This window comes from Streptococcus didelphis DSM 15616, assembly GCF_000380005.1.
Lineage (GTDB): Bacteria > Bacillota > Bacilli > Lactobacillales > Streptococcaceae > Streptococcus > Streptococcus didelphis.
The window spans coordinates 573,192-630,862 of sequence record NZ_KB904188.1 but is presented as its reverse complement, the minus strand read 5'-3'; the positions used below and the strand labels follow the sequence as shown (position 1 = coordinate 630,862).

The window sequence follows — 57,671 nt, the reverse complement described above, 5'->3', positions numbered from 1 at the left end:
TATAATAGAGATTGAGAAAAGGAGCCCCTGATGATAAGCGTTATAAAAAAACTACCTGGGATTCTACTTTGTTTACTAATTGCCACAGTTGCCTGGTTTTTAGGACAGCTAATACCTTTAATTGGAGCAGCTGTATTTGCTATTTTACTAGGAATGCTAGTCACTCTTAGTTATCCCATAGGCAATATGACACAAGTAGGGATTTCATTTACTTCAAAATACATTCTACAAATAGCTGTTGTTTTGTTGGGGTTTGGACTTAATTTAAGTCAGGTCATGCAAGTTGGTATGCAATCACTACCTATTATTGTAACAACTATTGTTACCTCTTTAGTAGTAGCCTATTTGTTGCAAAAATACTTACATCTGGACCTTAAAATAGCCACTTTAATTGGAGTTGGTTCCTCTATTTGTGGTGGTTCAGCAATTGCTGCGACTGCACCCGTTATTGATGCTAAAGATGAGGAAATCGCTACAGCTATATCTGTAATTTTTTTATTTAATATCCTAGCTGCCCTTATTTTTCCTAGTCTTGGCCAACTCATTGGACTTTCTAATCATGGCTTTGCTCTTTTTGCAGGGACAGCTGTTAATGATACCTCTTCTGTAACAGCAACAGCCGCCTCATGGGATGCTATTCATCAGTCTAATACACTTGAAGCAGCCACCATTGTAAAATTAACTCGAACACTTGCTATTATCCCCATAACCATAGGCTTAGCTTTATACAGGTCAAAACAAGATCAACTTCAAAAAAGTGAGGGAACTTTTAAGTTAACAAAAACATTTCCGACCTTTATTTTATTTTTCTTAATAGCTTCGCTCTTAACAACACTTGCAGGAATTGTGGGCTTTGAAATGTCTTTTTTTGCTTATTTAAAAACTCTGTCAAAATTCTTTATTGTTATGGCTATGGCAGCTATAGGCTTAAACACCAATCTTCCTAAGCTTCTTAAAAGAGGTGGTCAAGCAATTGTCTTAGGTGCTGTATGTTGGTTTTTTATCTCATGTATGAGTCTTTTGATGCAGATCTTGTTAGGAACTTGGTAGGAAGTCAATTTACTTTATTAGGATTTTTATAAAAACTAAAATAGGAATTAAGTAATGGTTGCCTAAAACTGTTAACAGTTTCTGTTTTAGTTTTTCTTTTGGCATTAGTTGTTTGCAAGTCATAATAAGTTTTGATAATCTAATAAAAGAGAGCTTTTTTGGAGGTGTTATGAGAGTTTTTAAGAAGTTTCTTTTTTTTATTTTGGAGTGCATTATAGTAACTATCTTGGTCTTTAATCTAGCAACTCTTTTTCCTATTCCCTACCTAGGATCTCTTGCTAACCACTACACAGTTCCTTATGTCAGGGTTTGGCTACCTCTTTTATTTCTTTTATTCCTAGTCAGCTTATGGATTTCCTTGAATTATAAAAAAAGTAAATGGCATAGCCTAAATGCTATTACAGCTTTTATCAGTTTATTGATTGGATTTTATATTGTGATAGATGTCCAAACAACTATTAATCACTTAGGTGCTGAAGCTAACTTTCTAAAATCCTATCAGCTAGAAGATATATCAGGAGTAGAGGTGGCTACTGAAACTTATACAAGATCACCACATGGGGATGTCAAATTAAATATCTATCATACTGATGATCGTCTTAAAAATAAGCCTGTACTAGTCTACATCCATGGAGGTGGCTGGGTGGCAGGACATAGGTCTTCTCATTCTTACTATTGGAAGTCTTTTGCCAAAGATAATTATGTCGTTGTGAGTTTAGACTATGATTTATCAAGTCGTCATCGCCATTTGTCAAGTCTCACCGAAAAACAATTAACACAGGCCTTTGCCTGGATTGAAAATAATATTCAAGATTATGGTGGTTCAACGGATCATTTATTTGTGACAGGGGTTTCAGCAGGAGGTAACTTGGCCCTAGAACTAGCATATAAGATTAATAATGGAACTTATGAGCAAGTAGATGGCACAAAATTACCTAAGGTAAAAGCAGTCTCTGTTTCTTACCCTGTTGCTAGTCCAAAAAGTTTTTATGATAACAATGATTTGGCAAAAGGTGATATTGCTAAACGAATGGTCATGGCCTATCTAGGTGGCAGACCGGATCAATTACCTAAGGCCTATGCTGATCTCACTCCTAAGAATGCCATTTCTGATAAGACTCCCCCAACACTTTTTTTAGCTGGGCAAAGAGATACTTTAGTTCCCCAAGAAGCAACCTATGATTTAGCAGCTGATTTGAAGAAAAGGAATATTCCCAACAAATTAGTTATCTTTCCTTATACAAATCATGCCTTTGACAGAATTGATGGGAACTTAGGCAGTCAGGCCTATTTGAATTTAAGTAAGGACTGGTTCAAGGAATATATGTCCAACTAGTTTTACATGCCTTTAGATGCTAATGTTTTAAATAGCTTAAAGCTCCTTTTTACAATATTTACTTTAATATTGTGTTTAGGACTATTTGATTTTTAAAATTTATGATACTATTAATTAAATAAAGTTATCAAACTATTTCATTTTATCTAAGATGGGATAGGGAAAAAGGAGAATCTGTGAGAAAATATTTACAAGACTTGGTTACTGAGGCAGCCTATTATTTGGAGATTTTACTGTCTACCATCTTAACGTTAGCCCTTATCTTTTTTTCCTACTCTTTAATTACAGATTTATCAGGTTTTCTTAACCAACAACCAGATATTGATGCTATGTTTCAACTCTTTTTAGCAAGATCCATGACTATAGCAGTTGGGGTGGAGTTAATAAAAATGTTGTCAAAGCCTTCGCCCAGTACTGTTATTGAAGTTTTATTATTTGCTTTAACGCGTCAATTAATAGTTGAACATGCCAGCATGCTTAATTTTTTAATAGGAATTGTAGCAGTAGCTCTCTTATTTGCTATTAGAAGGTATCTCTTTATCCAATTTGACAATTCAACAAGTGTTATTGTCAGAGGGAGTTTGAAACTTAAGATGGTAAATATTATTGCCCATGTTAATATCAAAGGAGATAAGGAAGAAAGCTTACGAACATTTATCACACGTAAGTTAAATGAAGAAGATAGAACTATCTCTGTTGGCTCTGTTTTATACTTGACCAATGTAGCCCTTAGAATTGAAAAAATGCATGGAGACCTTATTACCAGAGTTGAGGTTATTAGAGGTATTTATTAGTCAGTTATTCTGTTTATAGCTTAATTAGAGTTATCCCATAGTTTAAAAAAAGTTTGTGCAAGGACTGAAAAGCTCATTTGTACATGCTTTTTATTTTTTAGCAGTTCCTACTAAGGTAAGAGCACAACCTATTTGCCAGCAATGTGTTATAATTTTATAAAAATACTTACTTTAGATATAGTATTAGCTAAAGTAGAGAAAGTGTCCTCTTATGAAACAATGGATGAAAATGGCAGATCAGAGTCAGGTATATGTAGAAGATATAGGTGAGGGATTTCCTATTTTATTTTTACATGGTAATAATAAAAATAGCCGTTATTTCAAACGTCAAAAGGAACTATCCAAGGAATTTCGCTTGATTTTTATTGATAGCCGTGGCCATGGCTATTCCATACGAAACAGAAGAAGGCCCTTAACCTTCCCACAATTAGCAAATGACATTGAAACAGTTCTGGACAATTTATCGATTTCTTCTTGCCTTATTGTAGGCCATAGTGATGGAGGGAATGTTGCTTTAACTTATGTGCAAACATATCCAGATCGAGTTGCGGGCCTTTTGTTAAATGGTAGTAATTTTAGGTTTTTTGGACTAGGGTCGCTGGTAAAATTAGGGGTCAAAATAGAAATTGCCCTACTAAAGTTCTTAGCTCAATTTTCTAGCTATTTCAAAGATAAATTAGCCGTAGCCACGTTATTAGCAGAAGATGTTTCGGTTAATAGGGATAGATTAAACAGCTTTTGCAAACCAACCTTAGTTCTTGTTGGGGAAAAGGATATGATTGACTATAGTCATTCACAAGAAATGGCTAATTTTTTTCCTAAGGGTAAGTTAGAAATTGTTGAGGGCATGGGACATAACATTGCTAATAAGAATCCAAAGTTATTTAATGACTATATCAAGCAACTGATCCTCCAAATCCAGAAAGGAAAAAATTAATGAAGAAATTTATTCAGTTTATCAAAAAATGGGAATTTACCATTAAACTCATATTTTTTATATCGGTTTTGGTATTGGTTATAAATGAAATCATAAGGTTATCAAAGACCATATCCATATCAGAGCTTAGCCATATATTTGCACAGTTATCTCCTCTTGCAATTGCTACTATGGGATTGTTAGGCCTCTTTGCCCTCCTTCCTATGTTAGCCTATGATATTATCTTAAATAAGGAAATCAAGAGTCAATTTCCTTTGAAATATATTTTAGAAACCAGTTGGACTATTAATTCCTTTAATAATCTTATTGGTTTTGCAGGACTTGTTGATATTGGCTTACGCTATTCTTTTTACTCTAATGAAGAAAATACGGAACAAAGTATGCAGGGGATTTCACGTGTCATACCTTATTTTATGACAGGTTTTTCTCTCTTTGCTTTATTTGCCTTAGGGATTGTTACCTTTCTTCCTACGGATGAGAGTATTGTGCAATATTGGCCCCTTCTGTTAGCAATCGCCTCTTATTTACCTTTTATCTTAATAATTTCCAGTCAAAAGAAATTGCCTTATTTTGGGCAATTAGGGAAATCTTCAATTGTAACTTTACTAGCAAGTTCTTTTTTGGAATGGTTAGGAGTTTGGATTGTTTTTGTTAGTATTGGCAGTCTGATGGGGATCCATCTACCTATTTTAAGTGTTTTTCCTATTTTGGTAATTGCTCATTCTGTAGGGATTTTATCAATGATTCCCGGTGGAATTGGAAGTTTTGACCTTATGATGATGACAGGTTTAACAGGACTTGGTCTTCAGAGTACTCAAGTAATTGCTTGGATTTTACTTTTCCGACTCTTTTATTACATTCTTCCTTTTTTTATAGGAATCTTTTTCTTTATAAAACATATGGGTGGCCGTTTAAATGAAAAATATCTAGGTTTACCAGATAAATTAACACAATTACTGATTGAAAATGGTGAAATCCTCTTTCTAAGGCTATTTGGCTTTTTTATGATTTTATCTGCTTTAATTCCTGATAAGGTTGGGCACTTACCTTTGATTGGCAAGCTAGACCCCATTCAAGCACAGTTAATCTGGCAGTTTCCAAGTATTCTACTTGGTGGCTTGTTTTTTATCTTAGCACGTTTTGTAAGAAGTCGTCTAAGTTTTTCCATATCTTTTAGTCATTTTCTCTTTTTCATAACTATTATTTATATTAATTTAAATGATCTATCTATTCCAACGAGTTTCTTTCTCATACTAGCTTATCTAATGATTTTTAGTATCAGAAAAGGTTTGAACCGAAAAGTCTTTATTTATACTTGGGAAAGTTTAAGTAAAGATGTTCTCCTTTTTGCCACTACTTTACTGGTATTTTTGATTTCAGGGGGTTATCATATTTTAGCCATCAGTCATCAAAGTCATAAAGTTAGTTTTACGCATTATGTAATTTCCTGGAGTCATATTTTTATTCTAGCAATCATTAGTCTTTTGGTTTACTATGTGGTTATTAGTTTAGCTAGCAGACATAAGCCAGAGATTGGAAGTGTACTTGATTCGGAACGTTTCACGCAATTAGTAGATAGATATCCCACTGATAGTGAAGCTAGTCTAGCTTATCTTGGTGATAAATTATTGTATTGGTATCAGGTTCAAGAAGAAGACCGTATTGTTTTTCAATTCTCTATCAAAAATAATAAATGTATTGTTATGTCAGACCCTATTGGTGATTTGACTTACGTAAGAGAAGCGATAGCTGACTTTATCAGACATGCTAAAAGACAAAACATGACCTTGATTTTCTATGAAGTAAGTCATGAAACCACCATACTGTTGCATGATTTTGGATATGAATTTATGAAGTTTGGTGAAAGTGCCCGACTTGATTTAAGAACCTTTTCTTTAGAAGGCAAGCAGCATAAGAAATATCGCTCTGCAATTAATAAAATAGAAGCAAAAGGGTATTATTTTCAAGTGTTAAAAGCCCCTCATAGCCAGGAATTGCTAGAAGACTTAAGAGCTGTCTCTACTAGTTGGTTAAATGGTAGAAAAGAAAAGGGTTTTTCCCTTGGTTTTTTTAAAGTAGATTATCTTCAATTGGCGCCATTAGCAGTGGTGAAAGATAGTTCAGGACAAATTGTGGCATTTGTTAATTTCTTACCTACTAATAATAATAAAGTTGCTAGCATTGATTTGATGCGTTATCATCTGGAGTTAGCACCTAATGGTATAATGGACTATTTATTTGTTAATCTGTTCCTTTATTTTAAAGAAGCAGGTGTTGATTACTTTGATTTAGGAATGGCTCCCCTTTCTAATGTCGGTAATATGGAAGATAGTTTCCTACAAGAAAAATTAGCATATCTTATTTATTCCCTATCTTCTCGTTTTTACTCTTTTGCTGGTTTGAGACAGTATAAGCAAAAATTCAACCCTATTTGGCAATCTAAATATATTGCTTACCCGAGACAAAATTGGTTGATTTATGATATGATTGCTATTTTCTTAATAGATAATCAAGCTAAGTCCTCTTAATGTTTTTAAAGTCAAAAGACACTTAAGTTGTATGAACTACCCTAGAAAAGTTAGCTAAAAAACTAACAATTAGGCCTAGTTTACTAACATGAGTGTCTTTTTATATGACTAGTGTGTGAAAAAAAGAAGTTTTGTTGACAAAGGTATCTATTTAATACGATACTCTTCTAATTTTGAAGAGTTAATGGTAAAAGTCCCTTTTTTATTTTTGATGATTAGACCTTCTTGACGGAATTCCTTAAAGATTTCTAAAAGATGACGGTAACTGACTCCCAAATAATCACAAGCAATAGTATGCTTTTCGCTATAAGTGTTGTTATAGGAGGCATCTAGGATAAAAGTAGCTAAACGGTATTTAAGTTGGTAGCTTTAATTTTTGGAAAAGTGTTCGCTTCTCTCTAATAATTTTTTCCCAATAAATTGACTCATTGTAAGAAGAAAATCAGAATGAGTGAGAAGTTCTGATACTACCAAATTTGCAGGAATAGCTAGTAACTGACTATTACCAATAGCAACAAGATCTTTTATCTCATCTTCAATACCTAAAAAGCTTAGTTCTCCTATCCAATCCCCTTTTTTAAAAAATGGGGTAGGACTGTCTTACTATTTTCTGAAAGATAGGAAATTTTTAATTTACCATTGATAATGTAGTAAAGATGAGTGAGCTTTTGTCCACAATGGTTAAGACACTCCTTGTTTTTAAGTTCTAAGTCTTGGGATTTTTCAAGGACTGATTGAGTTAAACAGGCTAAGCTTTCAGTATACATTTTTTATTTTTCTCCAAACTATGAGGTTTCTCATACCTATTTTATCTTAAAATCGCTAAAATGTAAGTGTAAAGCCTAAGTTGGAGTTTTTTCTGATTCTTTTCGATCTAGATCATACCTTATTAGATTTTGATTTAGCCGAGGAAGTAGCCTTAACAGAATTATTAAAGGAATACAACGTTAAGGATATTGCAGCCTATAAAAATTATTATCGTCCTATGAATAAAGCTATGTGGCGTGCTTTGGAATTAAAAGAAATGACTAAGTCGGAATTAGTGAATACACGTTTTGCCAAACTTTTTGCCCATTTTAATATTGAGGTAGATGGCGTAAGCTTAGCTCAGACTTACCAGACTCATTTACAAAAGCAAGGGCAAACCTATTCAGGAGCAGCAGAGCTTCTCAAGGCTTTGTCTACAGTAGGCTATCAGCTTTTTGCAGTAACTAACGGTATTACGGATATTCAAATGGGGTGTTTGCAGGCATCTGATATTAAGCACTATTTTTCCGATATTTTCATTTCTGAACAGGCTGCTAGTCAAAAACCAGATAAGTATTTCTTTGATTGGATTGGCCAGAGGATTCCTCATTATCAGAGACATAAAACCTTAATGATTGGTGATAGTCTCACTGCTGATATTCAGGGAGGAAATAATGCAGGTATCGATACTGTTTGGTATAATCCAAACCACTTACAAAATAATAGTAATGCTCAAACTACCTTTGAAATTAGTAGCTTTAAGGAACTTGGGCAACTGCTGTTACCTCAACCATCTTAAAATATTCCGTAGCAGATTTTTGAAATCGATTCCAAATTCTGCTAAACTGAGGGTAATACAGAAGGAGGCATTATTATGGCTTATAAAACTATTTATCCTTACACTAATGAAGTTCTTCATGAATACGATAATATGACCAATCAGGAATTGGAAGATATCCTAGAATCGGCTCATCTTCTTTATAAAAAATGGCGTAAAGAAGACAGTTTAGAAGATAGGAAGACACAGTTACATCAAGTTGCAACAATTTTACGTCGTGATCGTGATAAGTATGCTGAAATCATGACCAAGGATATGGGAAAATTGTTTAGCGAAGCACAAGGGGAAGTTGACCTATGTGCAGATATTGCTGACTATTATGCAGATAAGGCTGATGACTTTTTAGCTCCAGTACCAGTAGAAACGGATTCAGGGGATGCCTACTATCTCAAACAAGCTACAGGTGTCTTAATGGCTGTTGAACCTTGGAATTTCCCTTACTATCAAATCATGCGTGTCTTTGCACCAAACTTTATTGTTGGTAACCCAATGCTATTAAAACATGCTTCAATTTGTCCACGCTCTGCAAAGGCTTTTGAAGAATTAGTTCTTGAAGCTGGTATTGAAAAGGGAGCCTTTACAAACTTATTTGTTACTTATGATCAAGTGTCATCTATTATTGCTGACAAGCGTGTAGCAGGAGCCTGCTTGACAGGTTCTGAACGTGGTGGAGCTTCCATTGCTGAGGCAGCTGGTAAGAATTTGAAAAAATCTACCCTAGAACTTGGTGGTAATGATGCCTTTATTGTCTTAGATGATGCAGATTGGGATGAACTGGAAAAAATCCTCTTCTTTGCTCGCCTTTATAATGCTGGTCAAGTATGTACCTCATCTAAACGCTTTATTGTCATGGAAAAAGATCATGAACGTTTCCTTGACTTGATTACAAAAGTCTTTAAAACTGCTAAATGGGGTGACCCTATGGACCCAGAAACTAGCCTAGCACCTCTGTCTTCTCAAGCTGCCAAAGAAGATACTTTAAAACAAATCAAACTTGCTTTGGATAATGGGGCTGAATTAGTATATGGTAATGAAGCAATTGATCATCCAGGTAACTTTGTTATGCCAACAATCATTACTGGAATTACTAAAGAAAACCCAATTTTCCATCAAGAAATATTTGGACCAGTAGCTTCTGTTTATAAAGTTGCTTCTGAAGAAGAAGCTATAGAACTTGCTAATGATTCTAAATATGGTTTAGGTAGTACTGTCTTTAGTAGTGATGCAAAACATGCACAAGAAGTTGCAGCTAAAATTGAAACCGGTATGACCTTTATTAATTCTGGTTGGGCTAGTCTTCCTGAACTTCCATTTGGTGGTATTAAGAATTCTGGTTACGGACGCGAATTAAGTGAACTCGGCTTTGATGCTTTTGTCAATGAGCATTTAATCTATACTCCAAAAAAATAGGCTCTATCCTATTCAAAAGACTTAGCAGCTATTAGTCTGTTAGGTCTTTTTTCTGGCCTAAAATCTCATTATATGTGGGGAATAATCTTTTTAGATTTATTCAGGAGTGGAACACACCGTGGGGATTAGAGTAAGCTAGTTCTTTTTTAGGCCAAAAGACATAAATTTTGATAAAATAGGGTCATGAATGAACTGATTAAGCACAAGTTAGAATTATTACCAGATAGTCCAGGTTGTTATCTGCATAAAGATAAGAATGGCACCATTATTTATGTTGGTAAGGCTAAAAATTTACGTAATAGGGTAAGGTCTTATTTTCGAGGAAGCCATGATACCAAAACAGAAATCCTGGTTTCTGAAATTGAAGACTTTGAATTTATTGTTACAAGTTCTAATACAGAAGCTCTGCTCTTGGAGATTAATCTTATCCAAGAAAATATGCCCAAGTATAATATCAAACTTAAGGATGATAAGTCTTACCCCTTTATTAAGATTACCAGTGATGTTTTCCCTCGCTTATTAATTACCAGACAGATTAAAAAAAATGATGGCCTCTATTTTGGCCCCTACCCAGATTCCTATACTGCCAACGAAGTCAAAAAGCTCTTAGATAGGATTTTTCCCTTTAAGAAATGTAAGAATCCCGTTAACAAGGTATGCTTTTATTATCACTTAGGGCAATGCAATGCCCATACCATTTGCCATACAGATAAGGCATATTGGGACAGCCTAGTGGATGACGTTAAACAGTTCTTAAATGGTAAGGATGATAAGATTCTTAATTCCTTGAAAGATAAGATGTTAACAGCTTCTCAAGCTATGGAATTTGAAAGAGCAGCAGAGTACAGAGACTTGATTTCTGGCATTGCTACTATGAGAACTAAGCAAAGGGTCATGAGTAAAGACCTCCAAGATAGGGATATCTTTGGTTATTATGTCGATAAGGGCTGGATGTGTGTACAAGTTTTCTTTGTTAGACAAGGTAAATTAATCCAACGGGATGTCAACCTTTTTCCATATTATAATGAAGCAGAAGAAGATTTTTTAACCTATATAGGGCAGTTTTATCAAGATAAAAAGCATTTTCTACCTAAGGAGGTCTTTATTCCTTCTAATATTGACCAAGAATTGGTAGAGGCAGTTGTTCCTACTAAAATTATTAAGCCACAAAAAGGAGAAAAGAAACAATTAGTAGCTTTAGCAACTAAAAATGCCAGAGTCAGTCTCCAGCAAAAGTTTGATCTTTTGGAAAAAGATTTGAAAAAAACACAGGGTGCTGTTGAAAATTTGGCCAATCTCCTAGCTATTAAGGTGCCAAGAAGGATTGAAGCCTTTGATAATTCTAATATTCAAGGGACCAGTCCTGTTGCTGCCATGGTTGTTTTTGTAGATGGTAAACCAAGTAAAAAAGACTATCGTAAGTTTAAAATAAAAACTGTCCAAGGCCCTGATGATTACGCAAGTATGAGAGAGGTAATTTACCGTCGCTACAGTCGTGTTCTCAAGGATGATTTGCAGGCTCCGGATTTGATTATTATTGATGGTGGTCAAGGCCAAGTTAATGTAGCTAAGGATGTTATTAGGAATCAGCTTGGTTTGACTATTCCTGTTGCTGGCCTACAAAAAAACGATAAGCATCAAACTCAAGAGTTACTTTTTGGAGATCCTTTGACCGTTATTAATCTTCCACGAAATTCAGAAGAATTTTTCTTGCTTCATCGCATTCAAGATGAGGTGCACCGCTTTGCTATTACCTTCCATAGGCAGGTTAGAAGTAAAAACTCTTTTTCATCAAAATTGGATGCTATTGCTGGACTTGGTCCGAAAAGAAAACAATTATTATTGAAAGTATTTAAAAGTCTACCTAATATTGAAAAAGCAAGCTTAGAAGATATTATAGCCATAGGGATTCCTAGAAAAGTAGCAGAAGAGCTTAAGGAAAAATTTTCTAAGCATTAAGTATTAATAAGTTACAAATATGTTTAAAGAGGTAATGATTTCCTGTAAATGAGGCTATAGACATTAACTGATACCATAAAAAAAACCAGCACATGTAATCATGTATTGGTTTTTATGATGTGATTTTAGGGGCATCTTCATTTTCTTCTACTTGGTATAATAAGGGGTTAGAAAAGTAGCAAGAAAATAGAGCTAATTAGTATTATAAGTGAAATGCACAACGTTCCCTATTTTTTATAGAAGAAGTTAAAGCTATTTTATGGTAAAATAGTAAAAACTAAAAATTCAGAATAGATAGGAAGTTCCATATGAAATTTCTTGAGTTAAATAAAAAACGCCATGCTGTTAAATCTTTTAATAATCAGCCAGTTGATTACAAAGATTTGCGAACTGCCATTGAAATTGCTACCTTGGCTCCAAGTGCAAATAACATTCAACCATGGAAATTTGTCATTGTTAAAGAAAAAAAGGCTGAGTTAGCTAAGGATATGGTCTTAGGTAATAAAAAGCAAATTGAAGAAGCTCAGTATGTAGTAGCTATTTTCTCAGATACAGATTTAGTACAAAGGTCTCGTAAAATTGCCCGTATTGGGGTTAAGTCGCTCCCAGATGATTTAATTGGCTACTATATGGAAACTCTGCCTCCGCGTTATGCTGCCTATGATGATATTACTAAAGGTGAGTATTTAGCTTTTAATTCTGGCTTAGTTGCAATGAATTTGGTCCTAGCTCTCACTGACCAAAAGATAGCTTCAAACATGATCTTAGGCTTTGACAAGAGCCAAACCAATGCCATTTTAGACGTCGATAAACGTTTCCGCCCAGAAATTCTCATAACAGTCGGCTATAGTGATCAGGTTGTAGAACCAAGCTACCGTTTGCCTGTGGATGAACTTATTGAAAAGCGTTAAGAGACTCAGGCGAAGTAATTAGTAGAGAACTTATTCTAAGTTAAAAATTGATAAATAAAGGCAATTAAAAAATAAAGGAGAAATGTGATGATTGATTTTAAAGCAGAAGTTGATAAACGAAAAGAAGCCATGCTCGAAGACCTTATGAACATGCTACGCATTAATTCAGAACGTGATGATTCCCAAGCAGATGAAAAGCATCCTTTTGGACCAGGACCTGTTAAGGCTTTGGAGCATTTTTTAGCCATGGCAGAGCGAGATGGTTACAAGACACGTAATATTGATAATTACGCTGGTGATTTTGAGTTTGGTCAGGGAGATCAAGTGCTTGGTATTTTTGGACACTTAGATGTTGTTCCTGCAGGAAGTGGCTGGGATACAGCCCCCTATGAACCAGTAATTAAAGACAATAAGATTTATGCGCGTGGCTCATCTGATGATAAAGGCCCTACCTTAGCGTGTTATTATGCTCTTAAAATTATTAAGGAGTTAGGCTTACCAGTTTCTAAAAAGGTTCGTTTTGTAGTTGGTACAGATGAAGAATCTGGTTGGGGCGATATGGACTATTATTTTGCTCACAATGGCTTAAAGAATCCTGATTTTGGTTTTTCACCTGATGCAGAGTTTCCAATTATCAATGGGGAAAAAGGTAATATCACAGAGTATCTTCATTTTAATGGTCAGAATCAGGGAGCCTTTGTCCTTCATTCCTTTAAGGGTGGACTTCGCGAAAATATGGTCCCAGAATCTGCAAAGGCAGTAATCAGTTCTGTACATCCTCTTAATGTGCTTCAAGCTTCTTTAGAACAATTTTTATCAGAACATAAGGTTGATGGTTCTATTGAAGCAAATGGTTCCGATATTGAAGTAACAATTATTGGTAAGTCTGCCCATGGATCAACACCAGAACTTGGTATAAATGGTGCAACCTTACTAGCAAAATATCTAAACCAATTTGATTTCCAAGGCCCTGCAAAAGCCTTTCTAAGCATCGCAGGTGATACTCTGCATGAGGATTTTGATGCTCAAAAACTTGGTTTAGCCTATAGTGATGATAAGATGGGTGCTCTTAGCATGAATGCTGGTGTCTTTAACTTTGACAAAGATTCAAATGATAATACCATCGCCTTAAATTTCCGTTACCCTAAAGGAACAGATGCAGCTACTCTCAAAGCGGGCTTAGAAAAACTAGAAGGTATTAGTGGCGTAAGTCTATCAGAACATGAGCATAAACCACATTATGTGCCAATAGATGATGACTTGGTTTCAACCTTGTTAAGTGTCTATGAAAAGCAAACAGGTTTGAAAGGCTATGAACAAGTTATTGGTGGGGGAACCTTTGGTCGTTTGTTAGAACGTGGTGTTGCCTTTGGAGCAATGTTCCCAGGTGATGAAAATACTATGCACCAGGCTAATGAATATATGCCATTAGACAATATCTTTAGATCAGCAGCTATTTATGCAGAAGCTATCTACGAGTTAATTAAATAAGAATAGAAAAACTGGAAGTTCATTTGAGCTTCCAGTTTTTGCTTTCTAAGTATAAGAAATTATTTGTAGAAATTCTAGACAATTCTTACTATTTTCCTAAACAAAATTGACTAAAAAGTTGTGTGATAAGTTCATCAGGAGCAGCTTCCCCAGTAATTTCACCAAGGATTTCCCAGGTTCTGGTGAGGTCAACTTGGAGGAGATCAACTGGCATGTCCATTGCTAATCCTTCATTAACAGCCTGTAAGCTAGCAACAGCCTTTTCAATCAAGGAAATATGTCTTGCGTTAGAAAGATAAGTAGCATCTTGTTCTACTAGACCAGCATTATCAAAGAAGATGTGATTAATTCTATCTTCGATAAGATTAATATTTTCATTATTAATAACAGAAATAGGAATACTATCCTTTGGTAGTAGGTCTCGTTCGATTTTTTCAGGTAAATCTGTTTTATTAAGTAGAATAATTCGATTTGCATCCTTACTTAGATCTAAGAGCATTTTATCTTCTGAGGTCAGTTCTTCAGAAGCATTTAGGACAAGTAGGACTAAATCAGCTTCATTTAATGCTTTTTTAGAACGTTCCACTCCGATTTTTTCGACAAAATCTTCAGTTTCACGTATTCCAGCTGTATCAACTAGTTTTAAAGGAACACCCTTGATATTGACATATTCTTCAATAACATCACGAGTAGTACCTGCAATATCAGTGACAATAGCTTTTTCTTCACGTAAAAGGTTATTGAGTAAGCTTGATTTTCCAACATTTGGGCGACCAATGATTGCTGTAGAAAGTCCTTCTCTTAAGATTTTTCCTCGTTTAGCTGTACGTAAGAGATTTTCTAAGAGACTTTGGAATTCACTTGTTTTTTCTTTTAGGAGGGCAGTTGTCATTTCCTCAACATCATCATATTCAGGGTAGTCAATATTAACTTCAACCTGAGCTAAGGTATTGAGGATTTCTTGGCGTGTCTTGCTTATGAGCTGTGATAAGGAACCGTCTAGTTGTTTGACGGCAATATTCATAGCCTTATCAGTTTTAGCTCTTATAATATCCATGACAGCCTCAGCCTGGGTCAAGTCGACACGTCCATTTAAGAAAGCACGCTTAGTGAATTCTCCTGGCTCTGCCATGCGTGCACCATGCTTAATTAGGAGTTGTAAAATTTCATTGGTAACAGCGATACCACCGTGGGTATTAATTTCCACAACATTTTCTCGAGTGAAGGTTTTAGGTGCTAACATCACTGTAAGCATAACCTCATCAAGAATTTCATTTTTTTGAGGGTCAATAATATGCCCATAGTTGATTGTATGAGAAGAAACTGTTCTTAGGTCTTTTCCCTTAAATACTTTTTGAGCAATTGTTAGGGCATCTGTTCCTGATAGACGCACAATACCAATTGCCCCCTCCCCTAGAGGTGTTGAAATAGCAGTAATTGTATCAAATTCTTTAGTTATAGTCATGTCTTTTATTTTAGAATAAGTCTGACTATAAAGCAAGGTTTTCACTTGCAAAATGAAGCCCTCTAATCTTAATTTTACAAACAGTTTCAGAATTCCCATTAACAAGTTGGCGCTTTCATGTTATAATAAAGTGCTAGAAGACATTTGTTTAAGGAGGAACCATGGAAGCGCTCAAAAAAATTGCTGGTGTCAAAGCTGCGCAATATGTAGAAGATGGAATGACCATTGGTCTAGGAACTGGATCAACTGCTTATTTCTTTGTAGAGGAAATTGGACGACGTGTAAAAGAAGAAGGTTTGCAAGTGATTGGTGTAACAACATCCAGTGCAACCACTAAGCAGGCTCAAGAATTAGGCATTCCTTTAAAATCTGTAGATGACATTGACTCAATTGACGTGACTGTAGATGGTGCTGATGAAGTTGATAAATGTTTTAATGGGATTAAAGGCGGCGGCGCGGCCTTACTAATGGAAAAGATTGTAGCGACTCCTACTAAAGACTATATTTGGGTTGTTGATGAATCTAAAATGGTTGATTATCTTGGGGCCTTTAAATTACCAGTAGAGGTTGTTCAATATGGCGCAGAGCGACTCTATCGTGTTTTTGAAAAGCAGGGCTATGAACCATCCTTTAGAATGAAAGATAATAAGCGACTGCTAACAGATATGCAAAATTTTATCATCGATCTAAACTTAAAATGCATAAAAGATCCACTAGCATTTGGAGAAATGCTTGATAAGACAGTCGGTGTTGTTGAGCATGGCTTATTTAATCAAATGGTTGATAAGGTGATTGTGGCTGGAAGAGATGGTGTCAAGGTTCTAGAAGCTCCCACTAACAAATAAGTCCCAGATTACTAATTCTTATTAACTAAACTATTATAATTAATCTTAACAAATAAAGGAGAGATGAGAGATGTCATTGCTAAGTAAAATTAATGAAACAAAAGCTTATTTACAGTCAAAAGGGATTGAAAAACCTGACTTTGGTCTTATTCTAGGATCAGGCCTTGGTGAATTGGCAGAAGAAGTTGAAAATTCTATTGTAATTGACTACGCAGATATTCCCAATTGGGGCCAATCAACAGTTGTTGGCCATGCAGGTAAGCTAGTTTATGGGGAATTATCTGGTCGTAAGGTTTTAGCCTTACAAGGACGCTTTCATTATTATGAAGGAAATCCTATTGAAACAGTAACCTTCCCAGTCCGTGTAATGAAGGCCTTAGGAGCTACTGGTCTTATTGTAACCAATGCTGCTGGTGGTATTGGTTATGGCCCAGGAACCCTAATGGCGATTACTGATCATATTAATCTTACAGGTAATAATCCTCTTATTGGTGAAAACCTTGAAGAATTTGGCCCCCGTTTTCCTGATATGTCAGATGCTTATACCACATCATACCGTCAAGTAGCAAATAAGGTAGCTGACCAACTAGGAATTAAACTTGAAGGTGGTGTCTATTTAGGAGTTTCTGGTCCAACTTATGAAACACCTGCAGAAATACGGGCCTTTAAAACAATGGGAGCAGATGCTGTTGGAATGTCAACGGTACCAGAAGTTATCGTAGCTGTCCATTCTGGTATGAAGGTATTAGGAATTTCAGCTATTACTAACTTTGCAGCAGGTTTCCAATCTGAATTAAATCATGCTGAAGTGGTTGAAGTGACTGAGAAAATCAAAGAGAACTTTAAAGGCCTAATCAAGGCAATTCTTAAAGAACTATAATTTAGAAAAAGTAGCAAGTATTTTTATGTTTATAAAAAATTAAAAATAAAGAAAGGAGTGGGAGCTGGTTTAATAAATAAACTTAAGCAAATGATGGACCAAAGCTAATCTTTAAATATTCGTCAAAATCCACGTTTGTCAGCTCCTATATCACTATTATGTCAATTCACATTTCCGCAGAAAAAGGTCAAATTGCAGATAAAATCTTACTACCAGGTGATCCTCTAAGAGCAAAATTCATTGCTGAAAACTTCCTAGAAGATTCTGTCTGCTTTAATGAAATCCGTAATATGTTTGGCTATACTGGAACCTATAAGGGACACAAGGTATCGGTTATGGGTACAGGAATGGGTATGCCATCCATCCATATTTACGCCCGTGAACTTATTGTAGATTACGGTGTCAAAAAGTTAATTCGTGTTGGTACAGCAGGTGCTATCGACCCTGATGTACATGTAAGAGATTTAGTTTTAGCTCAAGCTGCGGCAACAAATTCAAATATGATTCGTAATGACTTTCCAGAATTTGATTTCCCACAAATTGCAGACTTTGAATTATTAGACAAGGCATATCATATTGCCAAAAAGTATGGTATGACAACTCATGTGGGAAATGTCTTATCTACTGATGTCTTCTATTCTAATAAGCCAGAAAGAGCTATGGAACTGGGTAAATTAGGTGTTAAAGCTATCGAAATGGAAGCAGCAGCCCTTTACTATCTTGCCACACAACACAAGGTACAGGCACTTGGTATCATGACTATTTCTGATAATCTCAATGACTCATCTGAAGACACTAGTGCCGAAGAACGCCAAACAACCTTTACAGATATGATGAAGGTGGGCTTGGAAACACTTATTGCTAATGACTGAACTTGAAAAAACAATAGACATCCTCTTGGATGTCTATGCTTATAATCATGTCTTTAAAATAGCCAAGCAAATTCCCGATTTTTCTTCAGAGTCTTTATATTTAATAGAACTTCTAAAGGAAAGAAGAGAATTAAACCTGAATTTTTTGTATGAGCATGCAAAAGAAAATCAAGTCATTGAAGAGAAGTGGGGAATTGACTTGCTTTTAAACACTGAGATTGAGGATGAGCAGATTGCCAACTATATTTTAGATTTAGAAGTTAAGGTTAAAAATGGAGATATCATTGACTTTGTTCGGTCTGTTTCCCCTATTCTTTATCGACTCTTCTTACGATTAGCCAGAAAAGAAATTGCTCAATTTGATCTTTATATCATCGACTCTAAAAGTGACCAATACGATACTTGGAATTTTAAGGCAATGCAAGAAGCTCACAATCCTATTTTTGAGAAGTATCTCAGCCAGAAACAAAGCCGTAATATTACTAGCAAGAGTTTAGCTGATATTCTACAATTTTCTCAACTGCCTCAAGAGATAAAAGAGACTGTTAAAGAGTTACGAAAATTTGAAAAATCTGTTCGTAATCCCCTTGCTCATCTTATCAAAGCCTTTGATGAGGAGGAATTATATCGGACCACACGGTTTTCTTCCCAGACATTTTTGGATAAGATTATTGCCTTAGCAAGCTTTTCAGGAGTCAACTATCAAAGACAGCCATTTTATTTTGACCAGATTAATAGGATTATTGAAGGTCAAGTAATTAAAAAATAAGATAAAAAACTGAAGTAACTATCTAGTGATCTCAAAGTTAGATTCTCTGTCTAATTTAAGGGACCAAATAATTAGTCTTCAGTTTTTTTGATGTTAATAAAATAAACTTTGTTCAACTTCTTTAGGGAGTTTTTTTGGTAAACTTGGTTTCTTTGATTAAATAGTCAATAAATTTTTCACCCATATGGGATAGGTTGGCTTTTCCGTGTTTAATATAAACAATCTCAATAATCTCAGGGACATTTAAAGGTATAGCTACGATATGGTTACCATTAAGTTGACTGTTTAATATCCCACTTGCTACTGTATAGCCATCTAAACCAATCATAAGATTAAATAAAGTAGCACGATCACTTACTACTATTGATTTACGATGTGTCAGATGAGCCATCATTTCTTCTGAAAAGTAGAAGGAGTTATGTAAGCCTTGATCATAGCTGAGATAAGGAAAGGCTTCTAAGTCAGCCAATTCTAAATAGTCCCGATCAGCTAGTGGATGACTCTCACTGACAAATATATGAGGGTGAGTAGTAAAGAGAGGCTTGGAAACAAGATGGTTATCCTCAAAAAGTTTTGTTAGGACATCCTTGTTATAGTCATTAAGAAAGAGGACACCTATCTCAGAACGAAAGTTTTTGACATCATCAATAATTTCCCAGGTTCTTGTTTCCCTTAAAAACAGTTCATATTGGGTCATATCTGTTTCTCTCAGCAAGGAAACAAAAGCATTCACAACAAAGGCATAGTGTTGGGAGGAAACACTAAATAGTTCTCGATTGCTATTATAATTTTTATAACGGTCTTCTAACAAGGAAGTCTGTTCAATAATCTGTCTAGCATAGGAAAGAAACTCTACACCATCCTTGGTCAGAGTAATTCCTTTAGGATGACGATTAAAAATCTTAATTCTCATTTCCTTTTCTAGATCTTTAACAGCATTTGATAAACTCGGCTGAGTAATAAATAATTGCTTGGCGGCCTCATTCATGGAGCCACATTCTACAATTTTAATAATGTAGTGTAATTGTTGTAATCTCATAAAAACAGTCTATCTTAAAAAAAATATTCTTGCAAGTTAGAAAGAAGAAAACGTCTCCTGAAGCAATCATAATAGCTAAATATAAGGCTTATGACAAGAAAATAATGTCAAGTTATAATTCATTGGCTTTTAATAAATTAACAAATATTTTAAAAATTATAAGTTAATTAAATTGTTTCAAATTGCAATTTTTTTAACAAGATGCTATAATTATCTAAATTTCTATGTGTAAATTAGAATTTGGAGAGTAAGAATGACAAGACAATCTAGACACACACAAAGCTCCACAAGTGAACCAAGCAATAGCTTTTCAATGATTAATTTAGTTTTATTAAGTCTTTATACTATTTTGTCAGTCATTGTTATTTTTATGATGTACAGCTATAACTTTTTAGCTTTTCGGCATCTCAATAGTATTGTAGGTTTTTTAATCTTAGTTCTTTTCTTACTCTCTTTAATTCTTATTATTCTAAAAAAGGCTAAGCTTTTTACCATGCTTAGTCTGATAATAAGTAACCTCATCTTAGTGGCGATGTTATTTACCTTTAAATCCACTATTGATTTCACTGCCAAATTAAATAAAACAGCTTCTTTTTCAGAGGTTGAAATGTCAGTGGTGGTTCCTAAGGATAGTCCCTTACATTCTATTTCAGATGTCAAAAGTCTTGAAGCGCCAACTTCTAGCGATAGCAGTAATATTGATAGCTTGCTAGAGCAAATTAAAAAGGATAAGCAAGTTGCTATCGAAAAAACAGAAGTTGCATCCTATCAAAAGGCCTATGAGAATTTGTTAGAGGGAAGTTCTCAGGCAATGGTTATGAATCAAGCTTACATTTCCCTAATTGAGCAAAATCACAGTGACTATAAAGAAAAAGTAAAGACCCTCTATAGTTATAAAATAAAAAAAGAAATTAAAACCAAGTCATCAAAAGCTAACAAGTCTGGTGTTTTTAATGTTTATATTAGCGGGATTGACACCTATGGTCCGATTTCGACAGTATCAAGGTCAGATGTTAATATCATTATGACAGTGAATATGAATACTCATAAGGTCTTACTAACAACAACTCCACGTGACTCCTATGTTAAAATCCCAGACGGCGGGGGAGATCAATATGATAAATTAACACATGCGGGCATTTATGGGGTCGAAACCTCAATGAAGACCTTGGAAAATCTTTATAATATTGACATTAATTACTATGCGAGAATTAACTTCACATCCTTTATCACACTTATTGATTTATTAGGAGGAATTGAGGTTCAAAATGATCATGCCTTCTCTGCAGGGGACTATGATTTCGCTAAAGGTTCCATTACACTCAACTCAGAACAAGCTTTGAGATTTGTCAGGGAACGTAAATCTTTAGAAGGTGGGGATAATGATCGTGGTAAAAATCAAGAAAAGGTAATTGCTGCAATTATTAATAAGTTAACAACCATTAAATCACCTGCTCAGTTTTCTTCAATTGTAAATGGATTACAAAATTCAATCCAAACAAACTTAAGTTTAAATCAAATGATGTCTATTGCAAATGCAGAACTAGGAAATAAAGATTCCTATAATATTGAATCTCAAGATGTCTTAGGTACTGGATCAACCGGCCAATTGCCTTCATATGCTATGCCGGCATCAAGCCTTTACATGTACAAATTAGATGATTTCAGTCTTGAACAAGCCAAGCAAAAAATAAATACAACTATGGAGGAACATAAATGATTGATATTCATTCCCACATTGTTTTTGATGTGGATGATGGTCCACTGACAATCGAGGAAAGTTTATTATTGATTGAAGAAAGCTACCGACAAGGTGTGCGAACAATCGTTTCCACCTCCCATCGCCGAAAAGGCATGTTTGAAACGCCCGAAGATGATATCTTAAATAAATTTAATCATGTAAAAAGAGAAGCAGAAAAACAATTTGAAGGTCTTTCTATTCTCTATGGTGGTGAACTTTATTTTACAAGAGATACCTTGGAGAATTTGGAACATAAACTGATACCAACCATGAATAATAGTCGTTTTGCTTTAATTGAGTTTTCGATGGCAACACCTTGGAAGGAAATCCATCTAGCCCTATCACAGATTCTCATGTTGGGTATTACACCCATTCTTGCCCATATCGAACGTTATGATGCTCTTGCCTTTAAGGCAGAGCGGGTTCAAGAAATCATTGATATGGGTTGCTATACACAAATTAATAGTGTGCATGTGTTAAAGGCCAAGCTTTTTGGAGATCCTTTAAAGGTATTTAAAAAGCGAGCTAAATATTTCTTAGATGCAGATTTAGTGCACTGTGTAGCTAGTGACATGCACAACCTAACCAAGCGTCCACCTTTTATGCAAGAAGCATATAAGAAAATTGTAAAAGACTATGGTTTGAGACGTGCACAGGAGCTCTTTGAAAGCAATGCACAAACTCTTATTGACAATAACTACTTATAGGAGAAAATATGAACAACAGTGAAGCACCATCAATTGAAATTGATGTTTTAAGTCTATTGAAAAAGTTATGGGTTAAAAAGTTTTTAATCATTTTTATGGCTTTGTTTTTAGGAGCCCTATCCTTTTTAATAAGTATTTTCCTTATTCAACCGTCTTATACCTCCTCCACCAGGATTTATGTTATTAATCAACAACAAAGCAGTCCTATTACAGCCACTGATTTACAGGCAGGAGGCTATCTTGTTAATGATTATAAAGAAATTATCACTTCTAGGGATGTGATGAAGGACGTTATTGCTAAAGATGCTTTAAAAATAACACCCGATCAACTAAGCAAGATGATTGAAGTGTCTATTCCAACAGATACACGTGTAATTGCCATTTCTGTAACAACTCATGATCCTCAAGAAGCAAAAGAATTAGCTAACTCTGTTCGAGAAGTAGCAGTGAAAAAAATTAAGGCTGTTACCAAGGTACAAGATGTGACACCTCTTGAAAAAGCACAATTACCATCTAAGCCATCTTCTCCTAATATTCAGCGTAATGTCTTATTAGGAATTTTACTAGGTGCCTTTTTAACAATCATTTTCATTGTTGTTAAAGAAGTTTTAGATGATCGCGTTAAACGTCCTGAAGATATTGAAGAAGTGCTTGGTATGACACTACTAGGTGTTGTTCCAAATACAGATAAAATTTAAGAGGTAAAAAATGGCACAACTAGAATTAAAAAAATCAAAAAAAGCACTCTATACACAAGCAGAAGAATATTATAATTCTATTCGAACAAATATTCAGTTTAGTGGCCGAGACTATCGTGTTATCGTGGTAACTTCAGTTCAACCAGGTGAAGGAAAATCAACAACATCTTCTAATTTAGCCATTTCCTTTGCAAATACTGGTTTAAAAACACTTTTAATTGATGCAGATATTAGAAATTCTGTCATGTCAGGAACATTTAAATCTGATACTAAATACCAAGGCTTATCTAACTATCTCTCAGGAAATGCTGACTTATCATCAGTTATATCTCGAACTGATATTGACAATCTTATGATTATTCCTTCTGGTCAGGTTCCACCTAATCCAACAACCTTATTACAAAATCATAACTTTAACTATATGATTGATGCTCTCAAGGAGGTTTTTGACTATATTATTATTGATACGCCGCCAATTGGACTAGTGATTGATTCAGCTATTGTTGCTCAAAAAGCTGATGCTTCACTTCTTGTTACAGAAGCAGGTATTATTAAACGTCGCTTTATTCAAAAAGCCAAGGAGCAAATGGAACAAAGTGGCAGCCAGTTTTTAGGAGTTATTTTAAATAAAGCAGAACATACAGTTGACTCATATGGTTCCTACGGTGCATATGGAAATTATGGCAAGGTAGAAGGAAGTCATAAAAAGGTTAAAAAACACCCTAGGAAGAGAAAATAACTTATGAAAAGAAGTCAAAAGCGAGTCATTTTATATCTTATAGACTTATTGATGATTACGGTATCTATCGTTTTGGCTCATTATTTTTTATTAGCCTATCACAATAGAACCACAAATTCGGAATTTTTCATCACACTTTTTGTAAGTTTATTTGTTTATTCTATATTGGGAATAAGACTTAGAATTTTTTCTATTATTAATCGGTTTACGGATTCCAAGGTTATATTTAAGATTGTAGCTACTCTTTTTTTAGCTTTTTTTCTAGCATATGGTGCAGTTATTATAAGCTTAAACAGCTACAGTAGACGCTTCTTTTTACTATCTTATCTTTTCAGCAATTTCCTAGTTATCCTGCCAAGATTTTCTTGGAGAATATGGCATGAAATAAACCCTTTAAAAAGGAAGAAAAGTCAGAAAAAGAGAAGAATCTTAGTTGTAGGAGCAGGAGAAGGTGGTAGTACCTTTATTCAAGCAGCTATTAGTAAAGGGAGAGATATTGAAATTGTTGGGATTGTTGATGCGGACTTAAACAAATATGGTACTTATCTTCATGGAATCAAGGTTTTAGGAAATAAGTATTCTATTCCTAGATTGGTGGCAGATTATGAAGTAGATCAAGTTACCATCGCTATTCCAAGTTTATCGGGTTCAGAACGAGAGAGTATTTTAGATATCTGTCGTCAAGTTCAGGTTCCTGTAAACAATATGCCAAGTATTGAAAATGTCCTTACAGGAAATGTTTCTTTTAATCAATTTAAAGAAATTGATATCGCTGACTTACTAGGTCGTAAAGAAGTCATTTTAGACCAATCATCCTTGTCTGACTATTTTCAAAATAAAACAATCATGGTAACAGGTGCCGGAGGTTCAATAGGTTCTGAAATCTGTCGTCAAATATCTAACTTCACTCCTAAACAGATTATTTTATTAGGACATGGGGAAAATTCTATTTATTTAATTCACAAAGAATTGACCTCAAAATACCAAGATAAAATTACCTACTTGCCAGTCATCGCAGATATACAAGATAGAGAGTTTATCTTTAAGCTAATGGCAGAATTTAAACCAGATATTGTCTACCATGCTGCTGCCCATAAACATGTTCCACTTATGGAATATAATCCTCGAGAAGCGGTTAAAAACAATATTTTTGGAACTAAAAATGTTGCTGAGGCAGCTAAGGCAGCAGGAATTCCAAAATTTATTATGGTATCTACAGATAAGGCAGTTAATCCCCCAAATGTTATGGGAGCAACAAAACGTTTTGCAGAGATGATTGTAACAGGCTTAAACCAAGAAGGCCAGACACGCTTTGCAGCTGTTCGTTTTGGAAATGTTCTAGGTAGCCGTGGAAGCGTTATCCCTTTATTTAAAGAACAAATCAGAAATGGAGGACCAGTCACTGTTACTGATTTCAGGATGACCCGTTATTTCATGACAATTCCAGAAGCAAGCCGTCTAGTAATCCAAGCTGGCTATCTAGCTAAAGGTGGAGAAATCTTTGTCCTAGACATGGGGGACCCCGTCAAAATCTTAGATTTAGCCAAAAAAGTTATTAAATTAAGTGGCCATACCGAAGAAGAGATTAAAATTGTTGAATCTGGCATCAGACCAGGAGAAAAACTGTATGAAGAATTACTTTCAACCCATGAAAGAATTCAAGAACAAATCCATAAAAAAATCTTCGTAGGAAAAGTTAGCTCAAAACCACTAGACCAAGTCCTAGACATCATTAACAGATTTGACCAATTATCTCAAACGGAACTAAAAGAAACCTTAATCCGTGAAGCAAAACAGGAGTGAATATCATCAATGAGCAGTGACTATTTCAATTGTCAAGAAGTACAAAAAGCAGAACTATACTTAAATAACAGAAAAAATGACTTAATATTGAAATTAATTTTTGATAAATTTGTAGCTTTTTTTATGATTATTTTGCTTAGTCCTATATTTTTAATATTAGGTGTTTTAATTAAGCTTGAAGATAAGGGACCAGTTTTTTACCGACAAGAACGGATAACAAAAAATGGGAAAATCTTTAAAATTTATAAATTTAGAACAATGGTTTTAAATGCTGATAAAATTGGGTCACTTGTTACAACCGAGAATGATTTGAGAATTACAAAGATTGGCTCTGTAATAAGGAAATATAGATTAGATGAAATTCCTCAATTACTAAATATTCTTGAGGGAGACATGAGTTTTGTTGGAGCAAGACCTGAAGTTTTGAAATATGTTCTAAACTATACAGATGAAATGAAAGTTTCGTTATTACTGCCCGCAGGTGTTACTTCTCGTTCAAGTATTGAATTTAAAGATGAGGAAATCCTCATTAAGAGATATACAGAAAGTGGCTTAACGCTAGATCAGGCTTATATTGAAAAGATTTTACCTATAAAAATGCAACGAAATATTGAATATGTTTATAACTTTAATTTTTTTGATGATTTAAAAATTATGGTTTTAACGGTTATTAATGTAATTAAATAAAATAGAAAGAAGCTCATTATGAAAACTATGAATATTTCTTTTTCTCCCCCTGATATTACCGAAGCTGAGATATCTGCAGTTACTGAAGCATTACGTTCTGGTTGGATTACAACAGGTCCAAAAACTAAGTTGTTAGAAAAAAACATTGCTGAATATCTTGGTACAACTAAGGTTGTATGTTTAAATTCAGCTACTTCAGGTTTGGAGTTGGTTTTGCGAATTCTTGGCGTAGGAAAAGGTGATGAAGTTATTGTTCCAGCAATGACATATACAGCATCATGTAGTGTTATTGAACACGTTGGTGCAACACCTGTCATTATTGATATTCAAGAAAATACTTTCCAATTTGATTATGATAAGTTGAGAAAAGCAATTACTAATAATACAAAAGTTATAATCCCTGTTGATTTAGCTGGTATTCCATGTGATTATGATGAACTGTTTGATATTGTTGAGAGTGAAAAGGAAAAATTTGTTCCAAATTCAACAATTCAACAATTATTAGGTCGCATTACAATCCTTTCGGATAGTGCTCATGCTTTTGGTGCTAAATATAATAATTTAATGATAGGTCAAGTTGCGGATTTCTCAGTTTTTTCGTTTCATGCTGTAAAAAACTTCACTACTGCTGAAGGTGGTGCCGTGACTTGGAATACAAACTTTCCAATTGACAGCGATGAATTATATAAACAATTTCAAATTTATTCATTACATGGTCAGACTAAAGATGCTCTTGAAAAAACAAAAATAGGCGCGTGGGAATATGATATTTTAATTCCGGGATATAAATGCAATATGACGGATATTATGGCATCAATTGGATTAGTTCAATTAGAGAGATACAATGATTTATTAAACAGACGAAATGAAATCGTTGAAAAATATAATAGTGGATTTAAGGGAACAATTATTAAACCTCTTATTCACATTCCATCAGATTACTCATATAAATCATCAATGCACCTTTATATTGTGCATTTAGCTGGTATATCAAGAGGACAGCGTGATATAGTTATTCAAAAAATGGCTGAAGTAGGAATTGCATGTAATGTTCATTATAAACCATTACCGATGTTAACAGCCTATAAGAATATGGGATTTGACATTAAGGATTTTCCAAATGCCTTAGCATATTTCAATAACACAATGACTTTACCTTTACATACTAAATTAACTAATGAAGAAGTTGATTATATCATTAACAATTTAAGAACAATTTTAGAAAGTATTTAAGATGCAAAATAAAAATATTGTTTTTGAAGAGTTGACAGAAAAAGGTTTAATTAAGCGAATAGTTGATATCCATTTAAGTGTTTTTCCAAATTTCTTTCTAACCTTTTTAGGAAAAGGGTTCTTATGTACTTTATATTTAGGTTTTTTAGAACACGATTCATCTGGAATTATTATTGCTAGAGAAGACGAAAATGTTCTTGGTTTTCTAGCTTATTCCAAAGATTTAAGTGGCTTTTATAAATGGTTAATAAAACACAAAGTGATATATTTTGGATTTTATGGTTTAAAAGCTTGTGTTAAGAGTCCTAAAGCAATCATAAGATTAATGAGAGCTTTCTTATATCCAAGTCAAGCTAGTAAAACAGAAAAATATATTGAAATTTCTTCAATCGGTGTTTCATCTAGTACATCAAATTCTGGCATCGGATCACAGCTTGTTAAAAGTATTCCAAATATTGTTGATACAACTGGGTATAAATATATTGAGTTAACAACTGATGCAATAAATAATGAAAAGGCAAATTATTTTTACCAAAAAAATGGTTTTGCTTTGAATAGGACATTTGAGACACTTGAAGGTAGAAAAATGAATGAATACCATAGAGAGCTAATAAATGAAAAAAGATAAAGCTGTAATTATATCGTATTATAGATGGTGGGATAAGCGACAAAGATTTTTTTACGAATTCTATATAAACCAAGGTTACGAAGTAAATTATTATGTTTCTTCGTTTAATCATATTACAAAAAAAGTTGATATGATTGATGTTCCTGAAATAGCTGAGATTGTAGTATCACCAAGATATTATTCAAATTTTTCATTTAGACGAATATATTCTAATATTATTTTTTCTATTAAAGTAATCAGAAAATTGAATATATCAAAACCTAAAGTAATTGTGGTTTTATTACCTTCAAATATATTGGCTGCATTTACATCTATTTATTCTAAGATGAATAATACTAGTTTAATTGTTGACATATTAGATTTATGGCCAGAGTCTTTACCTGTAAATAAAAAAATAAAAGTTATTTTTTCGCCAATATTTTCTTTGTGGAGTTTTTTAAGAAAAATAGCAATTAAAGCCAGTGATTTAGTAATTTTAGAGTGTAATTATTATAATGATATTCTGAAAAGAGATTTAGTTAAAAAAAATTCAAAGGTTTTATATCTTCAAAAGTCAAATGGAATTGATTTTATTAATAAAAATATTGATGATGTACTTAAATTTGTATATTTAGGTTCTATAAATCACATAATTGATATTGATTTAATGGTAGAACTTCTAACAAAAATTAATAAAAAAAAGCGAGTGTTTTTGGATATAATTGGTAAAGGAGAGAGAGAAGATTATTTTATTTCTTTACTTAATCAAAATAAGATAAAACATAGGTTTTGGGGTTCTGTATTTGAAAATGAAAAGAAGCTTTTAATACTTTCTCAATCTCATTTTGGATTAAATATTATGAAAGAGAACGTTGCAGTTGGTTTAACTACAAAATCAGTTGAATATCTTGAATCTAATTTACCATTAATTAATACAATCCCATTTGATACTGAAGATTTAATAGAAGAATATAATGCGGGCTATAATATTAAACAAATATCAAATAATGATTTTATTAATAGTATTATTAATTTATCTAGCAATGATTACAATATTTTATCTAAGAATTCCAAAAAGTTATTTTGGGATAAATTTTCAACATTTAATTTTAAATCTAATCTAAGTGAGATTTTATCTGAAAGCAATGAGGATCTAAAATGATAGATATCATAATGGGAACCTATAATGGTGAAGATTATATTACAGAACAAATTGAATCTATATTAAAAAATAATTTCCGAAAGACTCAAATTTTAATTCGAGATGATGGTTCCAATGATAATACAGAAAAAACTATTAATAAATTAATAATGAAATATCCTGATAAAATTAAGTTTATTTCTGATAATAACAAAGGCTTGGGAGCAAAAGGAAATTTTTTTGAATTGCTAAAATATGTTGAAAGTGAATATGTCATGTTTTGTGATCAAGATGATTATTGGTTACCAGAAAAAATTGAAAAATCTTTCAATAAAATTTTAGATCTAGAAAAAAATTTTGGAAAAAATATTCCTATTGCAGTAGGGACAAATGTTATAATTACTGATAATGAACTTAATCCGATTGAAAAACAATTTATGACTATTAATAAACATAATTTAAGTTTAAATAATCAATTAGTCGAAAACCAATTTCCTGGTTGTACATTGATTTTTAATAAAGCAACATTAAATTTATTAAAGTTAATTAGTCCAGATCTGATTGAGATGCATGATTGGGCTTGCATTTTAGTTGCAAAAACTTATGGCGTTTTAGATTATATTGAAGAACCATTAATCTATTATAGACAACATGCAAATAATATATCAGGGGCGTCGGATAAAACTTCAACAATATATGCAATCAAAAAAGTTTTGAAAACTTATAAAAATAAACCCTATAATATGTTGTTTGATCAAGCAGAACAAATACTTAAATTAAATGAAAACAGTTATTGTTTAAATGTTAGCCCCAAGTTACTTGTCCTAAAGTCATTTATTTCTATGAAAAACCAGAAAAAGTATAAAAAAATTTACATAACTATAAAATATAATTATTTTAAATCTGGTATATTTAGGAAAATCGGTCAGTTAATTTTTATATAGAAGGAGAATTTTTTTGATTCCATTTTTATTAAACATTGGTATGATAGGTTTTTGTTCTCTTTTAATTTTTATTCAAGAATTAAATAAGAGTCCACGTTTAAGTATAGTGCAAATTCAAAATTATATATGGTTGATTGCTTTTTTTATTTATTTTTCAGACTATTTTTCTTTCTACCCTATAAATCCTGTAGTTTATTTATACTCTGCAACATATTTATTCTTTTTTAATATAGCAAGTTTTCAAAAAAAAGTAATGATTAGTAATCTATTTGAAAGCAATCATAATAATATTATCCAAAATATTAATTCAAAGAAAATTGAGAACAAAGTAGTCGCTTCCTCACTTATATGTTGGGTTTTATCATATCCTATCTTATTAAAAACTTTTCCAATTTTATTTGGGAGTGGTAGTCTTTCAGTTGGCATGAATCTATTACGATACCAAACTTTTGGTGAAAATTCTATTTTTTCAACTTTTGAGATGATGTTTATCACATATATTCTTCGACCAATTTTCATGGTCTCAGTTATATATTTAGCAGAATTAATTTCAATAAGAAAAATAAAATTAAAGATAACTTTCATAGCTATAGTTAATTCGTTATTTTTAGTTTTACTTACCGCTGGTAGAGCACTTTTATTAAGTTTAGTGATATATGTTTTAGTTGCTTTGATAATTAGTAATGGAATGAACTTATTAAAAATATTTATAGTCTATAAAAAATATATAATACCAGCTAGTATTATGTTATGTATAGTAATATATATATCTTCTCAAAGAATTAATAGAGCAAATGGTCCTTTTGCTGAATTTTTGATTTACTATTTTTCTTCGTTACCATACTTTTCAAAACTTTTAGAATTTGATAAAAACTTAGAAATCTTATTCTTAGGTAGAGCAACTTTTTCTTTTGTTTTTGATCCAATTTTTTTGATTACTAAATTTTTTAATCATAACTTTACTGTTGAAATGGCTTCTCAATATGTTTCACATATCTCAAATCAGGTTATTAAGGTTTCTGATATTATTGAAACAAATGCTACATCATCAACTTTACTTCCATTTTATTTAGATGGGGGCCTAGTGGGGATTTCTATTTCAGGATTTATTGTAGGTTACTTTACAGCTTTTTTTGAAAGTAAATTTTGGAAAAATTTAACTGCTTCATCTTATGGGCACTATCTATTTTTAGTTGTTGGAATAGTTGAAAGTATTCAAAATTATTCTTTTGGAAATATTACAACATTTATGATTTGGGTGATGATTACAATTATTTTGAGATAAGGATTTTAAAATTGAAAAAATTAATATATAATATTTCATTTGCTAATTTTGTTGACATTAAACAAAAAATATCTAACATTTTTTTATTATTTTCAATATATTCTTACCAGAAGTATGTTATTAAACATTCTAAACACTCAGGAAGTAATATATTAATATATAAGCCTTTAAGTATAAAAGGACTTAAATATATGTCAATTGGTAATAACTTCAAGCTTGGCTATTTTAGTAAATTAGAAGCATGGGATTATCATAATAATAAACAATTTAGTCCAATGATATCAATTGGAAATAACGTATCTTTTGGAAGTAACTGTCATATCGGTATAATTAACTCTCTTGAAATTAATGATAATGTATTAATTGGATCGAATGTATTAATAATAGATCATAATCATGGTTTAAATAATGATAGTGATTATAAAATAGCTCCCAATAATAGATTTTTGTTTTCAAAAGGACCTATTATTATAGAAGAGAATGTTTGGATAGGTGAAAATGTTTCAATTTTGCCTGGTGTTACTATTGAACAGAATAGCATTATTGCTGCTGGGTCAGTAGTTACAAAAAATGTGCCTGCGAATACTATTTTTGGTGGAAATCCTGCAAAGTTTTTAAAAAATTTAAAAAGGGAGAAAAATGTTGAACAATAATTCTTCAGAATTAGTAACTGTAATATTGACAACTTATAAAAGACCTGTAAGTATATTAAAAAAAGCGATTGATTCCGTTTTAAATCAAACTTATAAGAATATTGAATTAATTGTTGTAAATGACTGTCCTAATTATATTGAGAATGATCTTATTCAAGAATTAATATTAAATTATCAAAGCAGAGTGAGGTATATAATTAATAATGGACCTCATGGAGCTAATTATGCAAGAAATATTGGTGTAATGAAGACTAAAGGAACATTTATCTCATTTTTGGATGATGATGATTATTGGGATAAATCGAGAATTGAATTATTTTCGAAATTTTTTGATAACAAACCAGTATTAATTTATAGTGATATTATCATGTTTAATGAAAAAGGGTCGAAAATATCTAAAAGAAAATACCCAATAAAAGAAAAGCAATTAGAGACTTTATTATATGATAATTTTTTGGGTGGCTTCTCTAATGTTATGATTAATAAGAATGCTTTACTCAATTCAGGTGGATTAAATGAAAATATGAAATCCTATCAAGATCAAGAATTATGGTTAAGAATATTACCTTTAGGGGAAATAATATATATTAACAAGCCTTTAACCTATTATCGCATTTCCGATGAATCTATTTCGAATAATAACACAAATAAAGTTCAGGGATTGAATTCATTATTAAAAATTCACAAAAAATATTATGAAAAGTATCCTGAAAGTAAAATAAAAAAGTTGAGAAATGAATATATTTTGGCTTTAAAAAATGGTTGGAATGAAAATTCAATTATAATAAGAAAATACTTAGAACAATTAGTTTCTTTGAAACTACTATTTTTATGGACAATTATTGGTACATCAAAAAAAATCACTATGAATTTAATACGGAAATGGAAGTAAGAATATGACAAAAATTTTAGCATTATATCTGCCACAATTCCATTCGATAAAAGAGAATGATGAGTGGTGGGGGAAGGATTTTACTGAGTGGAACGTTGTTAGAAGTGCCTCAGAAATAAACAAACATACAAAACAACCTAAAATTCCAAAACAAGGCTATTATGATTTATCAAAAAAGGATGCAATTGTTAATCAAGTTGGTTTGGCAAATCGATATGGAATTGATGGTTTTGTCATCTATAACTATTATTCTAAAGGTAAAAAGCTTTTAGAAAAACCATCCGAGATTATTCTTAAAAATCCGAATATCAATATTGATTATTGTTTCTCATGGGCGAATCACGACTGGATGAGAACTTGGTTTTCTTATAACAGAGAAATGTTAAGGAAACAAGAGTATGCTGGTACTGATGAAGAAATATATGATCATTTTAAATATTTGTTGAAATTTTTTAAAGATAAACGATACATAAAAATTGATAATAAACCCGTGTTTGTAATTTATAACTATGAAGATATACCAAATTTTGAACGATATATAGAAATTTGGAATGCGAAAGCGATATCGGAAGGCTTTTCTGGAATTTATTTTGTTCAGACTTTAGGTGGTAAGAATTTAGTATGGAATAAAAAATATTTTGATTCTTGTTTTGACTTTGAACCTACTTTTACAACTTTTAATGATATGAAACATGTGCATACATATCATAAAATAAAACGATTTTTAAAAAGAGAATTAAAATTAAATATTATGACAAATTTTTTCAATTACGATAAAGTTTGTACTATAATGGAGAATCGTGTATATTCTGAGAAAGAACATTGTTATGGTATGTTTGGAGAATGGGATAACACACCTAGACATAAAAGTAATGGAACTATTTTTATGAACTTTAGTATTGAAAGATTTAAAAGATGTTTTGAAATTCAATATAAAAAATCAATCGATAATAACCATTCTTTTTTAGTTTTTGATGCATGGAATGAATGGGGTGAGGGTGCAATTTTGGAGCCCGATAATTTTTATGATTTAGAGAAATTAAAAGTAATAAAAGAAATAAAAAATCACTATGAAAAAAAATAAAACTATATATAGTATATTGCAAGTAGGTACAAGTAATTTTGTGACAATATTGGTTGGAATTTTAACTGGATTCATTGTCCCAAAACTATTATCAATTGAAGGATATGGAGTTTATAAAACATTTACTCTGTATTTAACATATATTGGTTTGTGCAGTTTAGGTATTGTTGATGGTATAGTACTTGAATATGGTGGAAAAGACTATGATCAATTAAATAAAACTCTCTTTAGATCCTATTTTAAGGGATTTGCAGTAATAAATTTTATTTTTGCTTTTATCCTAAGTTTAATTTCATTTTTTTTTCTTGATGGTCAATCACAATTTGTTTTTTTAATGGTTTCTTTTAATATTATTTTTTTAAATATTACAGGCTATTATCAGCAAATTTCTCAAATAACATTGAGATTTAGTGAATACTCTATTGTAAGATTTTTTCAAAGTATATTAAATATTTTATTAGTTTGTTTTTTGATATTGAATATAAAATATGAATATATCCCAAAATATGAAATTTATATTTTGGGAGTTAGTTTAATAAATTGTATTAATATGGGGTGGTATCTTGTCAGATATAAAGATATTTCATTTGGAACAAATGGAAATATCTTTATAGTTGCAAAAGATTTTTTATTATTTATTAAGATTGGGTTTCCCTTGTTATTTGCCAATATCACATCAACTTTAATATTAACTCTGGATAGACAATTTGTTAATATATTTTTTGATAATACCACTTATGCAAAATACTCGTTCGCATTTAGTATGGTATCATTAGTAACGGTTGCAACATCAGCTATTGCTACTGTTATTTATCCTACTTTAAAAAGAAAATCACAGCAAGATGTTAGGAATTCATTTTCATCTTTATTAAGTATTATTTTGATAGTTGTTAGTTTTCTTATTTCCAGTTACTTTCCATTGAAACTATGTATCGAATGGTTTTTACCAAAATATGCTGATTCATTAGTATTATTTAGAATTATATTTCCTGGGATAATTATCAGTTCAGCAGTAACTGTAATAATGCACAACTATTATAAAGTTTTAGGAAAAAATATTATTTTTTTTAAAAAGTCAACAATCGTGCTAGCTATTTCAATATTGCTAAATTTATTAGTTATTTATTTTTTCAAAAATTCTATCTACATATCTTATGTTTTTATTATTACGATGTTAATTTGGTATTTATATGTTGAAAAATATTTTATTAATAATTATGGCTACAATGGAATAAAAAATTTTTTGTATCTAATTAATGTGATATTAATATTTTATGCTTGTTCAAGTATTAATAACGATTATTTGGCAAATTCTGTTTACCTTATAACATTAATTTTTATTACAACATTTTCATTTAAAAATAAATTTAAAGAATATTATTCATTTTTTAAGGGGTAATATTAATCTGAAAGGTTCAAATTAATGAAAAAAATTGCAGTGGCGGGTACGGGTTATGTGGGGCTTTCAATTGCTGTGCTTTTGGCCCAGCATCATCAGGTGATGGCTGTCGATATTATTCCTGAAAAGGTTAATTTGATTAATCAAAAAAGGTCTCCTATTCAAGATAAGGAAATTGAACGTTTTTTAGCAGAAAAAGACCTACATTTGACAGCTACTTTAGATGCTGAGGAGGCTTATTGTGATGCAGAATTTGTTGTTGTTGCAGCACCGACAAATTATGATAGTAAGCGAGATTTCTTTGATACAAGTGCTGTTGAGGCTGTTATTGAAACAGTTCAAAAGTTCAATTCCCAAGCAACTATAGTTATTAAATCAACGGTTCCTGTAGGCTATACAGAGCTTCTGCGAGAGAAATACAAACTAGACAAGCTTTTATTTAGTCCAGAGTTTTTGCGTGAATCTAAGGCTTTGTATGATAATCTTTATCCAAGTCGGATTATCGTAGGGACAGATCAATCTGATACTAGCCTAATGGAAAAAGCTGAGGAATTTGCTGGTTTACTTCAGCAAGGAGCTGTGAAAGAAGATATTGCTACGCTTATCATGGGCTTTACTGAGGCCGAGGCTGTTAAATTATTTTCCAATACCTATCTTGCATTAAGGGTTTCTTATTTTAATGAATTGGATACCTATGCTGAAAGTAAGGGGCTTGATACAAAGGCTATCATTGATGGTGTTGGTTTAGATCCACGTATTGGAAATCATTATAATAATCCATCCTTTGGCTATGGGGGCTATTGTTTACCTAAAGATACAAAGCAATTATTAGCTAATTATAACAAGGTTCCTCAAAATATGATGTCAGCCATTGTTGAGAGCAATCGTACCAGAAAAGATTTTATTGCTGAGAGAGTCCTTGAACTTGCAGGTGCTTATGAAGGGTCTAGTTCTTTTGATCCAGAAAAGGAAAAAGAAGTTACGGTGGGTGTTTACCGTTTGACCATGAAAAGTAATAGTGATAATTTTAGGCAATCCTCTATTCAAGGGGTTATGAAACGTATCAAGGCTAAGGGAGCTAAGGTGATTATTTTTGAACCTAGTCTGGAAGACGGTACCACTTTCTTTGGAAGTGAAATTGTCAATAATCTTAATTCTTTTAAAGAACAGTCTCAAGCAATTATTGCTAATCGTTACGATAGTTTTTTAGATGATGTTAAATATAAAGTTTATACGAGAGACCTTTTTGGTAGGGATTAAGACCTATTTTTAGATTAGAATGCCTAGGTAATTTCATTGCTCTTTTAATTTTCTTGTGTTATATTAATAGTATAGTTTTCCCTGGTAGAGTGAGAGAAGGACGGTGTCATATGAGTCTAGCTGAGCAAAATGGTCACAAAGTTTTAATACAAAAATTATTGGTCAGTATTCACTATTTGACGCTTTTTAAGGATGAATTAAAGCTTGTTGAAAGGACACCTTCCATCTTGGGAGCTAGTTTTTCTGCCCATCTTGTCCAGTCTGAATTAGGACAAATTGTGGATGCAGTTAATACGCTAGATAAGCAACAACGTCTGATTGAGTCCACTTTTTGGTATGAAGAAAATGCCTTCAAGCTTATGGATAAAACCTTACAGATTGTTGAAAATTGGGTAAAAGGTTTAGACAACTTAGTTAGCCTTTGTCAATCTAAGGAAGTTTTTCAGGCTATATTAGGAGATAAACGCATTCGTGTTTTTGGAGTTTTAATTGATGTTTTTTCTTCTCTAAAAATTATTATTATGTCCTTGAAAGAAGTCCCCGTTCCTCCAGTTTTATATGAACAAATCAAGATGGTTAATATTGAGGAAGAGGCTTTTCGCAAACATTACCAGGGACCTAAACAAATGTCATTTGAAGCTCAATTTTCTCTAGAGCACTAAGACACATCATTTCTAAGACCTAGTCGCAAGTGTTGACCAGGTCTTTTATCTTGCTTTTTAGTGATGTGAGAGATCTTTATTTGTCGGAATTGTTATTAGTCTTTGACACTTCTTAGAAAAAAGGCTATAATACTCAAAACACTATACCTTTAAATGAGTCCAGAGAGGCGAATAAGGTTCACAGGGAAAAAGAGTATTTGATGCTCTACATTTTGTGTAGCCTTGCTTCTTGGAAGTAAGGTTTTTATTGTCTTTAGAATTTGTAGTTCTTTAGAATTTGTAGTAAAGATATACAGGAGGATAGATATGCGTGAGGCACGCCCAATTATAGCTTTAGATTTTGCTTCTTTTGATCAGGTAAAAACTTTTTTAAGTCTTTTTCCTAGCACTGAAAAATTATATGTCAAGATTGGTATGGAATTGTATTATGCCCTTGGACCTGAAATTGTCCACTATCTTAAGTCAAGGGGGCACAGTGTTTTTCTAGACTTGAAACTTCATGACATTCCAAATACTGTCCAGTCAACAATGCAGGTTCTTGCTAAAATGGGTATTGATATGACAACTGTCCAGGCTGCAGGTGGGCTTGAAATGTTAAAGGCAGCTCGTCAAGGATTAGGTGAAGGGCCAATACTTATTGCAGTGACGCAATTAACCTCAACCAGTGAGTCACAAATGCAGGAAGATCAAAATATTCAGACAAGTCTGTTAGAATCTGTTTTACATTATGCTCAAAAAACGGCAGAAGCAAAGCTAGATGGTGTAGTGTGTTCGGCCCATGAAGTAGAAGCTATTAAGTCAGTGACTCCTCAAAATTTTGTCTGTTTAACACCAGGCATTCGCCCTCAAGGAGCAGAAATTGGGGATCAAAAGCGGGTTATGACCCCTTATGAAGCTAAAGTTATTGGCAGTGACTATATAGTAGTAGGGCGTCCTATTACGCAGGCACAGGACCCTATGACTTCCTATTATGCTATAAAAGCTGACTGGAATGCCTGAGTAACAAAACAGCCATATTAATTTTTCTCAACTACTATCTATAAAGGAGTAAACATGACATTAGCATCTCAAATTGCAAAAGACCTACTAAGTATTCAGGCTGTTTATTTAAAGCCTCAGGATCCCTTTACATGGGCATCTGGCATTAAATCACCTATTTATACAGATAATCGTTTGACTCTATCTTATCCTGATACAAGGACCTTAATTGAAAATGGCTTTGTAGCATCTATAAAAAAGCATTACCCACAAGTTGAAGTCATTGCAGGAACAGCAACTGCTGGAATTCCCCACGGAGCAATTATTGCTGATAAAATGGAGCTGCCTTTTACCTATATTCGTAATAAACCTAAGGATCATGGGGCCGGGAACCAGATTGAAGGCCGTCTTTTAAAAGGTCAAAAGATGGTAATTATTGAAGATTTGATTTCAACAGGAGGATCAGTTCTTGACGCAGCAGCGACAGCTATCCGTGAAGGAGCTGAAGTCTTGGGAGTGCTAGCTATTTTTACATATGAGTTACCCAAAGCTCAGGAGAATTTTAAGCAGGCTGGTATTGAATTAGTGACCCTAACCAACTATTCTGAATTAATCAAAGTAGCAGCAGCCAACGGTTACATTAATGCTGATGATCTATCTTTATTAGAAAAATTTAAAAGAGATCAAAAAAACTGGAATGAGTAAGGAAAAAGCAGAGGAATCTGCTTTTTTAGATATGACATGTTATAATAATAAAAACTAGAGTAATGAGGTATAGAGATGACACTTAAGGAATTATTAGCTACCTATAGTCAAGCTTATAAGGAAAATGAAAGATATGTTCATTTTAAAGATGACAAGATGGCTGAGCGTCATTACTCTAATTATTTAGATTATAAGAAAATGCCAAGCTTAGAAGAGATAAAAAAGGATTTAAGCTATTTGCAAGCTGAGCAGAAAGACTATAAAAGGGATTATGCCATGCTCTTTTTTGCAGAAAAAGAAGACCTTACTAAATCGACAGTAGCCTATTTGGAAGAAGAAGGCTTTATCTTGTCTAAACATATCATATTTACTAATAAGTTGGAAAATCTCAAGCTTAGAAGAGCTGACTTAAAAAATATTCTCATTGAAGAGCTGGATAAAGAATGGTTGCCAGCTTATTTAGATTTAAAATACCATCAAAATTTAGAATTTGGTGAAGATTTTGCGAAGCTCATGTTTGAATTTAACAAGCACAATCTACCTGAGAAAGGTTCTAGAATCTATATTGCTAGAGAAGGAAACAAATTAGTAGGTGATGTGACGGCTTGGTATTTTGACGACTATGTTGAGATAGATGATTTCAGTGTTGTAAAAGAGTATCAAGGTAGAGGTATTGGTTCTGCTTTGCAATTAAAAGCAAGTGAAGGCTATAATAAGCTAATCCTTGTATCTAAAGAAATAAATCGGAAAATGTATGAGCATCAAGGCTATAAAGAAGTAGCTTATTACTGGACTGCTTTACGCAGTAGTCGTAAGAGCTAGCTATAGAATAAAGGAATGAAGGGAGTATGTATGGACAGGTTTAAAGATGCCTCAGCCATAGCTGAAGCTGTTAGGAATCATGACATATCAGCACTTGAAATAGTAGAAGAAACTATTAAAAAGGCAGAAGCTATTAATCCACAAATCAATGCTATTGTTTCAAATCGATACGAAGCAGCTAGGTCAGAAGCAAAAGTTAGGAATTTTAACCAAAAACCTTTTGCTGGGGTTCCTATCTTTATTAAGGATTTAGGGCAAGATTTAACTGGTCTTCCCTCGACATCAGGTTCATCCTTATTTCAAAATTATTATCCTAGTCAGACTAGCCATTTTGTTCAATCCTTAATAGATTTGGGCTTTATTGTATTAGGAAAGACTAATACACCAGAATTTGGTTTTAAAAACATTAGTGATAGTCAGCTGCATGGAGCTGTTAATCTGCCTATAGATTATAGCCGAAATGCCGGTGGGTCGTCTGGAGGAGCTGCTGCCTTGGTGGCTTCAGGGATTAGCCAGTTAGCTCCAGCAAGTGATGGAGGAGGTTCTATTCGTATTCCAGCGTCTTTTAATGGCTTAATAGGCTTAAAACCAAGTAGGGGTCGGATTCCCATGGGACCTGCTTCTTATCGTGGCTGGCAAGGAGCTTCTGTTCACTTTGCTTTAACCAAGTCGGTCAGAGATACCCGTAACCTTTTTTTAGGCTTACAAGCCTTTCAACCTGAAAGCCCTTTTCCCTTGAGCCCTTTATCAAAAAAAGCTCTTATAGCTTCACTTAAAAAGCCCCTAACAATTGGGGTCTATCAGAAATTGATTGATGGGCAATTGGCATCAGAAGATAGTCAAAAGGCCTTGCAAGAGGCTAGTCAATTTTTAGAGCAAGAAGGTCATCAAGTGATTAATTTGGAAGAGTTACCGTTTGACATGTCTGAGGTGATTAGAGATTATTATGTAATGAATGCTGTTGAGACAGCAGCTATGTTTGACAATATTGAGAATTCTCTTGGTCGAGCTGTCACTAAGGATGATATGGAAATTATGACATGGGCTATTTATCAAGCAGGTAAGCCAATCTTAGCTTTTCGCTATTCAAAAGCCTTAGAAAACTGGGATAAATACAGTGCCAAAATGGCTCAGTTTCATCAAAAATATGATTTATTGCTGACTTTTACAACCAATAGTCCTGCTCCTAAACATGGTGCTTTGCAGGTATCAGATCCTTTGCTGAACCAGTTAAGCCGTGCAGAAGAGTTTAGCCCTAACGATCGTTTGCGGTTAATCGAAGACATGTTTAATAGCAGTTTAGCCATCAATCCCTATCCAGCTATTGCAAATCTAACCGGAAATCCTGCCATTAGTCTGCCTATTTATGAAACTAAAGAAGGACTACCTATGGGAATTCAATTCTTTGCCAATAAAGGGCATGAAGACCTTCTTCTAGCTTTAGCAGAAAAATTTGAAGAGGCAAAGCTTCTAAAAGTACCATAATAAGGATATTATAAAACAGTTAATCTATTATAGATTAGCTTTTTTTAATGCTAAGTCTTTGCCACTGACTTTAATAGATTAGAATGTTATACTATTTTTATTAAGAAAAGGAGTTTATATGAAAAAACAAGTAGCTTTACTATCAATCGGACTTGCTGGTCTTTTCTTATCAGCCTGTTCGTCTCATAAAACTGCCCAAGATCACAGTTGGGATAAGATTAAAGAAAAAGGTGTGATAAAAGTTGCTACGCCAGGAACTTATCAGCCAACTTCTTATTACAATGATAAGAACCAATTAGTCGGTTATGAAGTTGATATGGTTAAAGAAATCGCTAAAAGACTTGATATCAAGGTTAAATTTGTTGAGACTGGTTTTGATCAAGCATTTACAACGGTAGATAGTGGCCGAGTGGATATGTCACTTAATAATTTTGACATCACACCAAAACGTCAAAAGAAATACTATATGTCAACGCCTTATAAATATGGGGTTGGAGGAATGATTGTCCGTGCAGATGGAAGTTCTCATATATCTAAATCAGATTTAAGTGACTGGAAGGGTAAAAAAGCAGCAGGGGCTTCTGGAACAGAATACATGAAAGTCGCTCAAAAGCAAGGGGCTGAATTAGTTACTTATGATAATGTCACTGGTGACGTTTATCTTAATGATGTCGCCAATGGAAGAACAGACTTTATTCCTAATGACTATCCCGCTCAAAAACTTTTTGTGGATTACATGTTATCTAAAAACCCGGATATGAATATCAAAATGAGTGATGTCCAGTATAACCCAACCAAGCAAGGAATTGTTATGCGTAAAAAGGATAAGGCTTTGGCAGAAAAAGTTAATGCTGTCATTAAGGAAATGAAAAAAGATGGTAGTCTTAAAAAAATCTCTACAACCTATTATGCCGGACAAGACCTAACCCAAGCTTTTGGGAAAACGAAAAAAATTCCAGTTATTGACACTTCGTCAGTAGAATAAGAAAAAACATCATTAAGAAGATAAAAGGAGCTCAAAAAATGAAACGATTATGTTTAACGATGATAGCCGTATTTGTAAGTGTTTTACTAGTAGCTTGCGGCGGCACTAAAGGTTCAAATGCAGACGCTAACTGGAAAGCCATTCAAGAAAGAGGCACTTTAAAGGTTGCAACTTCAGGAACACTTTTTCCACAGTCATTCCATGATAAACAAAATAAGTTAACAGGTTACGATGTTGAGATTATAAAAGAAATTGGAAAACGTCTTAACTTAAACATTAAATTTACTGAGATGGGTGTTGATGGGATGTTATCTGCCTTAAACAGTGGACAGATTGATGTTGCTGGCTATTCTATTGAAAAAGATAGTAAAAATGCTAAAAAGTTCCTTTATACTGATTCACATAAGTATTCATTTGGGTCAATGATTGTTCGTCAATCAGATGATTCTGGAATTAAATCTTTAAAAGATTTGAAAGGTAAGAAGGCTGCTGGTGCTTCAACAACTTCTTATATGAAAGTAGCTAAAAAATTTGGAGCAGAATTGGTTATCTATGACAATGTTACTAATGATGTTTACCTTCAAGACGTTGCTAATGGTAGAACAGATGTAATCTTAAATGATTTCTATCTTCAAACAATGGCTTCAAAAGCATTACCAGAAATCCCAGTTAAAGTTTTAAAAGATGTGTATTATAACCCTTCTGAATCTAATTTTGCTCTAAAACTTGGTAATAAGACCCTTCAAAAGAAAATGAACAAAGCTTTAGAAGAGATGAAAAAAGATGGCACCTTAACTAAGCTTTCTAAGAAATTCTTTGCAGGACAAGATGTTTCAAAAGAAAAAAAATATGACTTTAAAAAAATTGATGTCTCAGACGTTGAATAAGTAAAGTCTTAATGGAAGTAGAATATGTTTATTAATTTTCAGCTCATCAAAGATAGCATCTGGTTTGTTTTATCAGGTCTGCCTTATACTATTGGTATTTCAGGTCTTAGTTTTATAACTGGTATTTCCTTTGGAATTCTCCTGGCTATTTTCGGTCGTTCTCAGAATGCTATTCTAAAAAGACTGGTTAAGGTCTATGTTTCGATTATGCGTGGAGTGCCCATGATTGTAGTCTTGTTCATGCTCTATTTTGGGCTACCTTACTTTAGTGTTCAACTACCTGCACTTTTATGTGCCTATATAGGTTTTAGTTTAGTCAGTTCAGCCTATATATCAGAGATTTTTCGTTCCTCTATTAATGCTGTTGATTTAGGACAGTGGGAGGCTGCTAGGTCCTTAGGTTTATCTAATAGAATCATTATTAAAAAGGTTATTTTGCCACAAGCTGTTAGGATTGCTATTCCACCTTTAGGAAATGTAGCTGTAGATATGATAAAAAGTTCTTCCTTGGCAGCTATGATTACTGTCCCAGATATTTTTCAAAACGCCAAAATTGTTGGTGGAAGAGAATGGGATTATATGTCTATGTACGTTTTAGTTGCCTTTATCTACTGGCTACTTTGCTATGTTTTTGAACATTTTCAAGCTCAATTGGAAGCTAAGTTACAACTTCCTCAATAGCTTTATCATATATTTAACCCTAGAAGATTTTATTTCTAGGGTTTTTGCTTGAAATTTATGTTAAAATATGTTCTAAGAATAAACAATGACTATAAGTTTTAGAAAGGCTAATGATGGAAGAACATTCAACTTGGCATAACAAAATAAAAGAAGAGTTGCCAAAGCATTATTTTGCTAAGATTAATCAGTTTATGGACCAGGTTTATAGTCAAGGGGTTATCTATCCTCCTCGTGAAAAAGTTTTTAATGCTTTACTGGAAACACCCTATGAAAAAACCAAAGTCTTACTTCTTGGTCAAGACCCTTATCATGGACCTAATCAGGCACAAGGCTTATCTTTTTCAGTCCCAGATAGTATTCCTGCGCCGCCTTCTCTCCAAAATATTCTCAAGGAGTTGGAAGAAGATATTGGAAAACGCAATCACCATGATTTAAGTTCTTGGGCTAAGCAAGGTGTCTTATTGTTAAATGCTTGTTTAACAGTACCTGAACATACAGCAAATGCTCATTCTGGTTTAATCTGGGAACCTTTTACCGATGCTATTATTAAAGTTGTTAATAGCAAGGAAGAACCTGTAGTGTTTATCTTATGGGGAGGATTTGCAAGAAGGAAAAAGTCCCTTATTACTAACCCGATTCATAAAATAATAGAAAGTCCTCATCCAAGCCCTCTTTCAGCTTATCGAGGCTTTTTCGGAAGTAAACCCTTTTCTCAAACAAATGCATTTCTAAGTGCAAAAGGAATCCAGCCGATTAATTGGCTAGAGTAAACTAGTAACAAGTCAAAAGGAGTTATATGTTATTAATAAAGAATGGGCGTCTAATAGATCCCAAGTCACAATTTGATGGCCTAGTAGATATTTTAATCGAAGATAAAAAAATCAAAAAAATTGATCAAGATATCCAAGCAGAGCAAGCACACCTTATTGATGCTGAGGGTCTGATAGTTGCCCCAGGCTTAGTGGATATTCATGTCCATTTTAGGGAACCAGGACAAACACATAAAGAAGATATTCATACTGGCGCTTTAGCAGCTGCTAAGGGTGGTGTGACTACCGTTGTGATGATGGCTAATACTAATCCAGTTATTTCTGATGTGACAACTCTAAAAGAAGTCTTAGCAAGTGCAGCTAAAGAAAGTATTCACATATATACTAATGCAAGTGTTACTAAGTCATTTGATGGAGAACAGATAACAGATTTTGCTTCTTTAAAAAAGGCTGGTGCTGTTGGTTTTTCTGATGATGGGATTCCACTGGAAAATTCTAAGGTCTTGAGAGAAGCGCTTAGGCTAGCAAAAGAAAATGATTGCTTTATCTCTTTACATGAGGAAGATCCAAACTTAAATGGTCTACCAGGCTTAAATGAGGATATTGCAAGAGAGCACTTTAATATCTGTGGTGCAAGTGGTGTGGCAGAATATAGTATGATTGCGCGTGATGCTATGATAGCTTATGATTGTGATGCCCACGTCCACATTCAGCATCTTTCAAAAGCAGAGTCAGTTAAGATAGTAGAATTTGCTCAGAAAATGGGAGCTAAAGTGACGGCAGAAGTTGCTCCCCAGCATTTCTCAAAAACTGAAACATTATTATTAGAGGCTGGTGCGGATGCAAAAATGAATCCTCCTTTACGAAAGGAAAGTGATCGTTTAGCAGTCATAGAAGGGCTAAAGAGTGGTGTCATATCTATTATAGCTACTGACCATGCCCCACATCATAAAGATGAAAAAAAGGTTGAAAAAGTTTGGGAAGCTCCTTCAGGAATGACTGGCTTAGAGACTTCCTTGTCGCTGGGAATTACTTATTTGGTTAATCCAGGACATTTGTCGTTGATGGCTTTGTTAGAGAAAATGAGTCTTAACCCAGCGCAGTTATATTCCTTTGAAGCAGGCTATATTGCTGAGAATGGACCAGCAGATATTCTTATTTTTGATGCTAATGCAGAAAGAAAAGTAAGTCCAGACTTCGCTTCTAAAGCAAGTAATTCACCCTTTATTGGTGAAAAGCTTAAGGGACTTGTGAAATATACTATTGCAGATGGACAAGTAGTTTATAAAGCATAAAAATAAACTTCCAAGCAGGAAGTTTATTTTTTCTTTTGTTTACTTAGATTTAAACCCCATGGAACAAGGTTTTCTTGGCCTTTTTTTATTCTATCGATATTGTCTTTATGCCGATAAATAATGAGTGAGGCTAATGACATAATAATAACGATTAAAAGAATATCATAGCTTGCTAATAAAAAATGCATTGCTGGAAAAATAAGTACAGTTATCACAGCTAGTAGGGAAACTATAATGCTGGATAAGGAAATCATGCTAAATAGATACAGTATAATAAGAAATGCAACAGCTAAGAAAAGGCAATAAAGAGGCGCATATCCTAGTAAAACACCAGCACTTGTCGCAACTGCCTTACCTCCTTTAAATTTTACAAAAATAGGAAAGGTATGACCTAAAACAGCAAAAAAACCAAGGAGTAAAGGAGGAACAGAGCCTAGCCCAAAAAGGACAGGAAGTAAGGTAGCTAAAGTTCCTTTTAGAATATCAATAGCTAAGGTTGTTATACCAGCTTTAAAACCAAGTATTCTAAAGGTATTAGTAGTTCCTGTATTTCCCGAGCCATATTTTCGGAGATTGACATGATAAAAATGCTGGCCAATCCATAGACCAGTTTGAATAGAGCCTAACAAATAGGCCATTATAATTAATAATAGTAACTTCATACTTCTTATTATACCATAAAGACCAATATAGAAATAATAAAGTAAAAAAATTAATAAATTTAAAAAATAATTTTGCAAATTCTTAGAAAAACTTGTAAGATAAAAAAAGATGAAATTATCTGGAGGATACTCTTGGCTAAAAAAGAAATAACAATAAACAACTATAATGATGATGCCATTCAGGTTTTAGAAGGTTTGGACGCTGTTCGAAAAAGACCTGGTATGTATATTGGCTCAACTGATGCAACAGGCTTACATCATCTCATTTGGGAAATAGTAGATAATGCTGTTGATGAGGCATTATCAGGTTTTGGTAATGAAATAAAAGTAGTCATTAATAAAGATGGTTCCGTGAGTATTTCTGATAAGGGACGGGGAATGCCGACTGGAAAACATGCTATGGGTATTCCAACAGTACAAGTTATTTTTACAGTACTGCATGCTGGTGGTAAATTTGGTCAAGGTGGCTATAAGACCTCCGGAGGTCTGCATGGAGTAGGTTCTTCAGTTGTTAATGCCTTATCAAAATGGCTCGAAGTTGAAATTACAAGAGATGGGGCTGTCTATAAACAAAGGTTCGAAAATGGTGGAAAACCAGTTACTACTTTAAAAAAAATAGCTACTGCACCTAAAAGTAAATCAGGTACAAAAGTGACATTCATGCCTGATGATACTGTTTTTTCTACTACAGATTTTAAATTTAATACCATAGCAGAGCGTTTGAAAGAGTCAGCATTCCTCTTAAAAGACGTAAAAATGTCTTTGACTGATTTACGCCTAGAAGAAGTTCAGACAGAAGAATTTCATTATGAAAATGGTGTGCAGGACTTTGTTGAATACTTAAATGAAGATAAAGAAACCCTAACCCCCATTATATACGTCGAAGGAGAAGAGCAAGATTTTCAAGTTCAGGTTGCCCTTCAGTATAATGTTGGTTTTTCGGATAATATTCTTTCTTTTGTTAATAATGTGCGTACAAAAGATGGAGGAAGTCACGAAACAGGTTTCAAATCAGCCATTACTAAGGTAATGAATGACTATGCTCGAAAAACCAATCTTTTAAAGGAAAAAGATAAAAATTTAGAAGGTTCTGATTACCGTGAAGGGTTATCAGCTGTTTTATCGATTTTAGTTCCTGAACAACATTTGCAATTTGAAGGGCAAACAAAGGATAAATTAGGTAGTCCTTTGGCGAGACCCGTTGTAGAGGGGATTGTTTCTGAAAAATTGACTTTTTTCCTCTTAGAAAATGGTGAACTCGCCTCTAACCTTATTCGTAAAGCTATTAAAGCAAGAGATGCTCGTGAAGCAGCCCGAAAAGCCAGAGATGAATCCCGAAATGGTAAAAAGAATAAGAAAGATAAAGGCTTGCTCTCAGGGAAATTAACCCCAGCTCAATCTAAAAATCCTAAAAAGAACGAATTATACTTGGTCGAAGGAGACTCTGCCGGAGGCTCAGCCAAGCAAGGACGTGACCGTAAATTCCAAGCTATTTTACCTTTACGAGGTAAGGTCTTAAATACGGAAAAAGCTAAAATGGCTGATATCTTAAAAAACGAAGAAATCAATACAATGGTTTATACTATTGGAGCAGGAGTGGGTGCTGATTTCGCCATAGAAGATATTAACTATGATAAAGTTATTATAATGACTGATGCGGATACAGATGGAGCCCATATTCAAACCTTATTACTAACCTTTTTCTATCGTTACATGAGGCCACTTGTTGAAGAAGGCCATGTTTATATTGCCCTTCCACCTTTATACAAAATGTCTCGCGGAAAAGGCAAAACTGCTAAATTAGCCTATGCTTGGACAGATGGAGAATTAGAAGATCTTCGCAAGGAATTTGGTAAAGGAGCTATGTTACAACGCTATAAAGGGCTTGGTGAAATGAATGCAGATCAGTTATGGGAAACAACCATGGACCCTGAAACCAGAACCTTAATTAGGGTCACCATAGATGATTTAGCACGGGCAGAGCGACGTGTATCAGTCCTTATGGGTGACAAAGCAGCACCTCGTCGCCAATGGATTGAAGACAATGTCACATTTACCTTGGAAGAAAATACAGTATTTTAATGGACTGCTTTCAATCTTAAGAAAGGAATTGAACAAAGGCTAACAAACAAAGTAAAATGATAAATTGGTTGGCAATTTGATAAGACTTGCTCCAATTTGCTATTTTGTACGTTTTTCTTAAGACCTTTGTACTTAATTTTATGTCAAATGTTCAGAATATGTCCCTAGAGGACATTATGGGAGAACGCTTTGGACGTTACTCCAAATATATTATTCAAGAGAGGGCTCTTCCTGATATTAGGGATGGCCTAAAACCTGTTCAACGTCGTATTCTTTATTCTATGAATAAAGATGGAAATACCTTTGAAAAGGGTTTTCGTAAGTCAGCAAAATCAGTAGGGAATATTATGGGGAATTTTCATCCCCATGGTGATTCTTCTATTTATGATGCCATGGTAAGGATGAGCCAGGACTGGAAAAATCGTGAAATTTTAGTTGAAATGCATGGTAATAACGGTTCTATGGATGGGGATCCTCCTGCAGCAATGCGTTATACTGAAGCCCGTCTATCAGAGATTTCTGGCTATCTTTTACAAGATATTGAAAAAGAGACAGTACCATTTGCCTGGAATTTTGATGATACCGAAAAAGAACCTACTGTTTTACCTGCTGCCTATCCTAATTTATTGGTTAATGGTGCCACTGGTATTTCAGCAGGTTATGCAACTGATATTCCTCCCCATAATTTGGCAGAAGTCATTGACGCAGCTGTTTATATGATTGATCACCCCAAGGCTAAACTTGAAAAGCTAATGGAATTTTTACCAGGTCCTGATTTTCCAACGGGTGGTATTATTCAGGGTGCTGAAGAAATTAAAAAGGCTTATGAGACTGGTAAGGGGCGGGTAGTTGTTCGTTCTAAGACTGAAATTGAGGAATTAAAGGGTGGAAAACAACAGATAATTGTTACCGAAATCCCTTATGAAGTTAATAAATCAGTTCTTGTCAAAAAGATTGATGATGTACGGGTCAATAATAAGGTTCCAGGAATTGTTGAAGTCAGAGATGAATCAGACCGTACAGGTTTACGGATAGCGATTGAATTGAAAAAAGATGCTGATACGCAAACGGTGTTAAATTATTTATTAAAATACACTGATTTGCAGATTAATTATAATTTCAATATGGTTGCGATTGATAATTTCACACCACATCAGGTGGGCATTCAAAAGATTATAAGCGCTTATATCGCTCATCGTAAAAATATTATCATTGATCGTTCTAAATTTGATAAAGCCAAGGCTGAGAAGCGCCTGCATATTGTTGAAGGCTTGATTCGTGTCTTGTCAATTCTTGATGAGGTTATCGCCTTAATCCGAGCATCTGAAAACAAAGCGGATGCCAAGGAAAATCTTCAACTTAGCTATGCTTTTTCACAAGAGCAAGCAGAAGCCATTGTTACCTTGCAGTTATACCGTTTAACAAATACAGATATTGTTACTTTACAAAATGAGGAAGAAGAGCTTAGAAGTTTCATTACAACCCTGTCAGCTATTATAAGTGATGAAACGACAATGTTTAATGTGATGAAACGAGAACTACGTGAGGTTAAAAAGAAATTTGGAAACCCGCGTTTATCAGAGTTACAAGAGACTGCACAGGCAATTGAGATAGATACGGCTAGTCTTATTGTAGAAGAAGAAACCTTTGTGAGTGTGACTAAGGCAGGCTATATTAAACGGACAAGTCCACGCTCTTATAATGCTTCTACCCATGAAGAAATTGGTAAAAGAGACGATGACTATCTTATTTTTATGTCTGATGCTAAGACAACCCAGCATCTTCTTATTTTTACAGATTTAGGAAATGTAATTTATCGTCCTGTTCATGAGTTAATGGATATTCGTTGGAAGGAAATAGGCGAGCATCTTTCTCAAAATATTACTAATTTTGCAGCAGATGAAACGATATTGTATGCTGAAATTATTGATAACTTTACTAAAACTACATATTATTCAGTTACTCAACAGGGTCAGATTAAACGTTTTGAACGTGAGGATTTAAGTCCATGGAGAACTTACAAATCTAAGTCAACTAAATATGCAAAATTAAAAAATAGCCAAGATAGAGTTGTTGCAGTTCATCCTCTAGTTTTTGAAGATATTGTATTATTATCACAAATGGGCTATGCTTTAAGATTCTCTAATGACGAGGTACCTATTCAGGGCTTGAAATCTTCAGGTGTTAAGGCAATGAATCTGAAAAAAGAAGATTATATTGTATCAGCCTTTTTAGCTAGCCAAAGCAGCTTCTTTGTTTTAACCCAGCGTGGTAGTTTAAAGAGAATGGCTCTAGATGATATTCCACAAACAAGTCGTGCTAACAGAGGGCTATTGGTTCTTCGAGAATTAAAAAATAAAGCACACCGTGTCTTCTTAGCAGGAAACGTGGACGGCCCACTAGTAAGTAGAGATATTGACTTATTCTCAGAAGTTGAAGATAATAAAGACAAGCATGACCTTTTAATTGTTACAAGTAAAACTGGGGAAGAGCAGATTGTAGATTTAAGTCACTTACCATTATCTGAACGAACAAGTAATGGATCATTTATTTCCGATAAGATTTCTGATCAGGGAGTATTTTCAGCTAGATTAAAATAAAGGAGCTTAGGCTCTTTTATTTTTTATAATTATAGATATCTTTTGAAGATGAATGCTCAAAGTTTAATAAAAAGTCAGCTTACTCTTGCAAGCTTTTTCAAATTTGTGTAAAATGGTTAAAGCGAGGTTAAGAATGAGTAAAAAAGATAAAAAAATTGAAATACAATTAGTTGATCATAAAGTGTCACTTGAAAATAAGCAAGTTGATGGATACCATTTACAAATGGGTAAAAGATTAGTTGGTGAAATTGCAGAGCTTGACGACAAATTTGTTGTTGTGAAAAATGGAGTAGTAGATAGCTTCTTTAAAAGCCTGGAACAAGCAGTTGAAAATATAATTGAAAACTACAATTTGCATCATTAAAAGTGGGCAAAAACACTTGCGTAGAGGCAAGAACTATGATAGAATAGTTTTTGTTGTTATGGAAAGATAGCGAAGAGGCTAAACGCGGCGGACTGTAAATCCGCTCCTTCGGGTTCGGGGGTTCGAATCCCTCTCTTTCCATTTTTAGAAGAGTAAGATATCTTATATTCTAAATAAACACCATGGGGTATAGCCAAGCGGTAAGGCAAGGGACTTTGACTCCCTCATGCGTTGGTTCGAATCCAGCTACCCCAGTCAGAGGTATCAGTATTAGCTGAGACCGTTAAAGATAAGAGTTGTTGTCGTTGCGGGTTACCTTGAGAAAATATATTGTTATCAAAAGCTAGCACTAGCTAGCTTTTGTTGGAGGATTTTTTAGAATGAATGAATTTGAAGATTTGCTAAACAGTGTTAGCGAAGTAAACCCTGGTGATGTAGTCACTGCGGAAGTTTTAACAGTAGACAACGGTCAAGCAAATGTTGTTATCGATGGTACTGGTGTTGAAGGAGTCTTGACACTTCGTGAATTGACTAACGATCGTGATGCTGACATCAACGATTTTGTTAAAGCTGGCGACACAGTTGAAGTGCTTGTTCTTCGTCAAGTTGTAGGAAAAGATACTGATACAGTTACTTTCCTAGTATCTAAAAAACGTTTAGAAGCTCGCAAAGCATGGGACAAACTTATCGGTCGTGAAGGCGAAGTTGTGACAGTAAAAGGAACTCGTGCTGTTAAAGGTGGCCTTTCAGTTGAATTTGAAGGACTACGTGGATTTATCCCCGCTTCAATGATTGATACTCGTTTCGTACGTAATACTGAAAAATTTGTTGGTCAAGAATTTGATGCAAAAATTAAAGAAGTAGACGCTGCTGAAAACCGTTTTATCTTATCACGTCGTGAAGTTATTGAAGAAGCAGCTGCTGAAGCTCGTCAAGAAGTTTTCTCTAAACTTTCTGAAGGTTCTATTGTAACTGGTACTGTTGCTCGTTTAACTAGCTTTGGTGCTTTCATTGATCTTGGTGGTGTAGATGGACTTGTACACGTAACTGAGTTATCACATGAACGTAACGTATCACCAAAATCAGTTGTATCTGTTGGTGATGAAGTAGAAGTTAAAGTGCTTTCAATTGATGAAGAAGCTGGTCGTGTATCACTTTCTCTTAAAGCAACAACACCTGGACCATGGGATGGTGTTGAGCAAAAACTTGCACAAGGTGATGTTGTAGAAGGTAAAGTTAAACGTCTTACTGATTTCGGTGCTTTTGTTGAAGTTCTTCCAGGAATTGATGGACTTGTTCATATTTCTCAAATTTCACATAACCGTGTTGAAAATCCAAAAGATGTACTTTCTGTAGGTCAAGAAGTTACTGTTAAAGTTCTTGAAGTAAATGCAGCTGATGAACGTGTATCACTTTCTATCAAAGCTCTTGAAGAACGCCCAGCACAAGCTGAAGGCGAAAATAACAATAACAACAGCAATAATAATGAAAAACGTCAATCACGTCCACGTCGTCAAAAACGTGATACAAAACGTGATTACGAATTACCTGAAACTCAAACAGGTTTCTCAATGGCTGACTTATTCGGTGACATTGAATTATAATTTAAAATGATTTCAAAAAAGCTAAGTTTATCTTAGCTTTTTTCTATTTAGCCTATTCATATATGGCTAGTTTTATGCTATACTAATAAGGTGTTAGCAAGTTGACACCTTTCCACCTTTAGTGTAATGGATATCACGTAAGATTCCGGTTCTTGAGATGGGGGTTCGATTCCCTCAAGGTGGATAGAACCCATTAAAAAAGCCTAATTTAGTAGGCTTTTTTTGATTCTTGTTCAAAATTTGGCTTAAAAATTTTGAAGAGTTGATGACTCTTTTTAAACTGTTAGGACATCAATACCCTTATGCTTTAGGTAACTAGCATAGGTAGGTCTTAGAACATTAGTTTACATAGAATATACTAGTTCACTAGCTAGGATTAGTTGCTGAGTCCTTTTTGAGATTTTTCTACTAATTGGTTATTTTCAAAAAGTAGTGTTATATTTGCACCCTTGTCAGTTGCCTTTAGGCCGCTAATCCAGATAGCTTGCAGTTGTTCTTTATCACTAGAACTTGCTTGAGTATAATCATCAGGTTCAGTTAAAATAGAGGTTACCTGACTATAGGACATGCCCTTTTTAATTTGATTATATTTTTTGAGTGAAATGATATAATCCCTATCGTAAGCGAAGTTTGAAATTGATTTTACAATTGTGCTATTTTCAAAGAGATTAGCCTGAATTCTCACCCGATCAAAAACCCAAGTATAGGCATTTAATGTCACGTTTCCAGCAGGTTTTTCCTGATGTTCACTAGGCTCACCATAGAGGGCCTTTAAGTCTTCTAAGCTAGATCCCCCCTTGAAATCTCCTTGAGCATTGGCTACCTTTATTTTTTCAAAAGATGTTCTCTTATCAAGATGGGCTGTTTCCTCTTTTTTTTGAAAATTTAAAGCAGGCTTATTATCTGAATCTGCTTTTTTAGGATGATTCTCCTTAGTTTTACAAGCTCCTAAGCTTAGACATGAAAGAGAAAGTAGAAAAACGGGAAGTAGTTTTTTTGCTAACATTTTTATTCCTATCACATAATTATTTTTAATACCATTATACCATATTGATGAAAAGTATAACTTTAGAATTTTATGACAAGATAGATTAATTACTCTATTAATTAAGACGAATTCCAAAAAGAATTAATCTGTTATCTAAATAACTCCAAATGATGACACATTATCAGATTTACAAATTCCACTTTTGACAAATTAAGTTCTCTGTGATGACCCAAAAAGTTGGACTTTTTTTGCATCCTTTTAAAAAAGATGATTGTTATATTAATTTTATATTTTTTATAATAATAAAGAATATGAAATTAAGGAGAGAATAAGTGTTTAAAAAATTATTTATGTCTATTTTATTGTTAATAGCCTTATCAATGAGCTATTCTGTAAAGGCTGAAGCTTCACATAAGTTTCTTCCTGAAGGGCAGGATAGTTTACCGGGTGTTTCAGTCGGCAGTTTTAGTGTAGGCTCTCAAAGTGTTAATATTAATATGGAGCCTTATGGCTATGTATACGCAAGTATGGTATCGTCTAGTGGCAATATGATTAAAAAGCCAAAAGATAAGACAATTGAAATCCCATGCTCTACAACAGCGGAAAAAGCAGATACAACAAACCTCAAGGGAAACGGGAAATGCATAGTAAAAAGTTGGGTAAGAGATGGTCATAGGGCAGATGGTGTAGGAAGTTACACAGTAGAATTTACAAAACCTTTAGTTAAAGGAGATAAGGTCATCTTTAATTTTGCGGATGATGGGAATTCTCGATTTGGTACTTTGGGTTATATCGATGAAGAGACACAGCAGGAGCTTCTAAAGAAAGAGAAAGAAGAAGAGAACCAAAGAAAAGAAGAAGAATACACTTACATGCTATTTGAAAATGCTCAAAAAGAAGAGGAGAGTAAAACTTGGAAGGATCATATTAAAGATACTTTTGAAGATAACTGGGCTAATTTCATGGGGTGGATAAAGAGTTAAAGAAAAAATGGTCGAAAATGACTAGTTTTTATGTTTTTAGGCTGTACAGTCTCATGAATAGTATCAGTCGACGACATGGCAGATAAGCTAAAGATTTTGAGTAACGATGATAAAAGTTTTTTTGTTCTCCCTTTTTTAAAAAGATATAGTAACTTATGAACAAGTCCAAAAGAAAAAACCTTGATTTAACAAGGTTTTAAGAACTTATAGAAAGTTACGGTAACTTATTATGGAGCTGGTGGGAGTCGAACCCACGTCCAAACATCTGCCAACATATTTGTCTACAACCATAGGTTATGTATTCATTTAACACGTTAAGGACACATAACTCAAGCCATTAACGTGCGAGTCTAAGAATCTCTTTCTAAGGTACTAGACAATACCTTAGACGTAGCTTGCTATTTTGAGACTTCTAGCAGGACACAAGCAATCTTGTAGAAGTCACGCTAACTGGTTTTTAGGCAGCTAAAGCGTAAGTGTTTGTATTTTTTGCAGTTATATTTAACTGGCATTTTACATCTGCCGATGGGTCGCAAAACATGCCTCATAATGCCTGTCGAATCCGTAACAACCCCAATAACAAAGAAGTGTGGAAACTTCTCTATTATTATATCAAAAAAATTTTCAAATAGCAAAAACAGCCTACTTATGGTATTATAAAAGTATGAAATTGGAGAATAAAAAAATCTACACCTTTATGCAGGGGCTTTTTAAGATACTGGGAATCTTAGCACTTATCGGCTCTTTTATATTAGCTTTTTGGTTATATAAATTAGGTATCTTTAACAATCAAAATGTCCTAAAAGAAGTTATAAATAGTTATAAATTTTGGGGACCTTTTATTTTTATCATTGTACAAATTTTTCAGATAGTTTTCCCCGTAATCCCAGGGGGTATCACAACTGTTTTTGGTTTCTTAATATTTGGTCCAATAAGAGGCTTTCTGTTTAATTACATTGGTATTCTAATCGGCAGCTACCTTTTATTTATCTTGGTCAGAATCTATGGTAAAAAGTTTATTTTATTATTTGTAGACAAAAAGACATTTTACCGATATGAGAAAAAATTAGAAACACCAGGTTATGAGAAGCTTTTTATTTTATGTATGATTTCACCTATTTCTCCAGCAGATATCATGGTTATGATAACAGGTCTGACTAATATGTCTGTGAAGCGCTTCATGACAATTATGGTACTTGCCAAACCTATCTCAATAATAGGATACAGCTACTTATTTATCTTTGGTAAGGATTTTATCAAGTGGTTTGTTAGGTAAGGTTAATAGGCCAGCCTTTCAATCAAGAAGAGTCCCTTAGAGGACTTTTTGTTTTGTAGTAAACAAAAAACTCCCACATTTTGCTCTAGCAAGTTTGTAGGAGTTTATCATAATAACAAGACTATTATTGTAGATTCAATTTATTTTTAATAATAAAGTGAGTAGAGAAATAAAATAGGATAATTTGGAATAAGCTTTCACATAAGGTTACTGAAAAATAACGATTCATATTAGCAGCAGTTAATGTATTATCTTGTAGATTAAGCACATTGGTATTAAATTGAGAAAAAGCAATATTTAAAACGATTGAAATAATAGCATAAGCTACAAAAGCCTTCAGACCTCTTCTATTAGAGAAAAGTTGACCAATAGAAATTGCTAGATAGATCATTAAGATACTTGAAAGCGTCGAAAAGATTAAAAATGCAGTCACAAATAGGATGTTATCTACATGTTGACTTATGAATTTCCAAGCCTCAGTCGTAATAACTCTTAATTGACTAGAAGTAACTTGGGGAAGAATAAGAATAGCAGTTGCCAGTCCTAAGATAATAAGGTTAAAGATACTACAGATAAAGGAAGACAACAATTTAGAAAGAATCAAAAGGTGTTCTGAGACTGGTAAGGTCATAGTTAGATAACCTTCTCTTCCAAAAATATTCTTATTGAAGCGATTAATGATAATAAGGAGGGTTGCTAAGAGTGATCCAGCAATCAAAACTCCAAAAATTAACATCAAGGTCAGTGGAAGTAGCTGGACAGTCCATGATAGTTCATCATCTGTCGGTGATTTTAAAATCATCATCTTAATAGTAAAAGATAAAATTGCTGCAATGGCTACAATACCTACATTCAAGGCAAAATACCATTTTCCTATAGATTTAAATTCGTATTTTAAAAGTTTCCCAAACATTTCTACCTCCTTAGACCCTTTAAGTTTCTCTGAAGAGAGAATCAATAGATTGATTATAAGTTTCTCTTAAATCATCAGCATTTCCTGTAAGTGCTACCTTGCCATCTTTTAAGAAAATGACTTCATCAAGGATAGGTTCAATGTCAGAAATCAAATGTGTTGAAATAAGGACAGAGGAATCTTCA

53 protein-coding genes, 3 tRNA genes and 1 other RNA gene (1 of these 57 only partly in view) are annotated in these 57,671 nt (G+C 33.5%); 49 read left to right on the top strand and 8 right to left on the bottom strand.

The genetic code is table 11. The annotated features are described in order from the left end of the window. The first annotated feature begins 30 nt into the window (after positions 1 to 30). The 5 genes from A3GU_RS0103165 to mprF all read left to right on the top strand — a co-directional run bounded on the left by A3GU_RS0103165 (position 31) and on the right by mprF (position 6,645). Positions 31 to 1,050, top strand: a complete 1,020-nt coding sequence (locus A3GU_RS0103165; protein WP_018366096.1) for a YeiH family protein — start codon at positions 31 to 33, stop codon at positions 1,048 to 1,050. Between the two features lie 169 nt (positions 1,051 to 1,219). Beyond that, the gene (locus A3GU_RS0103160) at positions 1,220 to 2,386 is read left to right on the top strand and encodes an alpha/beta hydrolase (protein WP_018366095.1); all 1,167 of its coding nucleotides are present in this window, start codon (positions 1,220 to 1,222) and stop codon (positions 2,384 to 2,386) included. 176 nt (positions 2,387 to 2,562) lie between these two features. Further along, complete coding sequence (locus A3GU_RS0103155) at positions 2,563 to 3,180, top strand: hypothetical protein (protein WP_018366094.1); 618 nt, start codon at positions 2,563 to 2,565, stop codon at positions 3,178 to 3,180. A 211-nt stretch (positions 3,181 to 3,391) separates the two neighbouring features. Beyond that, positions 3,392 to 4,117: an alpha/beta fold hydrolase gene (locus A3GU_RS0103150; protein WP_018366093.1), complete on the top strand. Its 726-nt coding sequence runs from the start codon at positions 3,392 to 3,394 to the stop codon at positions 4,115 to 4,117. Further along, the gene (mprF, locus tag A3GU_RS0103145; RefSeq protein ID WP_018366092.1) at positions 4,117 to 6,645 is read left to right on the top strand and encodes a bifunctional lysylphosphatidylglycerol flippase/synthetase MprF; all 2,529 of its coding nucleotides are present in this window, start codon (positions 4,117 to 4,119) and stop codon (positions 6,643 to 6,645) included. The genes A3GU_RS0103150 and mprF overlap by 1 nt, the downstream gene beginning before the upstream one ends. 560 nt (positions 6,646 to 7,205) lie before the next feature. Here the strand turns inward: mprF and A3GU_RS09915 are convergent. Further along, positions 7,206 to 7,412 carry a cyclic nucleotide-binding domain-containing protein gene (locus A3GU_RS09915; RefSeq protein ID WP_018366091.1) on the bottom strand — a complete coding sequence of 69 codons (207 nt, stop codon included), beginning with the start codon at positions 7,410 to 7,412 and terminating at the stop codon, positions 7,206 to 7,208. Between the two features lie 80 nt (positions 7,413 to 7,492). Here A3GU_RS09915 and pynA point away from each other — a divergent pair, with 80 nt between their 5' ends. From pynA to pepV, 5 genes are all read left to right on the top strand, one after another. Further along, on the top strand, positions 7,493 to 8,191 hold the full coding sequence (gene pynA / locus A3GU_RS0103135) for a pyrimidine 5'-nucleotidase PynA (RefSeq protein WP_018366090.1): 699 nt from the start codon (positions 7,493 to 7,495) through the stop codon (positions 8,189 to 8,191). A gap of 75 nt (positions 8,192 to 8,266) precedes the next feature. Further along, the gene (locus A3GU_RS0103130; protein WP_018366089.1) at positions 8,267 to 9,640 is read left to right on the top strand and encodes an NAD-dependent succinate-semialdehyde dehydrogenase; all 1,374 of its coding nucleotides are present in this window, start codon (positions 8,267 to 8,269) and stop codon (positions 9,638 to 9,640) included. A gap of 183 nt (positions 9,641 to 9,823) precedes the next feature. Then, positions 9,824 to 11,599 carry an excinuclease ABC subunit UvrC gene (gene uvrC / locus A3GU_RS0103125; protein ID WP_018366088.1) on the top strand — a complete coding sequence of 592 codons (1,776 nt, stop codon included), beginning with the start codon at positions 9,824 to 9,826 and terminating at the stop codon, positions 11,597 to 11,599. 308 nt (positions 11,600 to 11,907) lie between these two features. Beyond that, complete coding sequence (locus A3GU_RS0103120; protein WP_018366087.1) at positions 11,908 to 12,510, top strand: nitroreductase family protein; 603 nt, start codon at positions 11,908 to 11,910, stop codon at positions 12,508 to 12,510. A gap of 87 nt (positions 12,511 to 12,597) precedes the next feature. Next, positions 12,598 to 14,001, top strand: coding sequence for a dipeptidase PepV (gene pepV / locus A3GU_RS0103115; RefSeq protein WP_018366086.1), 1,404 nt, complete (start codon positions 12,598 to 12,600; stop codon positions 13,999 to 14,001). Between the two features lie 88 nt (positions 14,002 to 14,089). On the opposite strand, the gene mnmE is transcribed toward pepV, so the two are convergent. After that, positions 14,090 to 15,466, bottom strand: a complete 1,377-nt coding sequence (gene mnmE, locus A3GU_RS0103110; protein ID WP_026216428.1) for a tRNA uridine-5-carboxymethylaminomethyl(34) synthesis GTPase MnmE — start codon at positions 15,464 to 15,466, stop codon at positions 14,090 to 14,092. A 161-nt stretch (positions 15,467 to 15,627) separates the two neighbouring features. On the opposite strand from mnmE, the gene rpiA reads away from it, so the two are divergent. From rpiA to A3GU_RS0103090, 4 genes are all read left to right on the top strand, one after another. After that, positions 15,628 to 16,311 carry a ribose-5-phosphate isomerase RpiA gene (gene rpiA / locus A3GU_RS0103105; protein ID WP_018366084.1) on the top strand — a complete coding sequence of 228 codons (684 nt, stop codon included), beginning with the start codon at positions 15,628 to 15,630 and terminating at the stop codon, positions 16,309 to 16,311. Between the two features lie 70 nt (positions 16,312 to 16,381). Further along, positions 16,382 to 17,191: a purine-nucleoside phosphorylase gene (locus A3GU_RS0103100; RefSeq protein ID WP_018366083.1), complete on the top strand. Its 810-nt coding sequence runs from the start codon at positions 16,382 to 16,384 to the stop codon at positions 17,189 to 17,191. A 158-nt stretch (positions 17,192 to 17,349) separates the two neighbouring features. After that, entirely contained in the window at positions 17,350 to 18,063 is a 714-nt protein-coding gene (deoD, locus tag A3GU_RS0103095; protein WP_018366082.1) for a purine-nucleoside phosphorylase, read from the top strand. After that, the gene (locus A3GU_RS0103090; protein ID WP_018366081.1) at positions 18,056 to 18,832 is read left to right on the top strand and encodes a hypothetical protein; all 777 of its coding nucleotides are present in this window, start codon (positions 18,056 to 18,058) and stop codon (positions 18,830 to 18,832) included. The genes deoD and A3GU_RS0103090 overlap by 8 nt, the downstream gene beginning before the upstream one ends. A gap of 121 nt (positions 18,833 to 18,953) precedes the next feature. On the opposite strand, the gene A3GU_RS0103085 is transcribed toward A3GU_RS0103090, so the two are convergent. Then, on the bottom strand, positions 18,954 to 19,871 hold the full coding sequence (locus A3GU_RS0103085; protein WP_026216427.1) for a LysR family transcriptional regulator: 918 nt from the start codon (positions 19,869 to 19,871) through the stop codon (positions 18,954 to 18,956). 253 nt (positions 19,872 to 20,124) lie between these two features. Between A3GU_RS0103085 and cpsA the strand changes: the two genes are divergently transcribed. The 26 genes from cpsA to A3GU_RS0102955 all read left to right on the top strand — a co-directional run bounded on the left by cpsA (position 20,125) and on the right by A3GU_RS0102955 (position 46,014). Beyond that, positions 20,125 to 21,591 carry an LCP family glycopolymer transferase CpsA gene (gene cpsA / locus A3GU_RS0103080; RefSeq protein WP_018366079.1) on the top strand — a complete coding sequence of 489 codons (1,467 nt, stop codon included), beginning with the start codon at positions 20,125 to 20,127 and terminating at the stop codon, positions 21,589 to 21,591. Further along, positions 21,588 to 22,319 carry a capsular polysaccharide biosynthesis protein Cps4B gene (gene cps4B, locus A3GU_RS0103075; protein WP_018366078.1) on the top strand — a complete coding sequence of 244 codons (732 nt, stop codon included), beginning with the start codon at positions 21,588 to 21,590 and terminating at the stop codon, positions 22,317 to 22,319. Before cpsA ends, cps4B begins: the two co-directional genes overlap by 4 nt. An 8-nt stretch (positions 22,320 to 22,327) precedes the next feature. Continuing rightward, entirely contained in the window at positions 22,328 to 23,017 is a 690-nt protein-coding gene (locus tag A3GU_RS0103070) for a Wzz/FepE/Etk N-terminal domain-containing protein (protein WP_018366077.1), read from the top strand. Between the two features lie 10 nt (positions 23,018 to 23,027). Beyond that, on the top strand, positions 23,028 to 23,756 hold the full coding sequence (locus A3GU_RS0103065; RefSeq protein ID WP_018366076.1) for a tyrosine-protein kinase: 729 nt from the start codon (positions 23,028 to 23,030) through the stop codon (positions 23,754 to 23,756). A gap of 3 nt (positions 23,757 to 23,759) precedes the next feature. Next, positions 23,760 to 25,559, top strand: coding sequence for a polysaccharide biosynthesis protein (locus A3GU_RS0103060; RefSeq protein WP_018366075.1), 1,800 nt, complete (start codon positions 23,760 to 23,762; stop codon positions 25,557 to 25,559). 9 nt (positions 25,560 to 25,568) lie between these two features. Beyond that, positions 25,569 to 26,246, top strand: coding sequence for a sugar transferase (locus tag A3GU_RS0103055; protein WP_018366074.1), 678 nt, complete (start codon positions 25,569 to 25,571; stop codon positions 26,244 to 26,246). Between the two features lie 18 nt (positions 26,247 to 26,264). Next, entirely contained in the window at positions 26,265 to 27,479 is a 1,215-nt protein-coding gene (locus tag A3GU_RS0103050; protein ID WP_018366073.1) for a DegT/DnrJ/EryC1/StrS family aminotransferase, read from the top strand. A gap of 1 nt (position 27,480) precedes the next feature. Beyond that, a complete protein-coding gene (locus A3GU_RS0103045; protein ID WP_018366072.1) occupies positions 27,481 to 28,107 on the top strand; it encodes a GNAT family N-acetyltransferase in 627 nt (208 codons plus the stop codon). Then, entirely contained in the window at positions 28,094 to 29,248 is a 1,155-nt protein-coding gene (locus A3GU_RS0103040) for a glycosyltransferase (protein WP_018366071.1), read from the top strand. The genes A3GU_RS0103045 and A3GU_RS0103040 overlap by 14 nt, the downstream gene beginning before the upstream one ends. Continuing rightward, positions 29,245 to 30,171 carry a glycosyltransferase family 2 protein gene (locus A3GU_RS0103035; RefSeq protein WP_018366070.1) on the top strand — a complete coding sequence of 309 codons (927 nt, stop codon included), beginning with the start codon at positions 29,245 to 29,247 and terminating at the stop codon, positions 30,169 to 30,171. The genes A3GU_RS0103040 and A3GU_RS0103035 overlap by 4 nt, the downstream gene beginning before the upstream one ends. A gap of 13 nt (positions 30,172 to 30,184) precedes the next feature. Further along, on the top strand, positions 30,185 to 31,456 hold the full coding sequence (locus A3GU_RS0103030) for an O-antigen polymerase (RefSeq protein WP_018366069.1): 1,272 nt from the start codon (positions 30,185 to 30,187) through the stop codon (positions 31,454 to 31,456). An 11-nt stretch (positions 31,457 to 31,467) separates the two neighbouring features. Continuing rightward, positions 31,468 to 32,109 (top strand): acyltransferase, encoded by a 642-nt coding sequence (locus A3GU_RS0103025; RefSeq protein ID WP_018366068.1) that lies wholly within the window; start codon positions 31,468 to 31,470, stop codon positions 32,107 to 32,109. Beyond that, positions 32,096 to 33,001, top strand: coding sequence for a glycosyltransferase (locus A3GU_RS0103020; RefSeq protein ID WP_018366067.1), 906 nt, complete (start codon positions 32,096 to 32,098; stop codon positions 32,999 to 33,001). The genes A3GU_RS0103025 and A3GU_RS0103020 overlap by 14 nt, the downstream gene beginning before the upstream one ends. 4 nt (positions 33,002 to 33,005) lie before the next feature. Next, entirely contained in the window at positions 33,006 to 34,085 is a 1,080-nt protein-coding gene (locus A3GU_RS0103015) for a glycosyltransferase WbsX family protein (protein ID WP_018366066.1), read from the top strand. Further along, the gene (locus A3GU_RS09500; protein ID WP_018366065.1) at positions 34,072 to 35,484 is read left to right on the top strand and encodes a lipopolysaccharide biosynthesis protein; all 1,413 of its coding nucleotides are present in this window, start codon (positions 34,072 to 34,074) and stop codon (positions 35,482 to 35,484) included. Before A3GU_RS0103015 ends, A3GU_RS09500 begins: the two co-directional genes overlap by 14 nt. Before the next feature lie 24 nt (positions 35,485 to 35,508). After that, a complete protein-coding gene (locus tag A3GU_RS0103005; RefSeq protein ID WP_018366064.1) occupies positions 35,509 to 36,744 on the top strand; it encodes a nucleotide sugar dehydrogenase in 1,236 nt (411 codons plus the stop codon). Between the two features lie 110 nt (positions 36,745 to 36,854). After that, entirely contained in the window at positions 36,855 to 37,406 is a 552-nt protein-coding gene (locus A3GU_RS0103000; protein WP_018366063.1) for a hypothetical protein, read from the top strand. Between the two features lie 306 nt (positions 37,407 to 37,712). Next, positions 37,713 to 38,405, top strand: coding sequence for an orotidine-5'-phosphate decarboxylase (gene pyrF, locus A3GU_RS0102995; RefSeq protein WP_018366062.1), 693 nt, complete (start codon positions 37,713 to 37,715; stop codon positions 38,403 to 38,405). A 54-nt stretch (positions 38,406 to 38,459) separates the two neighbouring features. Continuing rightward, entirely contained in the window at positions 38,460 to 39,089 is a 630-nt protein-coding gene (pyrE, locus tag A3GU_RS0102990; protein ID WP_018366061.1) for an orotate phosphoribosyltransferase, read from the top strand. A 75-nt stretch (positions 39,090 to 39,164) separates the two neighbouring features. After that, a complete protein-coding gene (locus tag A3GU_RS0102985) occupies positions 39,165 to 39,911 on the top strand; it encodes a GNAT family N-acetyltransferase (protein WP_018366060.1) in 747 nt (248 codons plus the stop codon). Positions 39,912 to 39,941: 30 nt separating this feature from the next. Beyond that, complete coding sequence (locus tag A3GU_RS0102980; RefSeq protein WP_018366059.1) at positions 39,942 to 41,396, top strand: amidase; 1,455 nt, start codon at positions 39,942 to 39,944, stop codon at positions 41,394 to 41,396. 118 nt (positions 41,397 to 41,514) lie between these two features. Then, a complete protein-coding gene (locus tag A3GU_RS0102975; RefSeq protein ID WP_018366058.1) occupies positions 41,515 to 42,381 on the top strand; it encodes a transporter substrate-binding domain-containing protein in 867 nt (288 codons plus the stop codon). A gap of 38 nt (positions 42,382 to 42,419) precedes the next feature. Then, positions 42,420 to 43,268: a transporter substrate-binding domain-containing protein gene (locus tag A3GU_RS0102970; RefSeq protein ID WP_026216425.1), complete on the top strand. Its 849-nt coding sequence runs from the start codon at positions 42,420 to 42,422 to the stop codon at positions 43,266 to 43,268. 24 nt (positions 43,269 to 43,292) lie between these two features. Continuing rightward, positions 43,293 to 43,949, top strand: a complete 657-nt coding sequence (locus A3GU_RS0102965; RefSeq protein ID WP_018366056.1) for an amino acid ABC transporter permease — start codon at positions 43,293 to 43,295, stop codon at positions 43,947 to 43,949. A gap of 110 nt (positions 43,950 to 44,059) precedes the next feature. Next, the gene (locus A3GU_RS0102960; protein ID WP_018366055.1) at positions 44,060 to 44,719 is read left to right on the top strand and encodes a uracil-DNA glycosylase; all 660 of its coding nucleotides are present in this window, start codon (positions 44,060 to 44,062) and stop codon (positions 44,717 to 44,719) included. A 26-nt stretch (positions 44,720 to 44,745) separates the two neighbouring features. Continuing rightward, positions 44,746 to 46,014 carry a dihydroorotase gene (locus tag A3GU_RS0102955; protein WP_018366054.1) on the top strand — a complete coding sequence of 423 codons (1,269 nt, stop codon included), beginning with the start codon at positions 44,746 to 44,748 and terminating at the stop codon, positions 46,012 to 46,014. Positions 46,015 to 46,037: 23 nt separating this feature from the next. Here the strand turns inward: A3GU_RS0102955 and plsY are convergent, their stop codons facing one another. Further along, complete coding sequence (plsY, locus tag A3GU_RS0102950; RefSeq protein WP_026216424.1) at positions 46,038 to 46,676, bottom strand: glycerol-3-phosphate 1-O-acyltransferase PlsY; 639 nt, start codon at positions 46,674 to 46,676, stop codon at positions 46,038 to 46,040. Positions 46,677 to 46,808: 132 nt separating this feature from the next. On the opposite strand from plsY, the gene parE reads away from it, so the two are divergent. From parE to A3GU_RS0102915, 7 genes are all read left to right on the top strand, one after another. Further along, on the top strand, positions 46,809 to 48,758 hold the full coding sequence (parE, locus tag A3GU_RS0102945; RefSeq protein WP_018366052.1) for a DNA topoisomerase IV subunit B: 1,950 nt from the start codon (positions 46,809 to 46,811) through the stop codon (positions 48,756 to 48,758). 140 nt (positions 48,759 to 48,898) lie between these two features. Further along, positions 48,899 to 51,358, top strand: coding sequence for a DNA topoisomerase IV subunit A (gene parC, locus A3GU_RS0102940; protein ID WP_083906189.1), 2,460 nt, complete (start codon positions 48,899 to 48,901; stop codon positions 51,356 to 51,358). Between the two features lie 133 nt (positions 51,359 to 51,491). After that, positions 51,492 to 51,722: a DUF2969 domain-containing protein gene (locus tag A3GU_RS0102935; RefSeq protein ID WP_018366050.1), complete on the top strand. Its 231-nt coding sequence runs from the start codon at positions 51,492 to 51,494 to the stop codon at positions 51,720 to 51,722. Between the two features lie 60 nt (positions 51,723 to 51,782). Then, positions 51,783 to 51,863 (top strand) — tRNA-Tyr (locus A3GU_RS0102930). A 42-nt stretch (positions 51,864 to 51,905) separates the two neighbouring features. After that, positions 51,906 to 51,977: transfer RNA gene (locus tag A3GU_RS0102925), tRNA-Gln, on the top strand. Positions 51,978 to 52,102: 125 nt separating this feature from the next. Beyond that, complete coding sequence (gene rpsA, locus A3GU_RS0102920; RefSeq protein ID WP_018366049.1) at positions 52,103 to 53,326, top strand: 30S ribosomal protein S1; 1,224 nt, start codon at positions 52,103 to 52,105, stop codon at positions 53,324 to 53,326. Positions 53,327 to 53,438: 112 nt separating this feature from the next. Next, positions 53,439 to 53,510 (top strand) — tRNA-Arg (locus A3GU_RS0102915). A 192-nt stretch (positions 53,511 to 53,702) separates the two neighbouring features. Here A3GU_RS0102915 and A3GU_RS0102910 read toward each other — a convergent pair. Next, entirely contained in the window at positions 53,703 to 54,332 is a 630-nt protein-coding gene (locus A3GU_RS0102910) for a DUF3862 domain-containing protein (protein ID WP_018366048.1), read from the bottom strand. A 314-nt stretch (positions 54,333 to 54,646) separates the two neighbouring features. On the opposite strand from A3GU_RS0102910, the gene A3GU_RS09495 reads away from it, so the two are divergent. Further along, positions 54,647 to 55,297, top strand: a complete 651-nt coding sequence (locus tag A3GU_RS09495) for a hypothetical protein (protein ID WP_018366047.1) — start codon at positions 54,647 to 54,649, stop codon at positions 55,295 to 55,297. Between the two features lie 227 nt (positions 55,298 to 55,524). On the opposite strand, the gene ssrA is transcribed toward A3GU_RS09495, so the two are convergent. Next, positions 55,525 to 55,872: a transfer-messenger RNA gene (gene ssrA, locus A3GU_RS09980) on the bottom strand. A gap of 89 nt (positions 55,873 to 55,961) precedes the next feature. Between ssrA and A3GU_RS0102900 the strand changes: the two genes are divergently transcribed. Beyond that, positions 55,962 to 56,573: a TVP38/TMEM64 family protein gene (locus tag A3GU_RS0102900; RefSeq protein ID WP_026216422.1), complete on the top strand. Its 612-nt coding sequence runs from the start codon at positions 55,962 to 55,964 to the stop codon at positions 56,571 to 56,573. Between the two features lie 124 nt (positions 56,574 to 56,697). On the opposite strand, the gene A3GU_RS0102895 is transcribed toward A3GU_RS0102900, so the two are convergent. Then, entirely contained in the window at positions 56,698 to 57,486 is a 789-nt protein-coding gene (locus A3GU_RS0102895; protein ID WP_018366045.1) for a hypothetical protein, read from the bottom strand. Positions 57,487 to 57,505: 19 nt separating this feature from the next. Next, positions 57,506 to 57,671: the 3' portion of an ABC transporter ATP-binding protein gene (locus A3GU_RS0102890; RefSeq protein WP_018366044.1), read on the bottom strand. Its footprint extends 524 nt past the window's final position; 166 of the gene's 690 nt are visible here — the last part of the coding sequence; the start codon falls outside the window, past its right edge; the stop codon is at positions 57,506 to 57,508.

Bases quoted from the DNA above. Each gene is read 5' to 3' on its own strand.
- A3GU_RS0103165 (WP_018366096.1), top strand. From the start codon at position 31: ATGATAAGCGTTATAAAAAAACTACCTGGGATTCTACTTTGTTTACTA.
- A3GU_RS0103160 (WP_018366095.1), top strand. From the start codon at position 1,220: ATGAGAGTTTTTAAGAAGTTTCTTTTTTTTATTTTGGAGTGCATTATA.
- A3GU_RS0103150 (WP_018366093.1), top strand. From the start codon at position 3,392: ATGAAACAATGGATGAAAATGGCAGATCAGAGTCAGGTATATGTAGAA.
- mprF (WP_018366092.1), top strand. From the start codon at position 4,117: ATGAAGAAATTTATTCAGTTTATCAAAAAATGGGAATTTACCATTAAA.
- A3GU_RS09915 (WP_018366091.1), bottom strand. From the start codon at position 7,412: ATGTATACTGAAAGCTTAGCCTGTTTAACTCAATCAGTCCTTGAAAAA.
- A3GU_RS0103130 (WP_018366089.1), top strand. From the start codon at position 8,267: ATGGCTTATAAAACTATTTATCCTTACACTAATGAAGTTCTTCATGAA.
- uvrC (WP_018366088.1), top strand. From the start codon at position 9,824: ATGAATGAACTGATTAAGCACAAGTTAGAATTATTACCAGATAGTCCA.
- A3GU_RS0103120 (WP_018366087.1), top strand. From the start codon at position 11,908: ATGAAATTTCTTGAGTTAAATAAAAAACGCCATGCTGTTAAATCTTTT.
- pepV (WP_018366086.1), top strand. From the start codon at position 12,598: ATGATTGATTTTAAAGCAGAAGTTGATAAACGAAAAGAAGCCATGCTC.
- mnmE (WP_026216428.1), bottom strand. From the start codon at position 15,466: ATGACTATAACTAAAGAATTTGATACAATTACTGCTATTTCAACACCT.
- rpiA (WP_018366084.1), top strand. From the start codon at position 15,628: ATGGAAGCGCTCAAAAAAATTGCTGGTGTCAAAGCTGCGCAATATGTA.
- A3GU_RS0103100 (WP_018366083.1), top strand. From the start codon at position 16,382: ATGTCATTGCTAAGTAAAATTAATGAAACAAAAGCTTATTTACAGTCA.
- deoD (WP_018366082.1), top strand. From the start codon at position 17,350: ATGTCAATTCACATTTCCGCAGAAAAAGGTCAAATTGCAGATAAAATC.
- A3GU_RS0103090 (WP_018366081.1), top strand. From the start codon at position 18,056: ATGACTGAACTTGAAAAAACAATAGACATCCTCTTGGATGTCTATGCT.
- A3GU_RS0103085 (WP_026216427.1), bottom strand. From the start codon at position 19,871: ATGAGATTACAACAATTACACTACATTATTAAAATTGTAGAATGTGGC.
- cpsA (WP_018366079.1), top strand. From the start codon at position 20,125: ATGACAAGACAATCTAGACACACACAAAGCTCCACAAGTGAACCAAGC.
- cps4B (WP_018366078.1), top strand. From the start codon at position 21,588: ATGATTGATATTCATTCCCACATTGTTTTTGATGTGGATGATGGTCCA.
- A3GU_RS0103070 (WP_018366077.1), top strand. From the start codon at position 22,328: ATGAACAACAGTGAAGCACCATCAATTGAAATTGATGTTTTAAGTCTA.
- A3GU_RS0103065 (WP_018366076.1), top strand. From the start codon at position 23,028: ATGGCACAACTAGAATTAAAAAAATCAAAAAAAGCACTCTATACACAA.
- A3GU_RS0103060 (WP_018366075.1), top strand. From the start codon at position 23,760: ATGAAAAGAAGTCAAAAGCGAGTCATTTTATATCTTATAGACTTATTG.
- A3GU_RS0103055 (WP_018366074.1), top strand. From the start codon at position 25,569: ATGAGCAGTGACTATTTCAATTGTCAAGAAGTACAAAAAGCAGAACTA.
- A3GU_RS0103050 (WP_018366073.1), top strand. From the start codon at position 26,265: ATGAAAACTATGAATATTTCTTTTTCTCCCCCTGATATTACCGAAGCT.
- A3GU_RS0103045 (WP_018366072.1), top strand. From the start codon at position 27,481: ATGCAAAATAAAAATATTGTTTTTGAAGAGTTGACAGAAAAAGGTTTA.
- A3GU_RS0103040 (WP_018366071.1), top strand. From the start codon at position 28,094: ATGAAAAAAGATAAAGCTGTAATTATATCGTATTATAGATGGTGGGAT.
- A3GU_RS0103035 (WP_018366070.1), top strand. From the start codon at position 29,245: ATGATAGATATCATAATGGGAACCTATAATGGTGAAGATTATATTACA.
- A3GU_RS0103020 (WP_018366067.1), top strand. From the start codon at position 32,096: ATGTTGAACAATAATTCTTCAGAATTAGTAACTGTAATATTGACAACT.
- A3GU_RS0103015 (WP_018366066.1), top strand. From the start codon at position 33,006: ATGACAAAAATTTTAGCATTATATCTGCCACAATTCCATTCGATAAAA.
- A3GU_RS09500 (WP_018366065.1), top strand. From the start codon at position 34,072: ATGAAAAAAAATAAAACTATATATAGTATATTGCAAGTAGGTACAAGT.
- A3GU_RS0103005 (WP_018366064.1), top strand. From the start codon at position 35,509: ATGAAAAAAATTGCAGTGGCGGGTACGGGTTATGTGGGGCTTTCAATT.
- A3GU_RS0103000 (WP_018366063.1), top strand. From the start codon at position 36,855: ATGAGTCTAGCTGAGCAAAATGGTCACAAAGTTTTAATACAAAAATTA.
- pyrF (WP_018366062.1), top strand. From the start codon at position 37,713: ATGCGTGAGGCACGCCCAATTATAGCTTTAGATTTTGCTTCTTTTGAT.
- pyrE (WP_018366061.1), top strand. From the start codon at position 38,460: ATGACATTAGCATCTCAAATTGCAAAAGACCTACTAAGTATTCAGGCT.
- A3GU_RS0102985 (WP_018366060.1), top strand. From the start codon at position 39,165: ATGACACTTAAGGAATTATTAGCTACCTATAGTCAAGCTTATAAGGAA.
- A3GU_RS0102980 (WP_018366059.1), top strand. From the start codon at position 39,942: ATGGACAGGTTTAAAGATGCCTCAGCCATAGCTGAAGCTGTTAGGAAT.
- A3GU_RS0102975 (WP_018366058.1), top strand. From the start codon at position 41,515: ATGAAAAAACAAGTAGCTTTACTATCAATCGGACTTGCTGGTCTTTTC.
- A3GU_RS0102970 (WP_026216425.1), top strand. From the start codon at position 42,420: ATGAAACGATTATGTTTAACGATGATAGCCGTATTTGTAAGTGTTTTA.
- A3GU_RS0102965 (WP_018366056.1), top strand. From the start codon at position 43,293: ATGTTTATTAATTTTCAGCTCATCAAAGATAGCATCTGGTTTGTTTTA.
- A3GU_RS0102960 (WP_018366055.1), top strand. From the start codon at position 44,060: ATGATGGAAGAACATTCAACTTGGCATAACAAAATAAAAGAAGAGTTG.
- A3GU_RS0102955 (WP_018366054.1), top strand. From the start codon at position 44,746: ATGTTATTAATAAAGAATGGGCGTCTAATAGATCCCAAGTCACAATTT.
- plsY (WP_026216424.1), bottom strand. From the start codon at position 46,676: ATGAAGTTACTATTATTAATTATAATGGCCTATTTGTTAGGCTCTATT.
- parC (WP_083906189.1), top strand. From the start codon at position 48,899: ATGTCAAATGTTCAGAATATGTCCCTAGAGGACATTATGGGAGAACGC.
- A3GU_RS0102935 (WP_018366050.1), top strand. From the start codon at position 51,492: ATGAGTAAAAAAGATAAAAAAATTGAAATACAATTAGTTGATCATAAA.
- rpsA (WP_018366049.1), top strand. From the start codon at position 52,103: ATGAATGAATTTGAAGATTTGCTAAACAGTGTTAGCGAAGTAAACCCT.
- A3GU_RS0102910 (WP_018366048.1), bottom strand. From the start codon at position 54,332: ATGTTAGCAAAAAAACTACTTCCCGTTTTTCTACTTTCTCTTTCATGT.
- A3GU_RS0102900 (WP_026216422.1), top strand. From the start codon at position 55,962: ATGAAATTGGAGAATAAAAAAATCTACACCTTTATGCAGGGGCTTTTT.
- A3GU_RS0102895 (WP_018366045.1), bottom strand. From the start codon at position 57,486: ATGTTTGGGAAACTTTTAAAATACGAATTTAAATCTATAGGAAAATGG.